The sequence below is a fragment of the Kurthia senegalensis genome (assembly GCF_000285595.1).
Lineage (GTDB): Bacteria > Bacillota > Bacilli > Bacillales_A > Planococcaceae > Kurthia > Kurthia senegalensis.
In genome coordinates this window covers 84694-135293 of record NZ_HE611066.1, presented here as the reverse complement: position 1 = coordinate 135293, position 50600 = coordinate 84694, and the positions used below count along the sequence as shown (strand labels likewise).

Below are 50600 nucleotides of genomic sequence, written 5' to 3'. Positions count from 1 at the left end.
ATTTTTAGGAGGAATGACTAATGAACGTACAAGAAGTGATGCAACAGCTGGAACAAGTAGCAACAGAAAGAACGAAAAAATATACGTATCGAATGGGGCAAAAGAGCCGGTATTTGGTGTTGCGACAAGTGCGATGAAACCGTTATTTAAAAAAATAAAACTAAATCAGCCTTTAGCCGAACAATTGTATGCAACAGGGAATTACGATGCGATGTATTTTGCAGGAATGATTGCGGAACCGCTCATCATGACGGCAGAAGATTTTGATCGCTGGATGGAAACAGCGTATTTTTACATGCTATCGGATTATGTTGTCGCTGTTACATTAGCCGAATCACCACTTGCTGAACAAATCGCCACAAGCTGGATCGCTACGGGAGACGAGTTGAAGATGTCTGCAGGGTGGAGCTGTTATTGTTGGTTACTCGGAAATCAAAAAGATGCCTTTTTTACTAAAGACGTATTATATCAAATGATTGAAACGGTTCGAGATACGGTTCATGAGCAACCTGAGCGAACACAAATCGCGATGATTCAATTTTTGAAAGCGGTCGCAATCTCCTATGAACCATTACATAAAGAAGCGACGGACATGGCGTTGCAATTAGGTGATATAAAACGAGAGCGAGTAGGGAAGAAACCACTCGTGTTAAATGCATATCCTGAAATTGAAAAAGCGATTGAAAAAGGACGCATTGGCTTTAAGCGCAAGCACGTTCGTTGTTAATAAAAACTTAAGGAATAACGTTTTTTGGAAAAGACGGCGAACTCAAAATTGCTTACAAAAAACCCACCTTTTTTCAGGAATAGCCTGAGAAAAGGTGGGTTTTGTTTCGTTAACGACGAATCAAACGTTTACACATTTTTTTGGAAAATGTGTTCATGAGCATAATCATTTAGGAAGCGGTGACTTTTTGCGGAAAAGGTCATCGTTTCTTTATTACCTAATGCGAGAAAGCCCCCGTTTTGTAAACTATCAAAAAATAGTTGATGTACTTTCGTTTGAAGCGCAGGGTTAAAATAAATTAAGACATTTCGGCAAAAGATAATGTGAAATTCATTAAACGATTGGTCCGTTACGAGATTATGCTGTGCAAAATGAATACGCTGTAACAATGCTGGCTTAATGTAAGCAAAGGAATCGTCTGTATCGTAATAATCTGAAAAAGAATTTGTTCCGCCAGATGCTAAATAATTTCGCGTATACATTTGCATTTTATGAAGTGGGAATCGAGCAATGGTCGCTTTGTGCAAGATTTTTTCGTTAATATCTGTCGCAAAAATTGTTGCGCGATCTAGCATGCCAAGTTCGTGCAATAAAATTGCCATTGAAAATACTTCTTCCCCTGTGGAACAGCCAGCGTGCCAAATTTTAATAGATGGCAAATTCGTAAATTGTGGCAAAATAAATTCGCGTAAACATTTGAAGAAACTAGGGTCCCGAAACATTTCGGTAACGTGGATCGTAAAGTCGTCCATTAATTGTTTTCGCATTTGTTCATCATGAATGATAGCGTTTGTTAGCATCGTGATGGATGAAAACTGTTCAATCATTTTACGGTTCTGAATGCGCCTCGTAATAGAGGCAGAACTATATTCACGGAAATCGTAAGATGTAAGTTGGTAAACCGCTTCTAGCAATAGCTTAACTTCTAATTGCTCGAGTTCTTCCATGAATGATTTTCCTCCTTCTGCGATAGCCATACACGCAGTACAGATAAGAGTTGATTAATATCAAATGGCTTACTTAAGTAGTCAGATGCTCCAGCAGCGATGCATTTTTCCCGATCGGATTTCATCGCTTTTGCAGTCAGAGCAATAATCGGTACTTCTAACTCGAGGCTGTTGCGAATAATACGCATCGTATCGAAGCCATCAAGTTCGGGCATCATAATGTCCATTAAGACGATATCGACTTCAGGATGATCTGTTAAGTAATCGATACATTCAAATCCATTTTCTACATACGCGATCTGGAATTGATGTTGGTGTAATACTTTTTCAAGTGAATAAATGTTTCGTTGATCATCATCGACGATTAAAATATGTTTGTCGACGAATAGAGAAGCTTCGGCTGCTTCTTCTGTTATTTCTGCAGGAGGAACAGTTTCTGATACTTCCTCAACTGCTGAAGTTTTTTCAGTGTCATTTGATTTTAAGCCGTTCGGTAAGTTCGGTAGGGCGAGGGTAAATGTACTTCCCTCACCTTCTGTACTTGTGACGTCAATCGTGCCACCTAGAAGTGTTGAAAATTCTCGACAAATCGCAAGACCTAAACCGGTACCACCGTATTTACGAACAGTTGCACCATCCGCTTGGCGGAAGCTTTCAAAAATATGTTGTTGCTTATCTTCTGAAATACCGATGCCCGTATCTTTAATATCAAATTGTACCCAATCATCTGTTAGTTGTTCTTGTTCGTGGTTTGGATGTAATTTCTTGATTTGGACGTTGACTTCGCCTTCTTTCGTGAATTTAAAGGCATTAGATAGAAGGTTTTTCAAGATTTGTTGGAGACGCATCGCATCGGTAAAGAACGTATCTGGCACATCGTCGTCTAATTTAACGTGGAAGGCCACATTATTCTCATTTCCGAAGTGGCTAAAGTTCGCTTCAAGTTGAGAAGGGAATGTTTGGAGATGGACATCTTCAAATATTAAGTCGACTTTACCTGCTTCAATTTTAGATAAATCTAAAATGTCACTAATCAAATCTAATAAGTCTTTACCCGATTGATGGATAATTGACGCATATTCTATATCTTCATCTGTTAAATTTGCATTCGGATTTTCAGACATCATTTCAGATAAAATTAAAATACTGTTTAGTGGTGTTCTTAGCTCATGAGACATGTTCGCAAGGAATTCTGATTTGTATTTAGAGCTTTGCATGAGTTCAGCCGTACTTTTCTCAAGGCTTTCTTTTGCTGCTTCGAGTTCGAGCGTTTTTTCTTCGGCATCGACGGTGCGCAGTTCGAGTTCTGTATTAACTTTTTTAAGTTGTGTCGTTTGTTTTTGTAATTCATCCGATTGGGTTTGCAATTGCTCAGATTGCGCTTGTAGTTGCTCGGATTGCGCTTGTAATTCTTCGGTCATCGCACGTGATTCGTTTAATAATTGAACGATTTCCATACGGCGTAAGACGCTATTAATACTTGAGCCGAATTGTTCGGTTAATTGTTCCATTAACTGAATTTGCAATTCTGAGAAGCGTTGAATCGTACCAAGCTCTAGTATCGCAATCGTTTGGTTTTCAAATAAAATCGGCACGATATAAATTTCGCGAGGTGTCAATTCACCAAGCCCAGTTGAAAGCATTCGAAAGTCTTGCATATCTTTTAAATGAATCGGCTTTCGATCGAGTGCACATTGACCAATCACGCCTTCTCCGAGTAGGAATGAGTCGCGCCCGAGGTCCGATGCTGTATTAGCAAACACACTTTGTTTCGTATACGCCATTTTTGCGCTTGATTGTTCGTCTAATACGTAAAAAGCACCGTAGGACGATTGGGTAATTTTTGCGATATTCGTTAAAAATACGTTAGATAGTTGGCGGATAGATGAAATTCCTTGGTAATCGAGAACAATTTTAGACGTATTCGATTGTAGCCATTCACGGTGGTCGATCTCGTCGAGCAATTCATTCGTCGCAACGGCTAGTTCACCTAATTCATCTTTCGTCAATTTTGGAATACGTGTTTTTAAAGAGCCTTCATTACGTGAAATATGTTTGATGGCATTCGTCGTATATTTAATCGTTTTAATAATAGAACGAGAAATGAAGCTTGAGACGAGCGTAGCGATAATCGAGCAAGAAAATAAGAAAATAATTAAAAACCAAATGATGTTTGTATTTCGATTATCGAGTTTTTTCATTTCGTCTTTTAAATAATTTGCTTCACCATCTTGTAGTTCCGTAAATGTCTGCGTAATAATTTCGATTTCAGATTGTCCTTGATCTTGCGTGTAAAAGTTTTGAATTCCTTTTTCATCGCCTTCTGTTTTCAAGCGAATAGTTGGTTCTGCTGCCTCTTTAATCCAACTTTGTAAATGGCGATCAATAGCATCAAGTCGTTCTTTTTGAATCGATTGGGTTGAAAAGTTTTTCTTCAATTGCGTCAAGTCATCTTCCCATGTTTTGACGGCTTCGTTGTATGGTTCAAGATAGTCTTTATCACCTGTAATAATATAACCACGCTGAGAGCGATTCATGTTTAGAACAGATTTTTCTAGATTACTCGTCAAGTTTTGAACTTTTGTTTCTTGTGTCAAAAGAGCGTTGCGAGCTGTTTGCAACGTACTAATTTGATTCATTAAAAACATGACGGCTATTAACAAGCAAGCAATTAACAATACATAACCTGCTGTAATTTTTAGGCGAATGGAGTTTTTCATTCAATTCAACCCCTTTCTTTGAATTTACTTATAATTACCATTATACGGTAGAGTGTCCTCCTTAATAAAGAGAAAGGAAGAAAAAATGGAGATTAAATACAAAAAAACCTCCAACGAATTTGTTGGAGGTTCGGAAATAAATTATTTTAAAACTAAGTCGTACGTATTCATTTCTTTTAAACCGGTTTGTTGAAGACCGGTTTTCGTATACGCTACGCGAACAGTTGCAACGAGTTTACCGTGACGATCTTCCACATTGATCCACATAGAATCCGGTTTCGTATTTGCTTTTAATGCTTTCTTTTGCAGTTCGTCTGCAATGTTCGTAACGGCATCTTTCGTGTCTGCATTTGTTTCAACTGTAAATTGTTGCATTCCACGAACGACTGTATCTTTCATCGTTTCGTATCCTTCATCTGCATTCGCACCACATGCGGCTAATACGAGTGCAGACGACATTGCGAACGTCATTAATAATTTTTTCATACCGATTCACCCTCATTTCATCACTTCATTATAGCACCAAATAGTTTCAATCGTGATGGGGGAAGTGTCAAATTCCGTAACTTATTGGCGTACGACCGGTTTTTTACCTTCTGCATATTGAATATGCCAAGAAAAGGCTTCTGCTAAAATATGTGGTGTTTGCGCATTGTTCGTTTGTTGTACGGCACGGTTATAATAATCCCACAGCGCTTCGCGGAAATCGGGATGCGCGCAATGATCAATGATTTTTGCGACACGCTCTTTCGGTGCAAGTCCACGTAGGTCAGCGACACCTTGTTCGGTAATGATGACATCGACATCATGTTCTGTATGATCGTGATGCGATACCATTGGTACGATGGAAGAAACCGTCCCATTTTTCGCCGACGATTTCGTGACGAAAATACCGATGCGTGCGTTTCGAGCATAGTCTCCAGAACCACCAATGCCGTTCATAATATGCGTGCCGAACACGTGCGTTGAGTTGACGTTCCCGTACAAATCAACTTCAAGTGCTGTATTGATTGCAACAAGTCCGAGTCGACGAATAAGTTCTGGATGGTTTGAAATTTCTTGTGGACGCAAAATAATGTGATCCGCATAGCGACTAAAATCTTCATACACTTTTTTGCGCATACTTTTCACTTAATGTTAATGCCGTACCAGAGGCGATTTTAACTTTCCCTGCGTCGATTAAATCAAATACAGCATCTTGTAGTACTTCCGAATACAGCTCTAAATCGGTTAAATCCGATTTTAAAAATCCGTTTAATACGGCATTTGAGACCGAGCCAACACCGGATTGAATAATTGGGAATTCCGTCACGCGACCACTCGCTACTTCCTCTTTTAAAAAGTCGATGAGGTAGTTTGCCATTACTTCTGTTTCTGCATCCGGCTCTACGATGAGTGCAGGCGCATCTACTAGCTCCGAATGTACAATACCGGCAATTTTGTTTAAGTCTACGCGAATGCCACGTTCTCCGATACGATCTGCTGCATCGCATAGAGGAATCGGTTGGCGCTTTCCTTGTGTATCAGGTACGTAAATATCATGTATGCCTTCGAGTTGAGGCTGTTTCGTATTTAATTCAATAATGATTTTTTTTGCATATTGTGCATAAATCGGCCCGTTTCCAACGGAATTTGTTGGAATAATGAGACCGTCCTCTGTAATAGCAGACGCTTCAATAATTGCAAAGTCAAACGGACCGATAACGCCGTTTCGAATTTGTTCGGCATTATGCGATAAGTGCATATCCGTATACAGTACGAGACCACTATTAATGGCTTGACGCATACTACGCTCGGCTTGATACGGTGCACGTTTTCGAATAATACCAGCTTCTACCATGTATTGGTCGACTTCTGGTCCGAGAGAAGCGCCTGTATAGACGTCTACTTGGAACGATTCAGTTTTAGATTTTTCAACGAGTGCAAGAGGAACAACTTTTGCATCACTTGAGCGTCCGAAGCCGCTCATACCGAGTACCATGCCATCCTTTATCCAACTTGCAGCTTCTTGTGCGGTTACTATACGATTGTGTAATTCTGGTCGTTTGATGCGATCGATCATAAGTGTTTCCTCCTAGTGCTTACGCGAAGTAAGTTTCTTTATTCGTAAAAAGGCCAACGTATGTGTGCATCTAAGATGTTACGTATAAGTATACCGTTTAAGTAAAATAATTCCAAAAGTTAATATCTATGATTATCATAGCGAAAAACTATCATTACTAAGTAAAAGAATGGACATTTTATCTTTTAATTCGATTCCTTTCGTGCTTAAAAAGCGTTCTAGAAGCGGCAAAAACTGCTTAACAGAAAATGATAAAGTTTCTTTTTTAGGCAAAACTAAAACGACTTCCTTCCGTTTTTGAATCGATAAAGTTCGCGCCTCGATATAAGGTGTTTGCAGTTGCGCATAAAGAGATTTCATCATAATGCCACTTCCTAAACGCTGCTCAATAAAATGAAGCATAGAAAGGGGATTATTCATCTCGAGCGTTGGTTGCACGTAGCAATTCGCTTTTTTGCTCAATGCTTGAAGCCATTTTCGGCTCGGATGTTCTTCGGGAAATAAAACGAGTGGTTCGTCTTTGAAATCGTGTAACGTTAAGCTCGGTTGTTGTAATAACGGATGACTGCGATGCGTAACGAATAATAGTTCTTCATCGTAGAGCGGGATTTCAATTTGTTGGCTATTAATTTTATGATTTTCTTCATAAGAGAAGCCAATATCAATTTCTCCACGCTCGAACATCGCACTCATCTTTTGGCGACACGCGATAATTTGGGCTTTCGCATTCGGGAATTGTTCAATGTAGTGAAGAATACAAAGTGATAATAAATCATAAACAGCACCAGCAGGTACGCCGATTCGTAACGTTTCTTGATCGGTATTTTCCAACTCCTGGAGCTGTTCTTTCGTCTGCTCAAGCGTTGAAAAAATTTGAATGCATTGGTCATATAAAATTGTTCCGGCTTTGGAAAGTGTAATTTTCTTTCCGATGCGGTTGAATAGTAAAACACCGACTGTTTGTTCGAGCACTTTAATTTGTTGACTCAACGTCGGTTGCGAAATATGTAAACGAACGGCTGCTCGTGTAAAATGTAATTCTTCTGAAAGGACCATAAAGTATTCTAGTTGTCGTAATTCCATAAATGCCTCCTAAAACATGTCGATAAATGCTCGTGTAGCATACGATAAATATCGATTTTTTTTGTAATCATGGCGATTTCCCAAAGATACGGTGTGTCTACGTCGATTTCGACCATTTTGACGTTCGGATTGTGCTGCTTCGCATAAATCGCTCGCGGCAAAATAGAAATGCCCATGTTAATGGCAATCAATTCAATCATTAAATCCCATTGACTCGATTCATAAGCGACACGAGGGCGGAATCCATGGTCTTGGCAAATACGAAACACCGCATCGTGCAACGTAAAAGTATTGTTAAATAAAATAAATTTTTCATCTTTCAACTCGGATAAATTAATTTTTTTACGATGAGCGAGTGGATGACTTGTCGATAAGAAAATCATAAATAAATCGTTAAAATGAGGTTTCACGTTCACATTCGTCTCGGCAAAAGGAACGACGGTAAATCCGATGTCAATTTGTTCTTCTTCCACTAAAGACAAAATATCTTTTGCCCCTTTTTCAACGAGGCGTAAATTTACTTCCGGGAAATGCGAATGAAATTGTTGAGCCATCGTCGCAAAAATTAACATGCCGATAACAGGAGGGATGCCGAGTACAATCTCTCCTTTTTGTACGTGCTGCAGTTCATCGAGTAAAACAGGCAAATCTTTGAGCGGCTTTAGCGATTGTTTCCCTTGGTCGAGAAACACGCGCCCTGCATCCGTTAATTCTAAACGACGCGTCGTTCGATTCAAGAGCGTGACGTTTAATTCATCTTCGAGTTGTTTAACGACTTTGCTAACGTATGGCTGTGTAACGAACATCTTTTCCGCTGCTTTCGTATAACTACCATATTCAGCAACGGCGATAAAAAGCTCAATAGCGCGTAAATCCATGACATGACCTCCTTATTTATAACTAATAGATATGAAAATTATGATTATAATGAATTTTACTAATAATTATAGAGAATGTAAAATTTAGTCAATGATTAGGGGGGATAAATATGACGAATGTGGTCATCGTACAAGCAGTCCGTACAGCAATTGGGAACTTTAACGGAGCTTTTCAACAAACAGCTGCGACCGATTTAGGGGCGATTGTCGTAAAAGAAGTGTTGAACAGAGCGGGTGTCTCACCGAATGAAGTAGATGAAGTCATTTTAGGAAACGTATTACAAGCAGGTCTTGGGCAAGGTCCTGCACGTCAAAGTGCGGTTCAAGCGGGACTACCATTTGAAGTACCGGCAACGACAATTAATAAATTATGTGGTTCAGGTTTAAAATCTGTTCATCTTGCGGCGCAGTCGATTCAACTTGGGGAAGCGGATATCATCGTAGCTGGTGGTATGGAAAATATGACGCGCGCACCATATTTATTAAACAATGCACGACAAGGATACCGAATGGGAGACGGGCAACTTGTCGATAGTATGATTCAAGATGGTTTAACTTGTGCTTTCAACAATTATCATATGGGGATTACAGCAGAAAACTTAGCTGAAAAATATGCGATTACACGTGAAGAACAAGATGCCTTTGCGGCAGCGAGTCAACAAAAAGCTGAAGCAGCACAAGCGGCAGGGCGCTTCCAAGAGGAAATCGTTCCTGTGGAAATTAAAACGAGAAAAGAAACGATTACGGTTGACCGTGATGAATTCCCTCGTGCAGGTGTGACGGCCGAAAAACTAGCTAAAATGAAACCAGCATTTAAAAAAGAAGGAACGGTTACAGCGGCGAATGCTTCAGGCATTAACGACGGCGCAGCAGCCCTTCTTTTAATGTCAGAAGAAAAAGCACAACAACTAGGACTTCAACCGATTGCACGCATCGTTAGCAATGCAGTAGCGGGCGTCGATCCAGCAATTATGGGAATTGGACCTGTACCTGCAACACAAAAAGCGTTGCAACGTGCAGGACTCACAATTGAGGATATCGATTTGATCGAAGCGAACGAAGCATTTGCGGCACAATCACTTGCGGTTGCGAAAGAAATTGGTTGGGATTTAGACAAAGTGAATGTCAATGGTGGGGCCATTGCATTAGGTCATCCAATCGGTGCGAGCGGCGCACGTATTTTAGTAACGTTAGTACATGAAATGCAAAAACGTGATGACGTAAAATACGGATTAGCGACATTATGTGTCGGCGGAGGTCAAGGCGTTTCAACAATCGTTGAAAAGCTGTAAAGCAGGGGGACTAATAAAAGGAAGATAGGTATTTCGCTAATGCGGGATGCCTATTTTTTATTTGAGATAGTAACGTATACGGAAAGTTTTTCTTGACGTATGTCGAATTTTTTTGTTAAGATACTTCGAGTAGACCAGTCGTTATAATTTTTAAAAGGAGGACGTTTTCGTGAAAGACAATACTACGCGGCAACATTTATTAGACGTTGCGTCTAAACTTTTTCATTCTCAGGGCTATCAAGCGACAGGGCTTAATCAAATATTAAAAGAATCGGGTACGCCAAAAGGTTCTTTATATCATTATTTTCCTAACGGGAAAGACCAACTCGTATTAGAAGTAGTCGAATCTTCTTCACTTCGTTTACTAGAAGATATGAGTGGGCATTTACAAAGCGATGCTAATCCGGTCATAGCAATCCAAAATTATTTAGATCGTATGATAGAACGTTTCGCAAACTTAGAAACACCAGATGGTTTAACGATGCCACCATTTTCACTCATTTCGTTAGAATCGGCATTTGCGAATGAAACGATTCGTGAAGCTTGTCAAAATAACTATGTGAAAATCGAACAGTTAATTTATAACAAGTTAATCGCTTCGGCCATTCCGGAAAACAAAGCATCTAACTTGGCAATGACACTTTGTGCTTCGATTGAAGGTATTTTGATGCTTTCGATTACGAGTAAATCGAATAAGCCAATTGAAAAACTGAAAAATACAATTCCAGCTTTCTTCCAATAGAAGAAAGTCATTGTTTTTTAAATAAATTATATAGACCGGTCTAAAATATTTATGTCAGGCATATTAGATGCCTTTTCTTTTTGAGCATAAATAATAGCATTAGGTCTAATCAAGGGAGTAAACATGACTACAGAAACAATTCGTAATCCAAAACCAATGGTCGTTATGCTGATGATTGCAGCGTTCGTCGGATTATTTGGAGAAACAGCTATGAACATGGCTATGACAGAAGTGATGACTGATTTTAATATTAGTGCATCGACTGCTCAATGGCTAACGACCGGATACTTACTCGTATTAGGAATTTTAGTACCGGTATCCGCTTCTATTATTCAATGGATTTCAACGAGAAATATTATTACAATTGCTTTTATTTTCTCTGTTGTCGGCTCAATTATTGGCGCATTAGCTCCTACATTTAGCGTCCTTTTACTTGCACGTATTATTCAAGCAATCGGGACAGGTCTTATTTTACCGTTAATGATTAACGTTATTTTAATCGTCGTTCCTATTACAAAACGTGGTGCTGCAATGGGTCTTATGGGGATGTTAATTACGCTAGCACCAGCAATCGGACCCACATTAGCAGGTTTCATTATTGATATCGCAAGCTGGCATTATATTTTCTGGGTGAGCGTCGTGCTATTCATCATCGTTTATACGATCTTTATGGCGAAAGTGTACAACGTATCTGAATTAACGAAACCGAAAATCGATCTTCTGTCGATTCTTTTATCGACAATTGGATTTGGTGGACTCGTTTACGGTTTAAGTTCATTAGCAGAAGCAACGACTTTATCAACAACGTTACTAATCGCAGGAATCGTCGCTTTAATTTTATTCGTATGGCGTCAATTCGCTACGAAAGAACCGATGTTGAACTTACGCGTATTTAAATACCGCAACTTCACATTAGGCTCCATTTTACTATTTTTAGCATTCGGCTTAATTTTAGCGATGGCGATTTTAATTCCAATGTATTTAAAAGGCTCTTTATTACTTTCTGCAACGAGTGCAGGACTTGCGATGCTTGTAGGGAATTTATTAAATGCCATTTTAGCACCAGTTGTCGGCAATACGTTCGATAAAGTAGGACCGAAATTCTACTTAACATTCGGTTTCTTATTTTTCAGTATCGCAACCGGCTTACTTTATTTCTTCACGACCGATGCAACACCAGTTTGGTTTATCGTCGTCGTGTATATTATTTTCTTCATCGGAGCATCTACGATTATTATGCCTGCTCAAACGAACTCATTAAATGAATTACCACGTCACTTATATGCACACGGTTCAGCTGTATTAAATACGTTCCAACAAGTTGCCAGTGCAGCAGGTACGTCATTAACGATCGTTTTATTAACGGCTGGTCAAACGAATTATGCACAAAATCATCCGAATGCTTCCATGGAAACATTGTTAGCAGGTGGCGCACAACATACGTTCTTCTGGTTCTTCGTTGTTGCATTAGTAGGTCTTGTCATTGCGTTATTCGTGAAACGCCCAAACATCCCACAAAAGTAAATTAGATGAATAAAAAGCGGTGAAATCGAATTGATTTCATCGTTTTTTCGACTTAATAATCTTTTTTTATAATAAATAGCGAATATATATTCACAAGATCGTTGAAATTGAGTATGATGAGTATCAGAAATAAGAGAGAAGGCGATCGATTGAGTAAGTATAAAGGAGAACTATTCATGCTCATTACTGCTTTAGTATGGGGAAGCGGTTTTATCGGCATGGCGGTAGGATTAGAACATTGGACGGTTCTCCAATTAATGGCATTTCGTTTTACGCTCGCAACGATTTTAATTTGTTTAATTTTTCATAAAAAATTGAAGTACATATCGAAATCGGTATTGTGGAAAGGGGCCGTATTAGGAACGATTTTATTCGCAGGATTTACGGTCCAAACGTACGGTCTAGCGTATACGACCGTGTCTAAAAATGCCTTTTTGACGGCGATTAATGTTTTAATTGTGCCGGTTATTGCGTACGTTATTTATAAACGAAAATTTGATCGTTATGAAATCGTAGCCGCTTGTATGGCAATTGTCGGCATCGGATTTTTATCATTAACGAATGATTTTACGATGAATTTCGGAGATGTTTTATCGATTGCTTGTGCCATTTTATTTGCATTCGATATTTTTTACACGAATGTATTCGTTAAAACAGAAGATGCACTTGCCTTAACGATTGTGCAACTAGCGACAGCTTCCGTACTCGGATTGCTCGGCGTTTTCACTTTAGGAGAAATCCCAACGACTGTGACAGCAACAGGAATCGGCATTATTTTTTATTTAGCTATTTTTTGCACGTGCGTTGCCTACGTATGTCAAAATATCGGCATGCAATATGCCAATCCGACAAAATCAGCGATCATTTTGTCGATGGAGTCGTTATTCGGAACGATTTTCTCGGTCATTATTTTGCATGAATTATTAACGGGACGTATGATTTTCGGCTGTTTCTTAATTTTAATGGCCGTTATTTTCGCTGAAGTGAAACCGAAATTTAAATGGTCAAGACGAATGGATAAACTGCAATCGTAAACAACGAATGATTATTGGAATAAAATACATGCAAAAAAGACAATCACGGATCATTACCTTTTGGAACTGATCTAATAAAATGAGACAAATAAAAACACCTTTCGTGAAAGAATCAGGTATAGAAACCTATTCTTACTAAACGGAGGTGTTTTTCTGTTGAGACAAAAGTTAGCTATCCAGCGGAAATGAAAATGAAGGCGATTGAAATGAGACTAGCTAATATGCCAGTTAAATAATATCGTGTCGGAAAGGAAGTGATTCAACAAGCGGTTAAAAAAGATATTATTATGAGCATGTCCGGCAAAGTCATGCCTTCTGATCACGCCATTATTGAAACGTTCCATATTAGCTTAAAGTGTGAAACATTTTATCTTGATAAATGGCGTTGTCATTCAAAGCGTTCAAGCATATATCAACTATTATAATCATACTTAAATGTTGGCAAAGTTAAACCACCTTTCTCCAGTACAATATTAGAAAAAGATGGTTCAATAAGAATTTGATGGCGACTCCTAAGGGAAAAGCATGAGCGGAAGACCCCGCAGCAGGAGACTTCAGCCATGCCTCAGGAAAGCGCCTGTCACATTTGGCTTAAAAGAAGTATCTTTGTCACTGTCTCATTTTTGTATGATGATTGCTAGTTTTCAATATAGGCACGTGCTTCTTTAATACGCTTTTTATCTTCATACATACGGGCATCACAAATTTTATAAAGTTCATCGTAATTGGTTCCGTCTTTTCCTGTATAAGCAATGCCGAAGCTCGGTATAATTTCGATATCGATATGATCTTGAATAAAATGATGCTCTTTGAATTTTTGACGGACGATATCGATTGCCTGAGCGAAAATCGTGCTATTCGACGTCACTTCGTAAAACATAATAAATTCATCTCCACCGAGTCGCGCAAGCGTGTACGGCTGTGGTAAATATTTTTCGAAAGATTGGGCAGTGAAGCAAAGTACTTGGTCGCCGACTTGATGTCCATATGTATCGTTAATTGCTTTGAAAAAGTTCAGGTCACATAAAATCAGTGCTCCTTGTACATTTTTTGGGATCGAACGCAGTGCACGCGGTACCATTTGCTCAAAATACGTTCGGTTATGTAAGCCTGTTAGCGTATCGTGAAAAGCGAAATATTCATTGCGTCTATGGTTCGCAAAATCTTTCGTTAAATCATGAATCATACAGTAGTAGAAATCTTTTTCAGCGATGCGTACTTTAGATCCATCGATGAGAATATAGCGATGTGAGTCGTCTTTCGTTTCATCGATATATTCTACTTTATAGCCTTTTACATTCCCTTCGCGGTCTAGTTGATCGAATAAATTTTGAAAGACGGTTTTATTTGACTGTGCAAAATCAAAGTACGTCATAAAATTATTTTCCAGTTTAATATGGTAAAAGTGAGCCGCGGCTGCATTCAACTCAATGATTTTTGTATGCGCATCTAAATAAACAATCGGTGTAGGGGAAGACTCCATTAATAAAGCATAACGTTTCACTAGCGTCGGAAGGAAATCCAATTTAATGATAAGCCACGCATACAATAGTCCCGTTAATAAAATAGCAAATAAGCCGGGAGTCGGTGGCATGAAATAATTATACCCTTTTAAAATACCGACATAATACAGAGCGACGATTAGTAAAATGCCACTCGTTCCAATGAAAGAAGAGCGAAAGAATGAACGATATTGTGTCGTTTTGGAATGTTTGTAGCCGATGACAAACATTCCAAAACTAATCACATACAGAATAACAATACATAAGACGTTAAATGGTACGACACGTTGTTCATCTCTGAAATGCCAACCATCAACGATTGTGTAAGGCGTATAACCGATAACGTATGTTTCGTAACAACTATAGGCAAGCGTCAGAAGTGGAAACAAATAAATGATAGACGAAATAGCAGGAAAGCGAAGTTTTGCAATAGGTTTTACGAGTTCATATACGATTTGAAAGAGAAATACGAATGCTATATTCATACATGTTATGACGAGAAACATATGAATCGTATGAGAATATTCAATTGGCAATAAAATCCGAATGAAATCAAATAAATAAGCGATTCCACCGAAGAAAGCAAAGGCACCAATGAATCGAGAAATTTTATAAGCGAATGACTTGGCGAGTGTGAACGCTAAAAGCATAAATAAGCTAATCATCGGTAGTAAAAAGGCGAATATACAACGTAAAACAAAATTAAAGTCAAAGTCCATCAAATCCACTCCTATAAAAATAGAAAAATTAATACTTTTTACTTATTTTAACACAATAATAGTGAAAATATAACTATTAAATAAGGATGCTTTTTAGAATGGGAATTTAATAAAATTCAATTTATTATGGAGTGGACGGATTCAATTTGAAAGAGAAGAATATTTTTAAAACTAAAATCATAGCAAATCTATCATTTTTCGTAAATGTGTTTAAAAATAAACGAATAAACTTGTTTACATATTTACTTTTAGCCTTAATGAAGGAGCGTATTTTTCGTAAAAAGTAATTTAATACCGAAGCCGACTAGTACAAGTCCTGTTACACGTTCCATCCACAGTTGAACCGTTGGCGAAAGCAACCAATTGCGGATCACTTGTAGGAAGTATACGTATAAGAAAAACCAAATGATGGAAAGGGTGGCATATGTGATGCCCATGAATAAAAATTGCCACGCTGCATGTTCAGATGAGGTGACGAATTGCGGTAGGAACGTTAAGAAAAAGACAGCTACTTTTGGGTTCAAAACATTAGATAGAAGTCCCTCTAAGAATGGTGATTGGTATCGACTTTTCATTTGAGTCGCGAGTTGCGGTTGTTGTTTTTTTGAAAAAAGTGCTTTGATGCCTAAATAAATTAAATAAAAAGCACCGACAAACTTTAAAAGCGTGAAGCCGATAGACGATTGAAGAATGAGTGCAGAAAGTCCAACCGTTGCGAGAAGCGTATGGCAGAGAGAACCACAAGCAATGCCAATAGCAAGCATAATACCCGTTTTTCCACCTTCTGCAATCGTCCTTTTCGTAATAAGTGCTGTATCAATTCCGGGGCTCATGACGACGAATAATGTTAACAAAATAAAAGACAGCATCCCGTTCCACCTTCTTTTGCGTATTTTCTCTATTATGCAAAAAAGGAATCGGTGCTGTCAAAAAATGACTATTTAATCGTTTGTTCAATCGTTTGAGCCATCAGTACATAGCCTTCTTCATTCGGATGAATGCCATCATTACTCATGAAGTCTTGGAAATGATCTGTTTCGATAAATGCTTTGCGCACGTCAATGAGTAAGAGATGAAGTTCTTCACTTAATTGTACGATGGCATCGTTGTATTGTTTATGCCAAAAATCAATGCCACCTACTTTGCAAATCCATTTACTAATCGATTGATCAAATAGATTTTCTAAATACTCATAATATTTAACGGGATCTAGGGGCGGTGGGGTAACGAGCACAAGTTTAGAGCCTATGTTCGTTAGGCGGTCGTAAAGTGTGCGAATGTTTTGTTTGAAATCTTGCATACGAACGGTCGGTTGATGCACATCGTCGGGGGCATTGGCGACTTCTTGCCAATTGAACACACAATCGTTTCCACCAATTTCAAGTAGTGTTACGTCTGGATGTTCTGCGACAACGTCTTTGTCAAAGCGTTGTAATAAAGAAGAGGAATTATCGTTGAATACACCTTTATTGACAATTTCATCGTTTGGTCGAGCTGCTTGTAAATGTTTTGGATACGTTTGTTTGACGATGCGTAGACGGTTACCTTGTAGCGTTACACCTCTTGTAATACTATCTCCGAAGCATAAAATTTTCATTGATGGAACCAGCTTTCTATCGTGTATTAAGTATTCATAGTATATCGATAAAATAAAAACATGCCTATTTACAAATGTCACATAATAAATTCGCTGTTTTTTTGTATTTAAAAGTAAAAATGTTATAAAATAGAAAATATGAAGATGGGGGGAGAAGAAATGAATAAATTGTATTGCCGTGCATTCCAGAAAAGCTTTTATCTCGTATCCAAAGTGATGCCGTATCGACAACCTGAACGAATTGAAGGGGCCAATTGTTTAGATTTATTGCCAGCACGCATTAAAAAAGATGGACTTGAAACGGTGTTGTTAGTAACCGATCCAGGGCTCGTATCATTTGGATACATACAACCTTTCGTTGAGAAATGTGAAGCGGCAGATTTACGTGTCGTCGTATACGACCAAACGGTTCCGAATCCGACGATTACGAATATTGAAGAAGCAAAAGCGTTATATGACGGGCATCAATGTCAAGGCATTATTGCTTTCGGCGGTGGGTCACCGATGGACTGTGCAAAAGGGGTAGCAGCACTCGTTGCGAAGCCAGGCAAGACAATTCCACAGCTAAAAGGTGTCATGAAAATTAGAAAAGAAATGCCCCCATTTTATGCGATTCCAACAACGGCCGGCACGGGGAGTGAAGCGACGGTAGCTGCTGTCGTGACGAATAGTGAAACGCATGAAAAATATGCGTTGATGGACCCGGTGCTCATTCCACACGTAGCCGTATTAGATCCGATGTTAACGGTGAAATTACCGCCGTTCGTAACGGCAACGACGGGAATGGATGCTTTAACACACGCTGTCGAAGCGTATATCGGAAAAAGTAATACGAAAGAAACGATTGAAGCGAGTAGAAAAGCCGTGAAAATCATTTTTAACGATTTGTACGAGGCGTATACGAATCCGACGAACGTAGAAGCACGTGCAAATATGCAAGAAGCTTCGTACCTTGCAGGGTTTGCTTTTACACGTGCCTTTGTCGGAAATGTTCATGCTATCGCCCATACGTTAGGTGGGTTTTATCAAGTACCACACGGACTGGCGAATGCGGTGTTACTCCCGTATGTATTAGACTTTTACGGAGAAACAGTATACGAATCTCTTGCGGAATTAGCAGACCTCGTTCATTTAACAGAAGGCTCACAGTCGAACAAACAAAAAGCCGAGGCATTTATTGCGGCGATTCGCCAAATGAACGAGCAAATGGCGATTCCGACGAAATTAGAAGGCATCGTCAACCGTGATATTCCGGAAATGGTGAAAAGGGCATTAAAAGAAGCGAATCCATTGTATCCGGTTCCTAAAATTATGAATGCATCTGAAATGCATTACATTTATCAAATGGTGAAAGCCGACTAAGCTTGATGGATTGTGAATAAACATAAAAGAGGACGTCGTTACGTAACGACGTCCTCTTTTGTATGTGATTAGATGGAAGGAATTCCGTCTAATTTTACGCGTAAGTTTTGTTTTGCTGCTTCGTATTGCTGTGCTAAGTCGGCAACGAAATCTTTCGTCGGTTGTACTTGTTTAATAGCACCGATGCCTTGTCCGCTCCCCCAAATATCTTTCCAAGCTTTCGCACCACTTTCGCTAAAGGACATTTGAGATGGGTCACTTTGTGCTAAGTTTTGTGGATCTAAGCCAGCTTGTTCAATCGACGGTTTTAAATAGTTTCCGTGAATGCCGGTGAATAAGTTGCTGTAGACGATATCATCTGCACTGCTTGAGACGATCATATCTTTGTAGCCGTCTACCGCATTCGCTTCTTCCGTCGCAATAAACGGAGAGCCGATGTAGGCAAAGTCTGCACCCATCGCTTGTGCCGCTAAAATAGATGAACCAGTCGCAATCGAGCCAGAAAGTGCGAGTGGACCGTCAAACCATTCTCTAATTTCTTGAACGAGAGCGAATGGGCTAAGTGTACCTGCATGACCACCGGCACCAGCTGCAACGGCGATTAAACCGTCCGCGCCTTTTGAAATGGCTTTTTTCGCAAAAAAGTTATTAATGACGTCGTGTAAGACGATGCCGCCATAACTATGTGCCGCTTCAAACACTTCTTCTCTTGCGCCAAGCGACGTAATAATAATCGGTACTTTGTATTTCACGCAAAGTGCCATATCGTGTTCGAGACGGTCATTCGTTGGATGGACGATTTGATTAATTGCAAACGGAGCCGCCGGGCGTTCTGGATTTTGTGCATTGTATGCGGCTAATTCTTCTGTAATTTCAATAAGCCATTGTTCCAACAACTCTTTCGGACGTGCATTTAACGCGGGCATAGAACCGACGATGCCGGCTTTACATTGTTCAATCACGAGCTTAGGTGTACTAATAATGAACATCGGTGAAGCGATGACTGGTAAACGTAAATGTTGAATCGTATGCATGGAAAAAACCTCCTAAATTAATCGTTTTATTGACTATAAACGATGCATTCATCTAAACCTATAGACAAACTGTAGGAATTTTTACAAATTATTTAGACGAATTGTGGAAGTGGAACAATTTAATAGCGAAAAATAAAGAAAAGCGCGTTTCAGCTTGATTCAATTGGACGTGTAGCAACTGCTCGATTTTCTCTAGGCGATAAAGCAACGTACTTCGATGAATAAAGAGGGCATTCGCCGTTTCCGAAGCGTTGCCATTATGACGTAAATACGTATCGAGTGTATGAAATAAAGCATTATTTTGTGCGAGTAACGGTCCAATTGTATTCGTTAAATAAGCGTCAATCAGCGCCTCATTTTGAATTTCAAATAATAGTGGTTCGATGCGCTGCACGTCATAAAAATGTAAGCCTTTTTCCGCTGTATGGAGAGCGGATTTTAATAAAATATAATGCGTGTGGTAACTGTCAACGTCCTGAATAGGTTGACTTACGAAACACGTCTTCGCCCCGTATGACGTCGCGACATTGAATAGCGGTTCGAACGAATACGAAGCGGGACATAAAAGACAAAGATGCTGCTCGACTGTAGCAAAGAGAACGTCGTGTTCAAACGGTTTGAGCTGTTTGAGTAGTTGTCGATCAGACGCTTCATACGATAGGATTGCGAGACGATGTGGCATGTCGAGTGAGACGTGTAGTAAATTGGCACGCGCTTGTAGTTGTTGTACGTTTTGTTTCGGTAAAAATAACTGCTCAAAAAATTGTGTTTTTTCTTTTTGTTGTACGTCAAAAGCCATTTTTTGTTTCATAAATTGAATCGATACGATGTTTTTAATCACTTCAATCGCAATCGTCGTAAAATGCGACGTTTGTGGTTGATGAATAAACGCAATATAGCCATAGACATCTAGTCCTACACGAACGTCCCAAATGTTTTTTTGAGCCGCTTTCGTGGAAAAATCAAGTGAAACTCCCTCGTCTTCACGGAGTATGACGGACGTCAAAGGTTTATAAAATTGATCTAAAATAATGACGGACGTTTGAAAAATAGCACTTACTTTTTTCGCGATACCTAAAAAATCATTCGTTAACATCGATTCAGCGAGTAGTTGTTGTTGTAATTGAAGTAATTGTTCGAGTTGCTCTTTTTCATTTTTTTCTTGATGATAGAGCATCGATACTTCTAAATCTTTGCCGAATTCATTAAAGACGATGCCCATATCTGGGATGAGTTCAATTGCTTTGTAATAGCCAATGAGGCAAAAGCCGAATTGTTCCGCGCTAAAGTGAAGTGGTACGGTAAACCACGTAGCGAATGCTGTATTTTTCACATACGTTGCAAACGTACAAAGTTGTTCGTCGTCTAAGTGCGTCACGATTTTTTCCGTATATACTTTTGAACAGCTTGCGAGAGGCATCGGAAAATGTGCTAATAAATCAGCTGCCTCACCGCTATGAGCTTTCACGTCGTACTGTCCGCCATCTGATAAAACGATCATCGCAAAATCAATCGGCAATTGTTCTCGGCACCGGTCGACAATGAGCTGATACGCATCTTGTACGTGTCGAAGTTCGACGACTTGCCTGGATGCGAGTCGGAGTTGTTGTTCGACTTTTTTTACGAGTTGAGCTGTTTCCATACACCGTCACCACCTTGTTTTTTGTTCATTATAAAATAGAAAAGTTTTACAAAGCGAGAAAAAACTATGTAAAAGTCATTTTACAATTTCATTTGAAATTAGTTCGACATATGTGATACAGTATAAATTAATTACATATGCGTTGATTTGGAGGAGCCTGTCACAAAGGGATTTTTATGCCCATTTGTGACAGGCTCCTTTTTGCGTATTTCCCATTAAAGAGGGTATTCGATTAAAAAGGAGGCATCGGTATGCAATTGTTTATTTTATTTCTTCCATTTCTTTTTGCACTATTTCTCCCATTGATTAAAAAGTGGGGCAAAGGACATCTCGGGTACTACGTGATCCCGATTCCTATCATACTGACCGTTTATTACAGTTCCTTCATCGGAAAAGAAACACAGTATGAGTCGATTTCTTGGATTTCGGCTTTACAAGTAAAATTTGATTCGCAACTCGATGGACTCAGTTTGTTGTTCTCATTACTCATTAGCGGTATCGGGATTTTCGTTTTATTTTATTCGATTTTTTATTTGAATAAAAAAGAGCGCCTACATCAATTTTACATGTACTTACTTATGTTCATGACAGGGATGCTTGGCGTCGTGCAAGCAGATTCGGTCATTAGTTTATACGTTTTCTGGGAAGTGACGTCTTTCGCTTCATTTCTACTCATTGGCTATTACTATGAAGATCGTATTTCAAAAGACGGTGCTTTTAAATCGTTAATGATTACGATTTTTGGCGGCTTAATGATGCTCGGGGGCTTTTTAATTTTAAGCAATGTGACTGGTACGATGTCCATTCGCGAAATGACGGCACAAGCTGCTCAAATAGAACAATCGAGCCTTTTCTACGTAGCACTCGTCCTCATTTTACTCGGTGCTTTTACGAAATCGGCACAAGTTCCATTTTACATATGGTTGCCTGATGCGATGGCAGCACCGACACCGGTCAGTGCGTACTTGCATTCAGCGACGATGGTGAAAGCGGGTATTTATGTCGTTGCACGCTTCACACCGATTTTTGCGGCGACTGCTGTGTGGGGCAATGTCATTGCAATCGTAGGGGTTGTGACGCTTTGCTGGGGTTCGTTCTTTGCTGTGAAGCAAAAAGACTTAAAAGGCATTTTAGCTTTCTCAACGGTGAGCCAGCTCGGCATGATTATGTCTATGCTCGGCGTTGCAGCGCTCGTTTCGTATACGAATGACACGTCTACTTTTTATCAATTTGCTGCTTTCGCTGCTTTGTTCCATTTAGTGAATCACGCGACGTTTAAAGGAGCCCTGTTTATGATGGCGGGTATTATAGACCACGAAACAGGGACACGCGACATTCGAAAGCTCGGAGGACTGCTATCCGTTATGCCGGTTAGCTTTACGGTGACGATGCTCGGTACGTTGTCGATGGCAGGCGTACCGCCATTCAATGGGTTCCTTTCAAAAGAGCTATTTTTCATGACGATGTGGCAATCAAAAGAAGCATTGCCACTTGGCACGCTCGTTTTTGCAGCTATTTGGCTCGCAAGTATTTTCACGTTTATGTATAGTTTGTATTTCGTTTGTGGAACATTTTTAGGAAAAAGGCATACGTTGCCGAAACGACCACACGAAGCACCTATTGGCTTATTAGTAGCGCCTATCGTACTGCTAATAATCGGATTAATCATCGTTTTCCGTCCGAATGTCGTTGCCGATTTGCTCATTAAACGAGCGGTCGTTTCAATTCAACCGACATTGTTCGAATCAGCTTCGGACGTCGGAGTGCATGTGTCTTTATGGCATGGCTTTTCTGCTGAATTTTTATGGACACTCGGCGTCATCGTACTCGGTATTTTAGGTGTCTTAACACTTAAAAAATGGCAACCAATGTACGAGAAATGGCCTGAAAAATGGACGCTTAATACGCTGTTTAATCAAGTGATCTCTATCGGCGATGCATCGTTCACAAAATGGAGTCGTCACGTCATGACAGGGAAATCCCGTCAATACTTTACGTTTATGTTAGGAATGGTCAGTATGTTACTGCTGTTCGTTTTGTGGAAAAAAGGAGCATTCGCTTTTTCATGGGAAGGAGCTTCGACGATTCATATCATCGATGGACTACTCGTCGTAACGCTCGTTGCGGGGACGATTATCGTTTTGAAGGCGACGACACGAATGACGGCAATTATCGCGCTTGGCGTCGTCGGATATTGTGTTGCACTGTTCTTCGTTCGCTTCCAAGCGCCCGATTTAGCACTGACACAATTAGTCATTGAAACGGTGTCCGTTGCGTTGTTTTTACTCGTATTTAGAAATTTACCGAAGAAAATAAAAGAAGAGCAAAAGCAAAAAGGCAAATGGCTACGCCTTCTCGTTTCGGCGAGTGTCGGGCTGACCGTTATGTTATTTGCGATGGCAGCTTACTCACAAAAGTTATTGCCGACAATTAGTTCATACTACAAAGAAACGGTGTTAAAAGAAGCGGGTGGCGGGAACATCGTCAACGTTATTTTAGTCGATTACCGAGGATTTGATACGCTGTTTGAAATTACGGTGTTAGCGATTGCTGGACTGGCAATCCTCGGTTTACTTCGCTCGAAAAAACGGAAAGGAGATGCACGAGATGAATCAAAATAACGTCATATTAAATACGTTAACGTACGTAGTGTTTTTCATGATTTTTCTTTTCTCCATTCATATTTTCTTAGCGGGTCACTTTGCACCGGGCGGGGGATTCGTAGGAGGATTGTTAATGGCGAGTGGCTTATTACTTCTTTACGTCACGTTTGATTTAGAAACGGTTCGAAAAATGTTGCCAATCAACTACTCAATTCTCGTTGCAATTGGACTCTTATTCGCCCTCGGTACGGCAAGCATCGGACTTGTTGCGGGTGATGCCTTTTTTACACATTATTTTAATCATTTTCAACTGCCTCTTTTAGGAGATAGTGAATTGCATACGGCGATGCTCTTTGATACGGGTGTTTACCTCGTTGTCGTCGGTGTGACGATGATGATTATAGAAAGTATAGGAGGAGATCAGTAATGGAATTTGTCATGTGTGCAGTTATCGGTTTTCTCTTTTTTGCTGCGGTTTATTTAATGCTTTCACGCAACGTATTACGCATTATTTTAGGAACGGCGATTTTAAGTCACGGAGCACATTTACTCATTTTAACGATGGGGGGACTCGGTGGAGAGAAACCGCCTGTATTACAAGACGGTGTGAAGAATGCGATGATGGCAGATCCATTACCGCAAGCGCTTATTTTAACCGCTATCGTCATTAGTTTCGGCGTGACCGCTTTACTACTCGTCATTGGATACCGTACGTATCAAACGGCGAAAACAGATAAAATAGACGATTTAAAGGAGGATGAATTCCATGAATAGTGCCGTATTTCCAATCATCGTTCCACTCTTTTTCGCTATTTTACTCATGTTTGCACCGACGCAGCGTGTGTACCAAAAAATCGTTGCGACAATTGGTATTTTGAGCACGTTAAGTATGAGCGTTTTCGTTTTACAAAAAGTACATACGGACGGGGCACAAGTCGTGACGTTCGGCAGTTGGCAAGCGCCTTTCGGTATTACGATGGTGGCAGATAGCATATCGACTTTATTCGTCACCGCCGCTTCGCTCGTCACGTTGTTCATTATTTGGTATAGCTTTACGGCTATCGACCGAGAGCGTGAGGGGAATTACTATTATGCGGTCGTATTGCTCATGCTCGTCGGTGTGAACGGAGCCTTTACGACAGGTGATTTATTTAACCTTTTCGTCTTTTTTGAAGTGTTTTTAATGGCATCTTATTTATTAAGCGTGCTTGGCGGAACGAAACAACAATTAAAAGAATCACTCAAATATATGTTCATTAACGTATTTGCTTCTGCACTTTTCGTCATTGGTGTTGCCATGTTGTATGCAGTCGTCGGAACGTTGAATATGGCAGACATTAGCGTACGTGTGACGCAGCTTGAACAACCAGCAATCGTTACGGCCATATCGGTCGTATTGTTCATTGTCTTCGCTTTTAAAGCGGCATTGTTTCCATTTTTCTTTTGGCTTCCGAGCGCATATAGCGCACCACCGATTCCGATTATGGCTTTGTTTGGCGCATTGTTAACGAAAGTCGGCGTTTATAGCATTTTACGTACGTACACATTGCTATTTCCACTCGATACGACATTTACGCACACATTATTAATGATACTCGGTATAGCGACGATGGTCGTCGGCTGTATAGGCGCACTCGCATCGTGGAACGTCGTGAAAATAATTATTTACAACATTTTCATTGCGGTCGGGTTACTCATTTATAGCATAAGCTTGTTTAATGAAGAAAGCTTTGCGGGGATGCTGTACTATACGGTGCACGACATGCTCATTAAAGCCGCTTTATTTTTATTAGTGGGGTTACTCGTTTACGTGACAGGAACGCAACAACTTCGTCAAATGGGTGGGATTTTAACACGCTATCCGACATTTGCATGGACGTTTTTCATCGCCATTCTTTGTATAGCAGGCATTCCACCATTTAGTGGATTTATCGGCAAAATGCTCATCGTCAAAGGGGGCTTTGCTTCCGGTCATATAGCCGGCTCCATTTGGGTATTATTTTCAAGTTTGATTGTTCTTTGGAGTATGATTCGTATTTTCATATACGCTTTTTGGAGCAAAGAAGGACGATTTGAAACCGTACCGAAACCGACCTACGTAAAAATGCTCGTACCTACCGTGACACTCGTCGCTCTTTGCGTTGCATACGGTATTTTCTCTAGCGTCGTTTGGCCTTACGTACAAGACGGTGCCAAATTATTAATGGACCCGACACTCTACAGTCAGTTCGTATTGAAAGGGGTGAAGTAAATGGCACTGCAATGGTTATTAAATATGCTCATTGCGCTTGTTTGGATGTTTTTAGCGAATACGTTTTCTCCACAAACGTTTATCGTCGGCTATTTATTAGGGTTGTTCATGATTTGGATGATGCGCTCGATGTTTAAACAACGTTTTTACATGTATACAGTGTGGGCGATTCTCAAACTCATCGGCTTATTTTGCGTCGAGTTGTGGAAGGCAAATATCGACGTTGTCGGTCATGCACTACGTCCGAAAATAACGATGGAACCCGCTTTTTTCGCTTATCCGACTAAACTTCAATCAGACTGGGAAATTACGTTGTTGAGCTGTTTAATTACATTAACACCTGGAACGATTGTCGTCAGCGTATCCGAAGATCAGCAAACGCTCTATATTCATGCGATTGATTTAGAGGACGTCGATGAAGTCATTGAATCGATTCAGCAAAGTTTTGAAAAAGCGATTATGGAGGTGACGAGAACATGATTTTTGGCGTGATGATTATTTGTAGCATCGTGATTGGCATTTCATTGTTGTTACTCGTGCTACGTTTATTAAAAGGACCGACGACGATTGACCGCGTCATTGCACTCGATGCGATTGGCGTGTCATTAATCGGATTAATCGGTATTTTTTCAATCATTGTGGATACGGCTTTTTACGTAGAAATCATTTTATTGTTAGCAGTACTCTCTTTTATCGGGACGATTTCGTTTGCGAAGTTTTTAGAGAAAGGAAAGATTATAGATGATTCTTCTAAAAAGTAGCCTCATTTGTTTGTTTATGATTGTCGGAACGTTTTTCATTTTGATGGCAGCCATCGGTATTTATCGTTTTCCCGATGCATATACACGCGCGCATGCAGCGTCTAAAAGTTCGACGCTCGGCATTTTATTTTTATTAATTGCGGTATTTTTATACTTCCTCTTCATGGAGCATTCTTACAATGCTCGTATTCTTTTAGGCATTGCTTTCTTATTTTTAACGGCACCGATTGGCGGGCATTTATTAACGCGTGCTGCTTATTTTTCGGGTGTTCAACCGTCGGAGCGAACGAAGCGAGATGAGTTGAAACCTATTTACGAACAAATGAAAAAAGAACAACGAAAAAACAGGTCTTCGTAAAGAAGACCTGTTTTTATGTACATTATTTATTTTTCGCAAGCATAGCCGTCTTGATCGCGGTCCATTTTTGCTTCATACGCTTTATGCGACTTTGGTACGCCATTTGGATACACTTTTCGCAGTTCCGTACAGTTTTTAAATGTGCTCGTTTTGGAAGAAGTTGTTTTCTTCGTTGTTGTTTTTTTCGTTGTTGTTTTTTTCACGTTCGCTTTTTTCTTCGCATTGAAGCCAGCTGTCGTGACATATCCTGATTTTGACCAAATACGCAGTTTTTCTTTTTTCGCTTTCGATTGTGCGACTAAATATTTTGCTTTATTTGTCGTGTTTGGTGAGTAAATGTAGGCGACACGCGCGTAGCCTTTACGAACGAGTTGTAAGTTTAAATCTTTTCCGTCGACGTAGACATATGCCAATTTACGACCGTATTTGTCGCCTTTAAAGCCATTTTTATCGAAATCTAATTGGATTTTCTTTGCATTTTTTAGTTTTGCTTTCGTATAGTTACTCGCTTCTTTCCCGAAAGGTTGTACGCCTTTTGATGGGTGTACGGTTTCAGGGGTATCGACTAAAAGGAAGCGAACTTTGATCGTTTTTCCTTTATAAATGAAAGAAGCGGTATCTCCATCAGTCGTTTTTGCAAGTTTCACAGTATGCAGTGTTTTTGCTTGTGCGGTCGTTGTTGTTGTAGAAGTTGAAGGAGCGGCTGCATAGCTTGTTAAAAAAGAGAAGCCGAGCAGTGCTGCAAACGCTACATTACGTAATTTTTTCAATTATAATCCACCTTTATTGTCTATAATAAATAGATTTTATCGAAATATGAGGTGGATTTCGCATACTATAAGACCTAAATTTGTTTCATTTTTATAAAATAGACTTATTTTTATTGAATAACGAAAGAATAATCATGTATGAATAGGATTTATTTCATGTGTATACGGGAATAAAAGGAAAAAATGTATAGGAGGGATACCGAATGGGAGAGACGTTGCACTTATCGAAATTATTACTCATTCTCATTACATTTGCCTTTGCTTTTTTCATTCTTATTAATGAAGCTTTTCAATTATTACCGCTACAATTTGGCGTGATGACGCTACTTTTCATCGTTTTGGCGATTGAAGAATGGCGGTTTAAAGGAAATATCGTCAATGCCGTCACGATTGGAGCAGGACTTATTTTCGTCATTGCGTTTGGTATTTTTAAAGGATTTTTGTAAGTATTTACATGTTTCGTACGTATAAATAACGTAAAAGATTGAAATTGGCTAAAGTTTTCTGAATTAATCTTGTTTTTTAAGTTTTATATTGCTATTATTATGACTAATTATTTACGAACGGATTGTTTGTAGCATAATCAATTTCATAATTTCATAGTAGGAGTGTAACTTAATGGACAAGAAAGTACCTTTTTCAACCTATGCCATTATCGGAACGATGCTTTTCGGTATGTTTTTTGGTGCGGGTAATTTAATTTTCCCTATTCAAATGGGGCAACTTGCAGGAACGAATTTTTGGCCAGCATTAATCGGCTTCTTAGTAACAGCGATCGGTTTACCTTTCTTAGGGATTTTAGCGATTGGGTTATCAGGAAGTAATGGGTTACGCGACCTTGCGAGCCGTGTACATCCGATTTTCGGTGTCGTTTTTGCGATGGCGCTCTATTTAACAATCGGTCCATTCTTTGCGATTCCTCGTACGGCTACCGTACCGTTTGTCGTTGGATTTGAACCTTTTATTTCACCAGAGCATAGTCAGCTTTGGTTAGTATTATTTAGTTTCATCTTTTTCTTCATCGTTTTTTATTTTTCATTAAATCCAGCGAAAATTATGGACTATATCGGGAAATATTTAACGCCAGCATTTTTAATTTTTTTATTTGTCCTTATTTGTGTCAGCATATTTTCACCGATGGGGTCATTCGTCAAACCGAGCTTAACGTATGTCAATGAGGCGTTCATGACCGGGTTTAAAGAAGGATACAATACGATGGACGCATTAGCATCTCTTGCATTCGGGATTATCGTGATCCATTCGATTAAACGTTTAGGTATTACCGATAAGAAGTCAATTGCGAACGTAACGTGGAAAGCAGGTATTTTCGCTATTATTTTAATGGGAATCATTTACGGACTCATTACGTATATGGGTGCTTCTAGCGTGAGCGCAATTGGTACGTTTGAAAACGGCGGACAAATTTTTGCTGCAGTCGCAGAACATTACTTCGGTTCGTACGGTGCGATTTTATTAGCGATTATTATCGTGCTTGCTTGTTTGAAAACGAGCATCGGTTTAATTACAGCGTGTAGTGAATTTTTCCATGAAGTGTTCCCGAAAGTCGGTTATAAAACATTCGTTACAATTTTATGTATCGTGTCATTCGCCATTGCGAACGTCGGCTTATCGAATATTATTAAATTTGCCGTACCTGTACTGATGTTCTTATATCCGCTTGCGATCGTGTTAATCGTTTTAGGTTTAACGTCACCATTGTTTAAACATAAACAAAGTGTCTACATGACGGCGATGATTTTCACATTTTGTGTAAGTATTTTTGATGGATATGCAGCATTAATTGGCAATGTGCCTGCTCTAACGTGGCAACCACTCGTATCCGTTCTTAATTTTTATAAAGACGTCTTACCGTTTTATAGCTTAGGGTTAGGCTGGCTCGTTCCAGCGATTGTCGGTATGGTGATCGGCTTATGTATCCCGGGTAAAAAGAAAGCGATGTAACGTCATTGCTAAAATAAAACCCCTTCCGAAAATTGGAAGGGGTTTTTGCTATTTATTTAATTGTTGTTCCCACTCTTCGCGCAAGATGCCCATTCGAATGGAATCATAATAAATCCCTTCGTATAAACGAACTTTTCGAATACGTGCTTCCATTTGCATACCTAATTTTTGTCCGACGCGAATCATGCGCTGGTTGCCTGACCATGTCGTGTAGCCGACACGGACGAGGGGAAGTGTTTGGAATAAGTGGTCCATCCATAGACGAAAGGCAATTGTGCCCATTCCTTTTCCCCAATTTTCGGCTTCATTTAAACAAATGCCCATTTCAAGCCAATTGGAATCGCGATGTTCCCAGTAATAGCTTACCGTGCCGACTAAGCGACCATCTAAATCAATCGCATAGCGATCTTCTACGCGAACCCAGCGCTCTTTTTCTTTTAAAAAGGCATCGTATGTTTTGGCGTAATGCGGATAGTAAGGGGCATCCCATTTTTTCCATTCGGGATTTTCATCTTTATAAATAAGCTCCCACAGTTTCGGTAAATCTTTTTCTTCAATTGGGCGAATCGTAATCGGTTGTTGTTTCATAGAGTTCATCTCCATCATTGTATGTATGCATTTATTGTACTATAGTTAGAATTTTCAGTAAACAAACACAAAAAAAGAACTATTAAGCGGGGCGCTTAATAGTCAAAAAAGAGAAGAATATGAAAAGTACATATATACTATTGCCACATTATTAGATTGTTAAACCTATTGTATGAAAAATTAATTTTCTTCTTTTGATGATAAAAGTTGTTCGATGCGTTCGTTGTATGTCGCATGCAATTGGTTAATTTCTTGTTGGTGTTGACGTGTCATCGCAACGAGTTCATTGTTTTTCAACGCTTGTTGCTCCATTTTAACGTATTGTAAATCTTTTGCATGACGCTCTTCAATGGCAGCGAGTTGCTGTTCTAAGTCATGATTTAATTGATATGCTTTTTGAGCTTCTTTATCCGCTTCTTTTAAGCGTTGTTGGACGTTCGCTTGCAGTTTATCGTACTCTTTTTTCAATTCGGCAAAATCATTTCTCATACTGTTTGAAGCAGCGATGTCATTTTCCAGTTGAGTGATTTTATCGCTATAGCTTTTGATTAATGCTTGTTTGTCACCCATCGTATCGGCAATTTCTTTATTTTGAGCTTCAAGTTGAGCAATTTCATCATTAAGTGCATCGTATTCCGCATGAACAGATTGTACTTCTGTTTCTTTTTCTTGAAGTTGTTTTTGTAAGTTTGCAATCGTGACATCTTTTTGTTTCACTAAATCGGTTGAATCTGAAATCGCTTGATCGCGTAAATAACGAGAGCGTTCCATCATATTCGCAACGAGCGTATAAATACGTTGTGTATGATGTTCGAGTTCGTTTAAATCGGTCGTAAACTCGGTCGTATGTTCTTTCATTTGTTGCACTTGATAAAGTGCGACAGCTTTTTCGAGCCATTCTTTTGCTGAAAAGCCACTTTCTTCAATGATTTTTTTTGTTTTTTCGTGCATTTCTTCTGTAATTTTAAAGCCCATTGTTTTATCAGCCATGAAATTTCTCCTTCGTTAACTATCCTTGCAGCAGGGAAGTTAACACGTAATCTTTTGTTAACTTTAGTGTAGCACATTTCGAAATGAAGGAAAAAGAACATTGCATAAAATAAAAAAACCCTAAAACTTAGATTTTACTCTAACTTTTAGGGCATAACACCGGACCGACTTTTTTGACGCTTAAGCTAAATTCATTTTTAAGCGTTCTAAGAAAACAGGGTCGGAGATGACGCGTGCTTCAAAGTTTGCAACGCTCAATGATAATTTCATATGTTCTTGAGGTGTTAAATTCGTAGCGAAAAAGGCAAGTTCTGTTTTCGTACTTGCCGCATCTGTCGCGTACAAAATCGTTGAAACGGAGCGATTCGTGCCGGCTGCTATGAGCCCACCTGTCGCAATTGCTTTTTTAAGTTCAGGTGTACGAAGTGTATCGGCAAAAAGAGCGTCCATCGTTTTAAGTACGTCTTCACTGAAAAAGGCACGGTTGTTTAATTTTTTCAACAGCGAAACGTATTCACGTGTCGTTGCTTTCGGTAGACGGTCTTGCCACCATTTTTCGACAGCGTATTTACTAGCAGTCGTTTTAGCAGAAGAAGCAGGCTCAGTTTCAGCTAACTCTTTATGCACGGCAAATGCTTTTTTACGATAATCGATAATCGACAGTTTATTCATCTCCGTATCGTTTAACGTATATTTTTCGGGGATGTATAGTGCACTAGATGTTGGATAAAGTAAATCATGCTTCGTTAATTGTAGTTTTTTCAACATCGCTTGGATGGCATCTATGCCAAGATAGTGCATTAAAAATTCCATGTTGGCATTCGAATTATGTTCAATCATCCCTTTCGCAATTTCGTGAAGCGGAACTTCTTTATGGAAGTGCGCACGGCGTATTTCATTTAACCAATCTTTATGCAAATCGAGTTCAAGGCGGGGTACGTGATAACGATTGATTTCTTTCAATGAAATCATCGTGTCTTGTTGAATCGTGCCGTCCGCTACTTGTTGTGCGTAAGCGAGTGCAACGATCGTACTCGGGATGTTCGCTACGGGAAGGGGCATTTGTCCGTTTACTTCAACGACTGTACGACCTCCTTGGCTTAAAGTTAAGGCAACATTCCCTTTTTTTGCATTGTTTTTTGTGAAATCCATTACCGATTCAGGTGTTAACATTTTCTTTTGGCTTAACATCATTAAACCCATCAATGCGAACATGACAAGTAATACGATTCCTCCTATAAGTAATAACATGACTCAGCAGTCACTCCTTTTTATCTATTCCTTCTTATTATAACGTGATTCAACGTCACAATGCATAAAAAGCCTCCGTAGATCATTGAACAATTCGTGACAGAAAAATTCTTCATACAAAAAACGTTTCATACGTAGAATTCGCATGAAACGTTTTAGAAATTAAGCAGCGTTTTTTTTCGTTACAACGTTTTTAAGCCAAATAACGATGAACGAAACGATGGTGATGCCGATTAAGACATTCGTGTTGTGGTTCATAAAAGAATTGTCGAAGAAAAGAAGTTCTTTCAATCCTTCAATTAAAAATTTCATCGGTAACCACGGTAAAATGTATGCACTATAAAAATGCGGAACCATTTCGGGTACGACTTGAATAAGTGGTAGACCGAAGAAAATAAGCAAGGCGAATAGCACAGCACTTGGGAGCTTCAACCATTTAATTGTCGCTAACATCATGTAACAAAATGCTGTGACAGCGAGGCTTACGAATAGCGCGATTTGTAAAAATGAATCAAATTCATAACCTAAAATCCACGTTGTAAACCACGTAATAATAAAGCCAGCAAATAAACCATAAACGATTGGAATGAGTGATTGAATCGCTTGGAACTTGCGCATTGTGCGTGTTTCAGCAAATGAACGCTTACTTAAAGCGAGGTATAGCATCGCAGCACCGAGTAGGCTACCGACCCATACAGGCGTAAATAAAGCCGTTGGGGTGCTCGTTAATTTACCCGCGGCATTTACTTTTAGTAATTCCGTCGTGACAGGTTGTGCTAAAATCGCAATGGATTTCGGTTGAACGAGTGAAATCATCGTTGGTAACGTTTTGAATGTATTTTCTGCTTGAGGAGCAGCGGCAGCCGGTAGCATTTGTAACATACTTTCAAGTTGCGTTGCGACTTGTTTGCTTGCTGCATCTGTTTCTTGTTGCAATTTGACAGCGATTTGTGCGCTAAGTGTCGTATTTAGTTGCGTGCTGATTTTTTCGAGAATCGTTTGAATAGACGTCGCAAGTGCGGGATTTGCTCCTTCATTGATGTAAAGCTGTAACGTACTTTGTGTCGGTGCATCGGTTTGAAGTGACGCTAGTTGTTTTGAGAATGCTTTCGGAATGACGATCCCACCGTACGTTTCACGCTCATTCATAGCAGCCTTCATTTCTTTTACAGAATCATATTCAATAAAATGAATTGTTGTAGGCTCATTTTTTTCAATTGTTTCAGTAATGTCGCACCAACTTCTCCTGCATCTTCATTAACGAGTGCGATTGGTAAATTTTTTGGCTCCATTTTAGCCGTTGGAATTTGCGCTGTTAAAAATAATAAGGCAATCGCGAACAACGCGATAAATGGAATGAGAAAGAATTTGTTTTTTTCCATAATAATCTCCCTTCAACACGAAGTCGATTACTCAACATTGTGTTGTTTAATTAATATCGTTATTATAGTAGTAATACGAGTTTCTGACGATATGCAATGTTTGCTCATTTGTTCGTTACTCAACAAAAATGATGAAATTGTTTAGAAAGAGGGATTCGATGGATCGTAGAAAAAGGAAAACACGACTAGCGATTCAACAAGCTGTTGCGCAACTAATAACGGAAAAAGGATTTGAAAGCATGACGATTTTAGATATTACGGAGCGGGCAGACATTAATCGCGGGACATTTTATTTACATTTCGTAGATAAATACGATATGCTCGATCAATTTGAGGAGGAGCTCGTGACGAAAATTAAACAAGCTGTACTCGAACATTTAGCATATGACGCATCAGCAGAAGATTTAATCATCACGCGTTATCCAACACTCGTGAACGTATTGCAATGTATTTCAGACGAAAAGCAAATTTTAGAAATTTTATTCCAGACGAAAGGGATTTTATCATTGCAAACACAAATGAAAGACGTTTTCTTACAATTATTTCAAATGGACGTATTACGCGATATGGAAACGATTTCTACAAAAGTATCGCCAGATTTCTTTGTGACAATTTTGACGTCTAATTTACTAGGCTTTGCGCAGTACTTTTTAGTGAGTGATGAAGAGATGAATCCGGAAAAATTAGCGAAAACAATGCTAAATGTACTAATTAATGGTCCAGCACGAGTAGGTGGTTTATTAAAGGGTAATATGATTAATGTAGATGAGATTATTGCGCAATACGATATGAAAAAATAATAATCCGATAAAATGGAGGGGATAAAATGAAGAAATTCCTTCGTTACGTATTCATTTTAATTCCATTTCTAAGTGCGAGTGTCGCATACGATACGTCGTATCCAAAAGCTTCAGCGAAATCGTATAAATCATATAAATCACCACGATTTTCAAATGAGCATACGCGCGGTGGTTTTTATAAAAAAAGATACACTAAAAAATTATCGAACGGCTTCGTTATTCAAAATGGTAAAAGTAGTTCATTTTATGAATACCCTGATTTATACGTGCGTAGTGCAAAAGGAAAACTGCTCTATAAAGATCGTCGCATTGTCAAAGTGTATACAGGAGAACTTCGGTATGCGGTGAATTCAAAAGGTTACTTACATATTGTTTATGTAGATAATCAATCGCGAGCACGGGCGAAAGTGACAGCAGTCTCGATTGCACCGAGTGGGAAAACCCGCAAACGTGTATCGTATGTAAAAGGGAATGTGACGAAAAATAGTAAGTTTACGTTTGAAACGACGACTCGATTTGTCGTCCAAACGAAAGGAAGTAAACGAATTATCCGATTTAAACAACCGAATATTTCTATTGAATCGTGAATTGTGTTAGTTTTCATACAATTCACGATTTTTTGTTTCATATCCTAGTAAAAAACTATGAATAGAAGTAAAATAAGTGGTACATAAAGGAGTGGGGAAAATGAGTAAAGTATATATTTTACATGAAAACGATGAATGGACTATTCACTTAGAGAAACGTTTGCAACAACTGGATGTACCATACGAAACGTGGCATTTAGCAGAGGGGCACATCGATTTGTCACAAGAGCCACCAGAAGGCATTTTCTACAACCGTATGAGTGCTTCATCCCATACACGTAATCATCGATTTGCACCAGAATACGCAGCGGCTGTCATTGATTGGTTGGAAAGTTATGGACGTACGGTATTTAACGGCAGTCGCGCACTTAGTTATGAAGTGAGCAAAGTAAAACAATATACGCGTTTAGTCCGTTACGGAATAAATACACCTAAAACAGCTGTAGCGGTTGGGAAAGAACAACTTATTGAAGCAGCAAAACAATTTGGTATCACACCATTTATTACGAAGCATAATCGTGCCGGAAAAGGACTTGGTGTTCAACTTTTCCATTCAATCGAAGCATTGACACAGTATGTAGAAGGTCCTGATTTTGAAGAGCCGGTGGATGGTATTACGCTGATTCAACAATATATCGAATCACCAGCGCATTTTATTACACGAGCTGAGTTCATTGGAGGGAAATTCGTCTATGCTGTGCGAGTCGACACGTCAGAAGGCTTTGAATTATGTCCTGCAGACGCTTGCCAAATCGGCGATCAATTTTGTCCAGTCGGGGAACAACCTGCTATGAAGTTTGAAATTTTACCGATGCCAAAACCCGATTTAATTCCGAAATTTGAAGCGTTTTTAGCCGGAAGCGGAATTGATGTCGCAGGCATTGAATTCATTATGGATGCAGACGGTCATGCATATGCATATGATGTGAACACGAATACGAATTACAATGCAGATGCAGAAAAAGCATACGGCACATATGGTATGTTAGAACTCGCTACATTTTTAAAAAAGGCATTAAATAAATAGTATGAAAAGAAAGTATCTGTTACGTCGTAGAAAGGTATATGACGTAACAGATGCTTTTTTATTGTTTGAGCCAAAGACGTATAACAATGGAGAGTTCGGGAGTACTAATCGATTTGAGTAGTTTAGAGAAGCGGGAAATGTTAAAGCGGACGCAATCATGCTGAAGCGTCTCTTCATAGTTCGTACATACGAAAGAAGTGAGTGTTGAACATATTTCAAAGCATCGACTAAAACGATCGTGACGAATGCTAGTGAAATTAGTTAAAGAACCGATGGAACGACTCTTTTAAAAGTACGTAATAAAAGTTTATTGAGGAAATCTATTGACGTCTATTAAATCACGTGATAATATATCTTTAAACAAAGATAAATTAATTAAAGATATTCAAGGAGGAACTATATAATGAAAAACTTAAAAGGTATGCACCACGTAACAGCTATTACGAGCAACGCAGAAAAAAACTATGAATTCTTTACTTACGTATTAGGTATGCGTTTAGTGAAAAAAACAGTCAATCAAGATGATATCCAAACGTATCACTTATTCTTCGCAGATGATGAAGGGAACGCTGGAACAGATATGACATTCTTCGACTTCCCAGGCATTCCAAAAGGAACACACGGTACGAACGAAATTTACAAAACATCATTCCGTGTCCCAACAGACGCAGCATTAGAATATTGGGAAAAACGTTTCACTCGTTTAGGTATTACACATTCAAAAATCGAAAAACAATTTGATGTGAACGTATTATCATTTTCAGATTTCGATGATCAACAATATCAACTCGTATCAGATGAAACGAACACAGGTAGAGAATCTGGTAAACCTTGGGCGAAAGGTCCAGTACCAAATGAGTTTGCCATTACTGGATTAGGTCCTGTCGTCGTACGTATTTCAGATATCGAATACTTCTCTGCTGTTTTAGTAGAGGCAATGGGTTACACTAAAATCGCACAAGAAGACGCACTTTACTTATTCGAAGTAGGAGAAGGCGGAAATGGTGCACGTGTAATCGTAGAACATAACACAGAGCTTCCACAAGGCATGCAAGGCTTCGGTACAGTGCATCACGCAGCATTTTGTGTTCGTGATAAAGAAGAGTTATTACAATGGCAACAACGCCTTGAAACAATCGGTTTCCGTACATCAGGTTATGTAGACCGTTTCTTCTTCGAATCATTATATGTTCGCGTAGCAAACGGTGTATTATTCGAATTTGCAACAGAAGGTCCTGGTTTCCAAGGTGACGAACCGTACGAAACATTAGGCGAAAAATTATCATTACCACCATTCTTTGAAAATGAACGTGAAAAAATCGAAGGCTTAGTTCGCCCAATCAATACAGTACGTAGCACAATTAATTTCGAAAAAGAATACGAATAAAAAGAGTCGTTTTTAATACATCGCTTCGTTTGAGAAAATCAAACGAAGCGATTTTTTTGTTCTATGAGGGGGTTGTAAGCATCGTCGCTACTGTACTTTTTCACATCATCTTCAAACGACTCCGAAAGAGTTGTCACATTGAACGTAAAAAGCACAATGGCATCGCTTCATGTAGACTTCCATTGCCGGTCGCGATACATGTATAGAAATATGAACTACTTGTTGCGAATGCAGCTACCGATGAAATAATTGATCGTTTACCGAACCGAGAGGAATCAACGATTAAAATATGAAGTTAGTGTACGTGTAAGTTATTTCACAAAGGATGCGGACGCTTGCTGGAAAACGAATAAATAGAAAAGGTGAGATGAAACCATACTTGTATTAGTCCGATGTCATTGTTTGCAATAAAAAGTTAAAAGTCGAAAATAATCTAATCCGTATGCTTTACACGTGTCTGAAGCGTTTACCGTAATGAATAGAGAAATGCTTTGCATTGACAAAAGACAATGTTTAAAAGCGACTGAAACGAAAAAACACTTCTAAAGATATAAAATCTTTAGAAGTGTTTTTGTATAGGCTTAAACGCTATTATTCGTCTGTTTTTGTTGAAGTTTGTACTTCATCAGCATTTTCATTCGTATAATCATAATCTGCTGGATTTACTTTCGTATAGCCTTTAGGTGTGTAGAAGCGGAGAAGGTCACTGTTAACAATTTCATCTGAAATTTGCAGTTTCTCATCTACTTCTTTTTCAATTTTAGAACCTAATTCAGATTCTTCTAGAACTTCACCTGTTTTACTGTTATAAAACTTACCGTTTACAGAGGAAACAGTAGGGCTCATAAAGTCTCCGTTACGGAATGGCACGATTTGTTTATGTTGTGATGAAAGTAAGTCTGTACCGAGTTGTACGTATTTCTTCGTATCGACACCTAATAGGTGAAGAATGGTTGGTAACATATCTGTTTGACCACCGTACGTATGATTAATGCCGCCTTCCATACCTGGAACGTGAATCATAAGAGGAACACGTTGTAGGTTGGCACTTTCGAATGAATTGACTTCTTTGCCAATAATTTTAGACATCGCCGTATTGTGGTTCGTTGAGATACCGTAGTGATCGCCGTATAATACGATCATCGTATGATCGTAAAGACCATCTTTTTTCAGTTGTTGGAACAATTGTTTAACTGATTCATCTAAATAACGAGCTGTTTGGAAGTAATCATCGACACTAGCATCACCAGTCGTTTCTTTATCGATTGTCGTTAAATCTTGATCCATTTTATAAGGGAAGTGGTTCCCTACAGTAATTAATTTCGTATAGAATGGTTGTTTTAAATCTTTCAACATTGAATCAGATTGTTTGAAGAACGGTTTATCGAGTAAACCATATTCAGCCATATCTTTTGAATTAGACGTATCATAGTAACTTGCATCATAGAAGTTGTCGTATCCGAAAGATTTGTAAATTGTATTACGGTTCCAGAACGTACCGTTATTACCGTGGAATACAGCAGATGTGTAGCCATAGTCTTTTAAAATACTAGGCGCGGCTTGGTACGTATTTTGTGCTTTCGTAATGAAAGCAGAACCTTGTGGTAAACCGAAAAGTGAGTTTTCTAACATGAACTCAGCATCTGACGTTTTCCCTTGACCAGTTTGGTGGAAGAAGTTATCAAAGTACTGTGTATTTTGATTTTTCGTTAATGAGTTTAAGAAAGGTGTGACTTCTTCACCGTTAATTTTATAGTTTAATAAGAACGTTTGGAATGATTCTAAGTGAATGTAAACGACGTTCATATTTTTAGCAACACCAAAGTATTCTTTATTAGGTTCTGCATAATTCGTACGTGTGTAATTTAACACTTTCGAAATGTCATCACTATTTGCAAGTGCACGTTGTGATGACGCGTGTGCTGTTTCAAATGAATCGTAGAATGTGTAGTTGTACATACCTAAGTATTTCACGATGTACGTACGGTCAAATCCACGTGTTAGAAGCTGAGGGCGATCGGCTTCTGCAAGCGCTAAGTTTAAGAAAGAAATAGCAAGTGCAGCAATTAAGACGATTGAGCCACGACGGCGACCAACTTTTGCATTTTGTTCGAATAATTGTTTTTTAAATACACGTAATCCAATTAAGAAGAAAACATCGACAAAGAATAAAATGTCATATGGTTTAAGGAGAGATAGTACACTACCGCCTAAATCACCGAAGTTTTGTGTTTGGAAAAGCGTTGGTAACGTAATAAAGTCACTAAAGAAGCGATAGTATACAGCATTCGCATAAAGTAAAATCGAAAGCAATGTATAAATAACAATTAGCGCTGTAAATTTACGTTTTCCTTTTTTAAATAGGAAGCTGATGCTCAATAAAATCATCATCGTTCCAAGTGGATTAATAAATAGTAAGAAGTTTTGTAGGAAGCCTTTTGCTCCTAAAGAAAACTGTGTGATTTCAACGATGTATGTTTTAATCCAAAGCATACATACGGCCAGTAAAAAAATGTAGAAGAAATTAATCTTTCTAGATTTTTTTGGTTTAAAGGTAAGTCCATTGTTACACCTTCTTTTAGGTATTTTCAGTTAAGTATAATTTTTCATTCGTTCATTCGTTTAAGTATCTAGAAATGCCATGAAACAAAAACTAGGACGTTACTAAAATAACAAAGGTTGCCACTACTATGCAATAAAAAAGTTTTATGAAAATAATCTGAAAATTATTTTATGTTTAAAAAACAATTAGTTTAGTTTTGTAAAGTATATCTCATAAAAAGACGTTAGTTAAAATATACCCTCTTAATTGAAAAATATGCCTTATTCATAAGGAAAGTGCATAGATAATCCGATTTTTTATTGAAAAATAGTCATTTTTAGGAGCAAATTGCACTTCCGTTCATCTTTTTTATTAAATGTGACATAAAAAGGAATTTTTAAAACATCTTTTCGATTTATTAAATAGTTTTGTTTGTCGGTCTTTTTTGAAATCGTTTACAGCATAAAAGGAATATATGTTCACTAAATAATAAAAGAGGCAGCCATCGCTACCTCTTTTATTATTTAGTGAAATTAGTATAACTCGCCAGTCTATATAAAGAAATCCAAATAAGTTTATAACACATCGTAAGAAAGACAAACAGGTGTGCCTTCATCATCGACGATTTTCGCTTTAATGTTGAAAATCTCTTGCAAATGTTTTGGCGTCATAAATTCGGCAGGTGTGCCGGTCATCATGATTTTGCCTTCTTTCATTGCAATAATCGTATCTGAAAAGCGCGCAGCTTGATTAATTTCATGTAATACCATAACGATCGTACAACCATGTTTTTCGTTAATGTCTTTGACAATTTTTAATACTTCCATTTGATGGGCCATATCTAAGTAAGTTGTCGGTTCATCTAATAGTAGAATGTCCGTTTTTTGAGCGAGTGCCATCGCGAGCCATACACGCTGTCTTTGACCACCAGATAGTTGAGAAATTTCACGATCAGCAAATTCGAGTGTTTTCGTTACGTCCATTGCCCAATGAATGCTTTCAACGTCTTCTTTTGTTAATTTATTAACGTTTTTACGGTGTGGGTAACGACCGTATGAAATGAGTTCTTCTACTTTTAGCTGCGCTGGAGCAGAGGGACTTTGAGCTAAGATGGCAATTCTTTTCGCAATGTCTTTTGACGACATTTTTTGCATATCTTGCTCTTGCAAGTACACTTTTCCTTCGTCTTTTTTCAAAATACGGCCAATTGTTTTTAATAAGGTGGATTTCCCACAGCCGTTTGAACCGACAATCGTCGTAATTTTGCCGTATTCAATTTGACCATTTAACGCGTTAAATATTTGGTGTTGGTCGTAACCAGCAGATAAGTTTTCAATTTTAAATGCGAGTGTCATATGTGTACCTCCTTAACGTGCTTTAATGAGTAAGTATAAGAAATAAGGAATGCCGATAATCGAAACGACTACACCGACAGCTAATTCAGATGGGGCAAAAATTGTTTTAGCGATAAAGTCTGAGATAAGCAATAGGGCTGCACCGATTAATGCACTAAATGGCACGACGTATTTATGGTGTACGCCAACTAATTGGCGGGCGATATGTGGTGCCATTAGTCCGATGAAGCCGATGCTTCCTGATACAGATACGCAAGCACTCACGATCCCGACGCTCGCTAATAACAATTTAATTTTTTCTTTTTCAATAGAAATACCGAGACTTATAATCGTACTTTCTTCTAATTGGAAGTAATCGAGTAAATGTTTCTTACGATAAATGTAAAGGCCTAGTAGTACGACCCACGGAAGCATCGCAATGATGAACGCCCAGTTTGCATTGTAAATCGTACCCGTTTGCCAAAGTGCAGCCATTTCGAAATCTCTTTCACTCATTTTAAGTGTAATGTAGAGAGCGAGTGCGCCGAATCCTGTATTAATTGCAATACCAGTTAATAGAAGGCGCTCTACGTCAAGGCGACCATTTTTATAGGCGAATACGAAAATAATTGCCGCAGCAAGGACGCCACCGACGAGACCAAAAATAGGCATCATCATAATGTTTAGAAGTTGTGAACCGTCTGCACGAGACGCATTGAATTGGAAAAATAACATGAAAAATGAAACAGCCGCACCAGCACCGGCGTTAATCCCTAAAATACCAGGATCGGCTAAATCATTTTTCGTAATCCCTTGCAATACGCTACCGGCAATGGCAAGACCAATCCCGACGAGCAGCGCAATAATAATACGTGGAAGACGGAATTCAAAAATAACGAGTTCAAATTTGGGATTGCTTTCGAGACCAAAAATCGTTTTGAGTACTTCTGGAACGGTCATATCAAACATACCGTTCGTAATATGTACGTAAAAAGCGACGAAAATAATCGCGATAATGAATAACGCTTTGAGCCAAATATTTTTTTCGGTTTAAGCATTCGAAGAACCTCCCTTTGTACGAATTAAGTATAGGAAGAATGGGATCCCGATAAAGGCAGTTACGACACCGATTGGCGTTTCGAATGGAAAATTCAAATAGCGGCTAATGAGGTCACAAGCACTTAAGAACACTGCGCCGACAGCTAATGAACAAGGAATGATGAATCGATAGTCGACACCGACTAACATACGTACGATATGTGGAATGATTAATCCGACAAAGGCAATTTTTCCGACGAGTGCGACGGACGTACCTGTTAGTAAAACGACGGCGAGCATGGCTAAAATACGTGTCGTTTGTGTTTTTTGACCGAGTCCTGTCGCAATGTCTTCACCGAGAGAAGAAATCGTAATGGCACGAGCACAACCGAGTGCCATGAATAATCCAATTAAACCGAATGGTAGGGCGATTAATAGAAGTTGCATGTCGACCGTTTGGATTTTCGTATTGTACCAAGAAGCAATCGTTTGCGATACTTGGAAGTACATCGCAATCGCTGTCGCAACACTACTTAAAAAATGTCCCGATGACCGTCCCGATAATGGCGAGTCGAACAGGGGAAAGCCCGTTTCGAACGAGTGCGCCGAAACCGAACACTAAACCTGCACCGATTGCAGAACCAATAATAGATAAAATAATCATTTGAACGTTTGGTAGACCTGGAATGAAGACGACCGCAATCGTAATAACGAAAGCCGAGCCATCATTAACTCCCATTAAAGAAGGGGACGCAAGATAGTTTCGTGTAATCCCTTGCATGACCGCTCCGGCAACAGCTAAAAAGGCACCGACACAGACGATTGCAAGCGCTCGTGGAATTCGATTGGCACGAATAATTTGATGGTCCGCGTTCGCTTTATCAAAATGTGCAATCGCATCCCAAACCGTCTGGAGCGGAATGTCCTTCGTTCCGAACATGATGGACACAGCGACAATCGCGAAAAGTAGAAAAGGGGTTGCGATTAAAATCAGTGCCGACCGTTTAGATGATTTCATAATAGTTACCTCGTTTTCTAAACAGAAGAAGAGTTGAGCCATTGAAATAAGAAACAATTCGCTCTTATTCAAAGTGCCCAACTCTACTTTAGTTTGTTAACTTATTTTAAAAGTGTATTTTGTACAACTTCTAAGAATTTTGTTTTAGACCATGCTGTACCACCTTCAGCAAGACCAGGAACTTCGTTTGCGAATACGTGATTATCTTTAGCAGCTGTAAGTGATTTGAATACAGCATCTTTTTGTAAATCTTCTAAAGCTGTTTTCGTTTTAGGATTTTCAGCTTCGTCGAATTCTAAGTAGATGTAATCAGGGTTCACATCAGAAAGAGATTCTAAAGAAATTTCAGCTTGTGCTTTAGCGGCTGTTACGACTTTAGGTGCTTTTAAGCCAAGTTCTGTGTATAAAACTGGGTTGAAGTATACGTTTTCAGGATATACGTACATAACGCCACCGCGAATACGAATCATTAAGACGGATTTGTCTTTTAAGTCGCTACTTTGTACTTCTTCTTTTACAGAAGCGATATCTTTTTCGTATTTCGTAATGATTTCTTCTGCTTTATCTTCTTTGCCGCCGATTTGAGCTAGAGCGCGTAAGTTGTCTTTCCAATTATCAGAGAAGTGAGAGTAAGGAATTGTTGGAGCCATTTTGTTCATTTTAGCTACAACGTCTTCTGCCCATTTATCTGTACCGACGATTACATCTGGATCAAGTGATAAGATTTTTTCATTGTTAGGAGCCATTTTGTCGCCGACTAATTCAGCGCCATCAAGACCTTCTTGTAAGTATGCTGGAATTGCACCGCCGACTTCTAATACGCCGACAGGTTTAATGCCAAGAGCAACTGAATCTTCCATTGCTTCCATACCAGCTGCTACGATATTGTTTGCTGGATTTGCAATTTTATAGTCATTGCCTAAGTATGTAACGGTCATTTCTTTCGTGCTTTCAGAAGAAGCTTCTGTTTTCGCATCGTTTGATTTGCCTTCGTCATTTGATGAAGTACCACAAGCTGCTAAAGAAAGTGCGAATAGTGCAGCGGCACCCATTTTAAAATATTTATTCATGTATTTTCCCTCCGATTTTTAAATGAAATTCATTCTCAACTACGATTACTATACTATCACTCGATGCATAAGAGATGAATGGAAATTTCCTTCTTCAAAAATGGATTATTTTTTGGTAAATAATTGAAAATAGAATGTTTATCGTTTAAAAAAAAAGCTTTTAAATAAAAATCCATATAAAAATATGGATTTTTATCCTATTCATATATGGATAACCATTATTTTTCTGAATAAAAAGTGTAAAAAGTAAATTGGAATTGTATGATAATACATAGTAATGTATACATAAATGAGAAGAAAGTAGGAGGATTTATGGAGAAATGTATCGAGAAATACTCTAAACAGACGGACTATACATATGAAATTCGCATATTTGTCCCTGATAAGCCAGCACCCGAAGAAGGGTTCCCGATCATTTATTTATTAGATGGTGGTTGGTATTTTGATCTTGCGAAAAGCGTCGTGCGCATGCAAAGTCGTAATAAATTAAAAACGAACGTACATGAAGCAATCGTTGTCGGAATTGGACATAGCGAAGAAACGGTCCGTACGAGACGCTTTTTGGATTTTACAGCGCATGCGGAGCAGTACATCTTCCCTGAAAGAACGAATGGGAAGCATATGTCGAATATGCCTTACGGTGGTGCCGAACAATTTGAGCGCTTTTTAACGACCGAGCTGAAACCGTGGATTGAAGGGCAATTTGCGGTGAATGAAAAAGAACAATCGCTCTTCGGTCATTCATTGGCAGGCTATTATGCGCTTTGGACGTATTTCCACCGTACGGAAACGTTCCAGCACTATATGGCGATTAGTCCTTCCGTTTGGTGGAATGATTTTGAACTAATGAAAGAGCAACGAACTGCTGTTGGGAATCCGACATTGATAATAGCTGTTGGGGAAAGGGAGTCATTTATGGTAGAAGAAGCTCGTGCTTTTTTTGAACAGCTACGAGATCCACGCGCAACGTTTTATGTCGTACCGAATGAAAATCACGCATCGGTCGTACCTACTGTAATGAGCCGAGCATTTCGAACATGTTTTAATCAATAATGATAATCATTTTCATTGACGACTTCATTTTTTACCGATACACTAGTATAAGTTAAAAAATGAAATGTATTCAAAATGCATGCGTTACTGAAATGAATGACGAAAACAAACGTTCGTACCGCGCATTTTTGCGTGGTATTTTTTTATAGGAGGGGAATTATGGCTATTCAAACAAATGACCTAATCGAATATTTTGCGACATCTACAATCGAATACCGTAATGCATTCCAAGCGACACAAAGAGCGAATAAATTAGATATTAATCGAAAAACAGCGTTTCAAATGTGTGGTTTTATTATTCCATTGCAAGGGACGGCTCGTTTTTCATTAAACGGTGTGCCGTATCATATGGATGAGCAAACGATTTTACATGCTGGTAAAAATATGGATATTAAAATAAAAACGTACGATGAAGATTGGACGTATGCGGTGTTGCATTACGAAACGATGCAGTTAGAAGAGAAGTTTAAACATTTCGAGCATGAGCATTTTGCAATTGAATTAGACAATATGCAACCGATTTTAACGAAAGTGGAACAGCTTCTTTTAAAAAACTTAAGTCCCGATCATTTCTCACAGTTTGAATTGAAAGTGATATTTATGAATATTTTACAAGAAATTGTGAATAGCGCGCGAAATAGTGAGTATGATTTTACGCTACAACAAGTTTCTAAAGTAATTAATTACATGCATGCCCACTATGAAGAAAACATTTCCATTAGTGAGCTGGCGGAAATTTTCCACATTGATTCGAGACGAATTGCGTCCTTATTTGAAAAAATAACGGGGATGACACCGGTACACTATTTAATGAAATATCGTGTTTCAAAAGCGAAAGATTTATTGAAAGTAACGGATTTGCCCATTTCTGAAATTGCGGAAGCGGTCGGGTATCAAGATCATTTTTATTTTAGTCGCGTGTTCAAAAAAACGACCGCGCAGTCACCGAGTGCTTATCGAAAAGAAAATGCGCGCTAAATACATACGACGTGAAGTTAGAACAGTCGATCGTGCATTTTAAACGAGCTGTGCTTGTAAAAAACGTCACTTAAACGAAGAATATTATACGTGTATATAGGAAAGAGTCGTCATGAGTTTCACCTTGTGACGGCTCTTTTTCCTTTTTTCGCATGAGCGATGAACTTTGTGTAAATGCCTTGTTAAGAATTTATTAAATTCAGCGTATTTTCTCCTATTCAGACGTATTTTCTTCTATACTAATCCGTAAGAAGAAAGATTCTACTTAAAGGAGATGAAGTGGATGTTGCTATTAAACACAGCAAGCTTTATTTTAGGGATGCTCGCATTAGTACTGCCCGTTTTATTCTTTTTTAAAGGGAAAGAGTCAGAGGGACAGTTAACTATTTTTTTAAGTATGGGGACGTGTATGTTAGCAATTTGTACGCAAGTCGGTTACTTATTATTTTTAATTAACGTAAGAGATTGGAAACAAATTATTGAAAGTAGTCCCGTCATCTTTACATTCAGCGTATTTTTAGTCGTGATGACGACGTTACTGAATTTACGATACGTCATTCGAAAACCCCGCTTCAAATTAGAAGTAAAAGAAAATCATTAACATAAATGAACGGATGAAACCATCTTGCGACCGCTAGGCAAGATGGTTTTTATAATGCAAAAAAACACGTCCATAAGAAGGACGTGTTTAAACGCTTTGTTCGTTTATTTCGTTAAAAGTGCAGCCGTTTCTGTCATCGAAATACGAGCTTCTGATGCAGCATCGAAGAAATGGACTTTGTTCATATTAATAGCAAGAGAAAGTGATTGTCCTGCTTGAACGTCTCTGTTCGCATCGATTTTTGCAATAAATGTTTTGCCATTTAATTGTGAGTACAGCATGATTTCTGCGCCGAGTAGTTCGGCAACGTCTGCTTTCACATGAACGACTGGTGATGTAGTCGTTGTAGCATCTAGCACTTCGTTGAAATCTTCAGGACGAATGCCGATTGTCACTTCTTTATTCACATAGCCTTGTTGTTTTAATGCCGCCATTTTTTCATTTGGAATGGCAAGGTCGATGTCGCCTACTTGGATGAATCCTTCACGTAGCGTACCGGTGAAGAAGTTCATTGCAGGAGAGCCGATAAAGCCTGCTACAAAAACGTTTACAGGGAATTCATACACTTCTTTCGGCGTTCCAACTTGTTGGATGACACCGTCTTTCATTACGACTAAACGTGTTGCCATCGTCATCGCTTCCGTTTGGTCATGCGTGACATAAATCGTCGTCGTTTGTAGGCGTTGATGTAATTTAATAATTTCTGCACGCATTTGTACACGTAATTTTGCATCTAAATTTGATAATGGTTCATCCATTAAAAATACTTTCGCATCTCGTACGATTGCACGACCGAGTGCCACACGTTGGCGTTGACCACCAGAAAGGGCTTTTGGTTTACGGCTTAAATACTCCTCTAATCCTAAAATACGTGCGGCTTCTTCTACACGCTCTTTCATTTCAGGCTTCGGCACTTTACGTAATTTCAAACTAAATGCCATGTTATCAAACACGGACATATGCGGGTAAAGTGCGTAGTTTTGGAATACCATGGCGATGTCACGATCTTTTGAAGGAACGTCATTCATACGCTTGCCATCAATGAGGAAATCCCCTTCCGAAATGTCCTCTAATCCAGCAATCATACGAAGTGTCGTTGATTTACCACAACCAGATGGTCCGACAAAAACGATAAATTCCTTATCTTCAATATGTAAGTTGAAGTCGGTAACAGCCGTCACCTTTTTATCGTAAATTTTATAAATATGATCTAATTTTAACTCTGCCAATTGAATCATCTCCTTCGTGTTTATGTATGGTTCATAGTGTATAAAATTATCTTATTTTGTGTAAATCGTATGGATTCATAAGATGAGTCGTATACATCTTGAATAGATTTAAAATGATTTGTTAATCATTGTATGTTGAAATAGCCATAAATCCAAATCTCGTTTAGACGTAAGCATTATTGAATGTGTACTAGTACATTGGTAATTAGGGTCTCTCCTTCACATGATTCTAGATTAAGTAAAATAAAATAGAAAGCAAATCGATTTATCATCATTTTTATCTGCGTATTATTTGAAAAGAATAACGCTAGTTACTTCAAATAGGAAGACGTATAATGGAAGAATAATTTAAAAGAATGTAGGGAAAAACATGGCACTATTTTTTGAATCATTACAACAATTTCAAAGGAGCGGTGGATTAAAGCAAACGACGATTACACCGAAGCAATTACTTCCAGCTATCGTCAGTCATATGCAGCGAGGCGATCGGAAGTTCTCATTGTACGTGAACGGACGTATGCCGAAACCATTGAGTGACTTATTACAAGATGCTTTTGACGTATCGCATCTACAACTTCCATTTCACACGCAACATTGTGGGAGACAGCATAGTAAGTATGTAAGCGTGACGAAAAATCGCATTAAAGTTGATTTTACATTAAATTATCGCATGACGCGTCCGCAACATCAGTGGGTGACAGAAGAAATCAAGCAAATTTTACAGCAACTTATTACGAAAGATATGACAACGCTTGAAAAAATCGTAGCGGTACATGATTATATCGTTCGAAACCATCAGTACGAAATGAATACGACCGGTTCGCCTTTTACGGTGTATACGTTTATGCATGAGAAACAGGGTGTCTGTATGGCTTATGCGTTATTGTTTGAAAAAATGATGGAGAGCTTAGACATTCCATGTTATTACGTTGTCGGAAAGGCAGACGGAGAAAGTGATCTCGGACATGCATGGAATATGGTAGAGCTAGACGGAGAATGGTATCATATCGACGCAACGTGGAATGACTTAGGTTCAAAACTGCCGAATCATGAAATTCGCTACCGTTATTTTTTACGTTCGGATGCGTTTATGAAGCGCGATCATCACTGGAATCCGGAGCATTATCCACAATGTTTAAGCGAAACGTACAAAGGATTGTCGAACGTATATGATGTGACGTTTAGTAATGGCAAGTTGTATTTTCCACATCCAAAAACAGCACATTTAATTGAGATGGACCTTGCAACACGTCGTACGAATACGCTGTTAGAAGAAAAAGTGCAATTTTGTACGATGCAAGAGGGGCAGCTGTATTTTAGTCATTACGGCAAAAAAGGGTATTTGTATACGTATTCGCCAGCGAGCAAGACGTTTTCGTGTGTGGAAGAGCGTCAAGTGACGAGTGTGAAGAAGACGCTTCACCAACTAGTTATTCAATTTAAGGACGGCGACCCGATGACATTGGACAGTCAGATAAAACCGATTGAAGTCGAAGAAGTCGAAGCGGAGGAAGTTCAATTAACGGGATTTGCGATGAGTTTATTCGGAAGTTATAAAGGAAAGCCACAACCTGTCCGCTTCGTAAGTGAAGATGGTATTGAAATTTTAATAGAAGAACCATTTAAGCAGCTAAGTATCGACTTTTTATGCTTTGAACAACTAACGGTTTCAATTACCGCAAATAAAAAACCACTTCATGCGAAAATCCCTGTGAAAGTGAAAATTCCAGCTACACTCGTAGAAGGAAAAGTAAATCATATTCAAACGACGACAGAAAATGGTTTCGTGTTATTTGAGATGATTCAAGATATTTAATTAAACAACTGTAGCATAAAAAACGCATCTGACAATCGGATGCGTTTTTTATTGTCGAAAAAGATAGGCATTCAAGAGAAAAAATGAATGATCGCTTTTTTAGTAGTGTCGCTTATACAAAAATAGGTGAAGAATGTTAGTTAGATGTTCTGTTAGTAATTATGGAAAGGAATCATTATTTAAAGAATGGTTGTCATAGGTAGCCGCTTACTTGAAAATTTTATTACGATGCAAGATGATTTCATGAAGAAGCCCCTTTTATCTCATTTGTGGAATCACGCTATTAACAAAAAGATATGAATTAATTCGTGTTTTTTTGTGTATAATGGATATAAATAA

General features: G+C 38.8%; 43 protein-coding genes and 3 pseudogenes. 23 read left to right on the top strand and 23 right to left on the bottom strand.

Annotation, left to right across the window (positions count from 1 at the left end):
• The first annotated feature begins 20 nt into the window (after positions 1 to 20).
• A pseudogene (locus KSHG_RS16475) lies at positions 21 to 727 on the top strand (DNA alkylation repair protein).
• Between the two features lie 128 nt (positions 728 to 855).
• Here the strand turns inward: KSHG_RS16475 and KSHG_RS08020 are convergent.
• The 6 genes and pseudogenes from KSHG_RS08020 to KSHG_RS16465 all read right to left on the bottom strand — a co-directional run bounded on the left by KSHG_RS08020 (position 856) and on the right by KSHG_RS16465 (position 8417).
• Entirely contained in the window at positions 856 to 1674 is an 819-nt protein-coding gene (locus KSHG_RS08020; protein ID WP_010304434.1) for a CheR family methyltransferase, read from the bottom strand.
• Entirely contained in the window at positions 1653 to 4394 is a 2742-nt protein-coding gene (locus KSHG_RS08015) for an ATP-binding protein (RefSeq protein WP_010304432.1), read from the bottom strand. The genes KSHG_RS08020 and KSHG_RS08015 overlap by 22 nt, the downstream gene beginning before the upstream one ends.
• Before the next feature lie 141 nt (positions 4395 to 4535).
• Positions 4536 to 4880, bottom strand: coding sequence for a hypothetical protein (locus tag KSHG_RS08010; RefSeq protein WP_010304430.1), 345 nt, complete (start codon positions 4878 to 4880; stop codon positions 4536 to 4538).
• Positions 4881 to 4961: 81 nt separating this feature from the next.
• A pseudogene (locus tag KSHG_RS16470) lies at positions 4962 to 6456 on the bottom strand (succinate CoA transferase).
• 135 nt (positions 6457 to 6591) lie between these two features.
• Complete coding sequence (locus KSHG_RS08000; RefSeq protein ID WP_010304429.1) at positions 6592 to 7539, bottom strand: LysR family transcriptional regulator; 948 nt, start codon at positions 7537 to 7539, stop codon at positions 6592 to 6594.
• Positions 7521 to 8417 carry a LysR family transcriptional regulator gene (locus KSHG_RS16465; RefSeq protein ID WP_010304427.1) on the bottom strand — a complete coding sequence of 299 codons (897 nt, stop codon included), beginning with the start codon at positions 8415 to 8417 and terminating at the stop codon, positions 7521 to 7523. Before KSHG_RS16465 ends, KSHG_RS08000 begins: the two co-directional genes overlap by 19 nt.
• Positions 8418 to 8527: 110 nt before the next feature.
• On the opposite strand from KSHG_RS16465, the gene KSHG_RS07990 reads away from it, so the two are divergent.
• The 4 genes from KSHG_RS07990 (at position 8528) to KSHG_RS07975 (ending at position 13009) form a co-directional block, all read left to right on the top strand.
• Positions 8528 to 9709, top strand: coding sequence for an acetyl-CoA C-acetyltransferase (locus tag KSHG_RS07990; protein WP_010304425.1), 1182 nt, complete (start codon positions 8528 to 8530; stop codon positions 9707 to 9709).
• 169 nt (positions 9710 to 9878) lie between these two features.
• Complete coding sequence (locus KSHG_RS07985) at positions 9879 to 10451, top strand: TetR/AcrR family transcriptional regulator (RefSeq protein ID WP_010304422.1); 573 nt, start codon at positions 9879 to 9881, stop codon at positions 10449 to 10451.
• Positions 10452 to 10574: 123 nt separating this feature from the next.
• Positions 10575 to 11975, top strand: coding sequence for an MDR family MFS transporter (locus KSHG_RS07980; RefSeq protein WP_010304420.1), 1401 nt, complete (start codon positions 10575 to 10577; stop codon positions 11973 to 11975).
• 149 nt (positions 11976 to 12124) lie between these two features.
• The gene (locus KSHG_RS07975) at positions 12125 to 13009 is read left to right on the top strand and encodes a DMT family transporter (protein WP_026022539.1); all 885 of its coding nucleotides are present in this window, start codon (positions 12125 to 12127) and stop codon (positions 13007 to 13009) included.
• 637 nt (positions 13010 to 13646) lie between these two features.
• Here the strand turns inward: KSHG_RS07975 and KSHG_RS07970 are convergent.
• The 3 genes from KSHG_RS07970 to KSHG_RS07960 all read right to left on the bottom strand — a co-directional run bounded on the left by KSHG_RS07970 (position 13647) and on the right by KSHG_RS07960 (position 16827).
• Positions 13647 to 15230 (bottom strand): sensor domain-containing diguanylate cyclase, encoded by a 1584-nt coding sequence (locus KSHG_RS07970; protein WP_010304414.1) that lies wholly within the window; start codon positions 15228 to 15230, stop codon positions 13647 to 13649.
• Between the two features lie 254 nt (positions 15231 to 15484).
• A complete protein-coding gene (locus KSHG_RS07965; protein ID WP_010304411.1) occupies positions 15485 to 16099 on the bottom strand; it encodes a LysE family translocator in 615 nt (204 codons plus the stop codon).
• 68 nt (positions 16100 to 16167) lie between these two features.
• Positions 16168 to 16827 (bottom strand): SGNH/GDSL hydrolase family protein, encoded by a 660-nt coding sequence (locus tag KSHG_RS07960; RefSeq protein ID WP_010304409.1) that lies wholly within the window; start codon positions 16825 to 16827, stop codon positions 16168 to 16170.
• A 159-nt stretch (positions 16828 to 16986) separates the two neighbouring features.
• On the opposite strand from KSHG_RS07960, the gene KSHG_RS07955 reads away from it, so the two are divergent.
• Positions 16987 to 18189 carry an iron-containing alcohol dehydrogenase gene (locus KSHG_RS07955; protein ID WP_010304407.1) on the top strand — a complete coding sequence of 401 codons (1203 nt, stop codon included), beginning with the start codon at positions 16987 to 16989 and terminating at the stop codon, positions 18187 to 18189.
• Between the two features lie 68 nt (positions 18190 to 18257).
• Here KSHG_RS07955 and KSHG_RS07950 read toward each other — a convergent pair whose 3' ends face one another.
• Positions 18258 to 19223, bottom strand: coding sequence for an NAD(P)H-dependent flavin oxidoreductase (locus tag KSHG_RS07950; RefSeq protein ID WP_010304405.1), 966 nt, complete (start codon positions 19221 to 19223; stop codon positions 18258 to 18260).
• An 88-nt stretch (positions 19224 to 19311) separates the two neighbouring features.
• Positions 19312 to 20865, bottom strand: coding sequence for a PucR family transcriptional regulator (locus tag KSHG_RS07945; protein WP_010304403.1), 1554 nt, complete (start codon positions 20863 to 20865; stop codon positions 19312 to 19314).
• Between the two features lie 251 nt (positions 20866 to 21116).
• Between KSHG_RS07945 and KSHG_RS07940 the strand changes: the two genes are divergently transcribed.
• The 7 genes from KSHG_RS07940 to mnhG are packed head-to-tail and all read left to right on the top strand — an operon-like array spanning position 21117 to position 26838.
• On the top strand, positions 21117 to 23486 hold the full coding sequence (locus KSHG_RS07940) for a Na+/H+ antiporter subunit A (protein ID WP_010304400.1): 2370 nt from the start codon (positions 21117 to 21119) through the stop codon (positions 23484 to 23486).
• Complete coding sequence (locus tag KSHG_RS07935; protein WP_010304398.1) at positions 23473 to 23895, top strand: Na(+)/H(+) antiporter subunit B; 423 nt, start codon at positions 23473 to 23475, stop codon at positions 23893 to 23895. The genes KSHG_RS07940 and KSHG_RS07935 overlap by 14 nt, the downstream gene beginning before the upstream one ends.
• Positions 23895 to 24242 (top strand): Na(+)/H(+) antiporter subunit C, encoded by a 348-nt coding sequence (locus KSHG_RS07930; protein ID WP_010304396.1) that lies wholly within the window; start codon positions 23895 to 23897, stop codon positions 24240 to 24242. The genes KSHG_RS07935 and KSHG_RS07930 overlap by 1 nt, the downstream gene beginning before the upstream one ends.
• On the top strand, positions 24235 to 25719 hold the full coding sequence (locus KSHG_RS07925) for a Na+/H+ antiporter subunit D (protein ID WP_010304395.1): 1485 nt from the start codon (positions 24235 to 24237) through the stop codon (positions 25717 to 25719). Before KSHG_RS07930 ends, KSHG_RS07925 begins: the two co-directional genes overlap by 8 nt.
• Positions 25720 to 26199 carry a Na+/H+ antiporter subunit E gene (locus KSHG_RS07920; RefSeq protein WP_010304394.1) on the top strand — a complete coding sequence of 160 codons (480 nt, stop codon included), beginning with the start codon at positions 25720 to 25722 and terminating at the stop codon, positions 26197 to 26199. It abuts the gene before it with no gap.
• A gap of 11 nt (positions 26200 to 26210) precedes the next feature.
• Entirely contained in the window at positions 26211 to 26480 is a 270-nt protein-coding gene (locus tag KSHG_RS07915; protein ID WP_147630507.1) for a Na(+)/H(+) antiporter subunit F1, read from the top strand.
• Complete coding sequence (gene mnhG / locus KSHG_RS07910; protein WP_010304392.1) at positions 26461 to 26838, top strand: monovalent cation/H(+) antiporter subunit G; 378 nt, start codon at positions 26461 to 26463, stop codon at positions 26836 to 26838. Before KSHG_RS07915 ends, mnhG begins: the two co-directional genes overlap by 20 nt.
• Before the next feature lie 26 nt (positions 26839 to 26864).
• Here mnhG and KSHG_RS07905 read toward each other — a convergent pair whose 3' ends face one another.
• On the bottom strand, positions 26865 to 27608 hold the full coding sequence (locus tag KSHG_RS07905) for a thermonuclease family protein (protein ID WP_010304391.1): 744 nt from the start codon (positions 27606 to 27608) through the stop codon (positions 26865 to 26867).
• 203 nt (positions 27609 to 27811) lie between these two features.
• Between KSHG_RS07905 and KSHG_RS07900 the strand changes: the two genes are divergently transcribed.
• Positions 27812 to 28054, top strand: coding sequence for a hypothetical protein (locus KSHG_RS07900; protein ID WP_010304390.1), 243 nt, complete (start codon positions 27812 to 27814; stop codon positions 28052 to 28054).
• A 172-nt stretch (positions 28055 to 28226) separates the two neighbouring features.
• On the top strand, positions 28227 to 29570 hold the full coding sequence (gene brnQ / locus KSHG_RS07895) for a branched-chain amino acid transport system II carrier protein (RefSeq protein ID WP_010304389.1): 1344 nt from the start codon (positions 28227 to 28229) through the stop codon (positions 29568 to 29570).
• A gap of 48 nt (positions 29571 to 29618) precedes the next feature.
• Here brnQ and KSHG_RS07890 read toward each other — a convergent pair whose 3' ends face one another.
• The 5 genes from KSHG_RS07890 to KSHG_RS07870 form a co-directional block, all read right to left on the bottom strand.
• A complete protein-coding gene (locus tag KSHG_RS07890) occupies positions 29619 to 30158 on the bottom strand; it encodes a GNAT family N-acetyltransferase (RefSeq protein ID WP_010304388.1) in 540 nt (179 codons plus the stop codon).
• A 180-nt stretch (positions 30159 to 30338) separates the two neighbouring features.
• Complete coding sequence (locus KSHG_RS07885; protein ID WP_010304387.1) at positions 30339 to 31148, bottom strand: hypothetical protein; 810 nt, start codon at positions 31146 to 31148, stop codon at positions 30339 to 30341.
• Between the two features lie 180 nt (positions 31149 to 31328).
• The gene (locus tag KSHG_RS07880; protein ID WP_010304386.1) at positions 31329 to 32399 is read right to left on the bottom strand and encodes a serine hydrolase; all 1071 of its coding nucleotides are present in this window, start codon (positions 32397 to 32399) and stop codon (positions 31329 to 31331) included.
• Between the two features lie 162 nt (positions 32400 to 32561).
• Positions 32562 to 33548, bottom strand: a complete 987-nt coding sequence (locus KSHG_RS07875; RefSeq protein ID WP_026022537.1) for a YhgE/Pip domain-containing protein — start codon at positions 33546 to 33548, stop codon at positions 32562 to 32564.
• Positions 33549 to 33565: 17 nt separating this feature from the next.
• Positions 33566 to 33781: a YhgE/Pip domain-containing protein gene (locus KSHG_RS07870; protein ID WP_026022536.1), complete on the bottom strand. Its 216-nt coding sequence runs from the start codon at positions 33779 to 33781 to the stop codon at positions 33566 to 33568.
• A gap of 158 nt (positions 33782 to 33939) precedes the next feature.
• Between KSHG_RS07870 and KSHG_RS07865 the strand changes: the two genes are divergently transcribed.
• The 4 genes from KSHG_RS07865 to KSHG_RS07850 all read left to right on the top strand — a co-directional run bounded on the left by KSHG_RS07865 (position 33940) and on the right by KSHG_RS07850 (position 37582).
• A complete protein-coding gene (locus KSHG_RS07865) occupies positions 33940 to 34581 on the top strand; it encodes a TetR/AcrR family transcriptional regulator (RefSeq protein ID WP_010304385.1) in 642 nt (213 codons plus the stop codon).
• Positions 34582 to 34607: 26 nt separating this feature from the next.
• Positions 34608 to 35168: a hypothetical protein gene (locus KSHG_RS07860; protein ID WP_010304384.1), complete on the top strand. Its 561-nt coding sequence runs from the start codon at positions 34608 to 34610 to the stop codon at positions 35166 to 35168.
• A 100-nt stretch (positions 35169 to 35268) separates the two neighbouring features.
• Positions 35269 to 36195 carry an ATP-grasp domain-containing protein gene (locus KSHG_RS07855; RefSeq protein ID WP_010304383.1) on the top strand — a complete coding sequence of 309 codons (927 nt, stop codon included), beginning with the start codon at positions 35269 to 35271 and terminating at the stop codon, positions 36193 to 36195.
• Positions 36196 to 36598: 403 nt separating this feature from the next.
• A complete protein-coding gene (locus tag KSHG_RS07850) occupies positions 36599 to 37582 on the top strand; it encodes a ring-cleaving dioxygenase (protein ID WP_010304382.1) in 984 nt (327 codons plus the stop codon).
• Positions 37583 to 38173: 591 nt separating this feature from the next.
• Here the strand turns inward: KSHG_RS07850 and KSHG_RS16460 are convergent.
• The 5 genes and pseudogenes from KSHG_RS16460 to KSHG_RS07825 all read right to left on the bottom strand — a co-directional run bounded on the left by KSHG_RS16460 (position 38174) and on the right by KSHG_RS07825 (position 44584).
• Entirely contained in the window at positions 38174 to 40075 is a 1902-nt protein-coding gene (locus KSHG_RS16460; RefSeq protein WP_010304381.1) for an LTA synthase family protein, read from the bottom strand.
• A 624-nt stretch (positions 40076 to 40699) separates the two neighbouring features.
• A complete protein-coding gene (locus KSHG_RS07840) occupies positions 40700 to 41479 on the bottom strand; it encodes an ABC transporter ATP-binding protein (protein ID WP_010304380.1) in 780 nt (259 codons plus the stop codon).
• 12 nt (positions 41480 to 41491) lie between these two features.
• Entirely contained in the window at positions 41492 to 42475 is a 984-nt protein-coding gene (locus KSHG_RS07835; protein ID WP_407635303.1) for a FecCD family ABC transporter permease, read from the bottom strand.
• A gap of 33 nt (positions 42476 to 42508) precedes the next feature.
• Positions 42509 to 43517 (bottom strand): annotated as a pseudogene (locus KSHG_RS16455) (FecCD family ABC transporter permease).
• 98 nt (positions 43518 to 43615) lie between these two features.
• Positions 43616 to 44584 (bottom strand): ABC transporter substrate-binding protein, encoded by a 969-nt coding sequence (locus KSHG_RS07825; protein ID WP_010304378.1) that lies wholly within the window; start codon positions 44582 to 44584, stop codon positions 43616 to 43618.
• Positions 44585 to 44896: 312 nt separating this feature from the next.
• Here KSHG_RS07825 and KSHG_RS07820 point away from each other — a divergent pair, with 312 nt between their 5' ends.
• The 3 genes from KSHG_RS07820 (at position 44897) to KSHG_RS07810 (ending at position 47216) form a co-directional block, all read left to right on the top strand.
• Complete coding sequence (locus KSHG_RS07820; RefSeq protein WP_010304377.1) at positions 44897 to 45637, top strand: alpha/beta hydrolase; 741 nt, start codon at positions 44897 to 44899, stop codon at positions 45635 to 45637.
• A gap of 159 nt (positions 45638 to 45796) precedes the next feature.
• On the top strand, positions 45797 to 46615 hold the full coding sequence (locus tag KSHG_RS07815; RefSeq protein ID WP_010304376.1) for a helix-turn-helix domain-containing protein: 819 nt from the start codon (positions 45797 to 45799) through the stop codon (positions 46613 to 46615).
• A 283-nt stretch (positions 46616 to 46898) separates the two neighbouring features.
• On the top strand, positions 46899 to 47216 hold the full coding sequence (locus KSHG_RS07810; protein WP_010304375.1) for a hypothetical protein: 318 nt from the start codon (positions 46899 to 46901) through the stop codon (positions 47214 to 47216).
• Between the two features lie 104 nt (positions 47217 to 47320).
• On the opposite strand, the gene KSHG_RS07805 is transcribed toward KSHG_RS07810, so the two are convergent.
• Entirely contained in the window at positions 47321 to 48445 is a 1125-nt protein-coding gene (locus KSHG_RS07805; protein ID WP_010304374.1) for an ABC transporter ATP-binding protein, read from the bottom strand.
• 370 nt (positions 48446 to 48815) lie between these two features.
• Here KSHG_RS07805 and KSHG_RS07800 point away from each other — a divergent pair, with 370 nt between their 5' ends.
• Positions 48816 to 50261, top strand: coding sequence for a transglutaminase domain-containing protein (locus KSHG_RS07800; RefSeq protein ID WP_010304373.1), 1446 nt, complete (start codon positions 48816 to 48818; stop codon positions 50259 to 50261).
• The last annotated feature ends 339 nt before the right edge of the window (positions 50262 to 50600 follow it).

Bases quoted from the DNA above. Each gene is read 5' to 3' on its own strand.
- KSHG_RS08020 (WP_010304434.1), bottom strand. From the start codon at position 1,674: ATGGAAGAACTCGAGCAATTAGAAGTTAAGCTATTGCTAGAAGCGGTT.
- KSHG_RS08015 (WP_010304432.1), bottom strand. From the start codon at position 4,394: ATGAAAAACTCCATTCGCCTAAAAATTACAGCAGGTTATGTATTGTTA.
- KSHG_RS08010 (WP_010304430.1), bottom strand. From the start codon at position 4,880: ATGAAAAAATTATTAATGACGTTCGCAATGTCGTCTGCACTCGTATTA.
- KSHG_RS08000 (WP_010304429.1), bottom strand. From the start codon at position 7,539: ATGGAATTACGACAACTAGAATACTTTATGGTCCTTTCAGAAGAATTA.
- KSHG_RS16465 (WP_010304427.1), bottom strand. From the start codon at position 8,417: ATGGATTTACGCGCTATTGAGCTTTTTATCGCCGTTGCTGAATATGGT.
- KSHG_RS07990 (WP_010304425.1), top strand. From the start codon at position 8,528: ATGACGAATGTGGTCATCGTACAAGCAGTCCGTACAGCAATTGGGAAC.
- KSHG_RS07980 (WP_010304420.1), top strand. From the start codon at position 10,575: ATGACTACAGAAACAATTCGTAATCCAAAACCAATGGTCGTTATGCTG.
- KSHG_RS07970 (WP_010304414.1), bottom strand. From the start codon at position 15,230: ATGGACTTTGACTTTAATTTTGTTTTACGTTGTATATTCGCCTTTTTA.
- KSHG_RS07965 (WP_010304411.1), bottom strand. From the start codon at position 16,099: ATGCTGTCTTTTATTTTGTTAACATTATTCGTCGTCATGAGCCCCGGA.
- KSHG_RS07960 (WP_010304409.1), bottom strand. From the start codon at position 16,827: ATGAAAATTTTATGCTTCGGAGATAGTATTACAAGAGGTGTAACGCTA.
- KSHG_RS07955 (WP_010304407.1), top strand. From the start codon at position 16,987: ATGAATAAATTGTATTGCCGTGCATTCCAGAAAAGCTTTTATCTCGTA.
- KSHG_RS07950 (WP_010304405.1), bottom strand. From the start codon at position 19,223: ATGCATACGATTCAACATTTACGTTTACCAGTCATCGCTTCACCGATG.
- KSHG_RS07945 (WP_010304403.1), bottom strand. From the start codon at position 20,865: ATGGAAACAGCTCAACTCGTAAAAAAAGTCGAACAACAACTCCGACTC.
- KSHG_RS07940 (WP_010304400.1), top strand. From the start codon at position 21,117: ATGCAATTGTTTATTTTATTTCTTCCATTTCTTTTTGCACTATTTCTC.
- KSHG_RS07935 (WP_010304398.1), top strand. From the start codon at position 23,473: ATGAATCAAAATAACGTCATATTAAATACGTTAACGTACGTAGTGTTT.
- KSHG_RS07930 (WP_010304396.1), top strand. From the start codon at position 23,895: ATGGAATTTGTCATGTGTGCAGTTATCGGTTTTCTCTTTTTTGCTGCG.
- KSHG_RS07925 (WP_010304395.1), top strand. From the start codon at position 24,235: ATGAATAGTGCCGTATTTCCAATCATCGTTCCACTCTTTTTCGCTATT.
- KSHG_RS07920 (WP_010304394.1), top strand. From the start codon at position 25,720: ATGGCACTGCAATGGTTATTAAATATGCTCATTGCGCTTGTTTGGATG.
- KSHG_RS07915 (WP_147630507.1), top strand. From the start codon at position 26,211: ATGATTATTTGTAGCATCGTGATTGGCATTTCATTGTTGTTACTCGTG.
- mnhG (WP_010304392.1), top strand. From the start codon at position 26,461: ATGATTCTTCTAAAAAGTAGCCTCATTTGTTTGTTTATGATTGTCGGA.
- KSHG_RS07900 (WP_010304390.1), top strand. From the start codon at position 27,812: ATGGGAGAGACGTTGCACTTATCGAAATTATTACTCATTCTCATTACA.
- brnQ (WP_010304389.1), top strand. From the start codon at position 28,227: ATGGACAAGAAAGTACCTTTTTCAACCTATGCCATTATCGGAACGATG.
- KSHG_RS07890 (WP_010304388.1), bottom strand. From the start codon at position 30,158: ATGAAACAACAACCGATTACGATTCGCCCAATTGAAGAAAAAGATTTA.
- KSHG_RS07885 (WP_010304387.1), bottom strand. From the start codon at position 31,148: ATGGCTGATAAAACAATGGGCTTTAAAATTACAGAAGAAATGCACGAA.
- KSHG_RS07880 (WP_010304386.1), bottom strand. From the start codon at position 32,399: ATGTTATTACTTATAGGAGGAATCGTATTACTTGTCATGTTCGCATTG.
- KSHG_RS07875 (WP_026022537.1), bottom strand. From the start codon at position 33,548: ATGAATGAGCGTGAAACGTACGGTGGGATCGTCATTCCGAAAGCATTC.
- KSHG_RS07870 (WP_026022536.1), bottom strand. From the start codon at position 33,781: ATGGAAAAAAACAAATTCTTTCTCATTCCATTTATCGCGTTGTTCGCG.
- KSHG_RS07865 (WP_010304385.1), top strand. From the start codon at position 33,940: ATGGATCGTAGAAAAAGGAAAACACGACTAGCGATTCAACAAGCTGTT.
- KSHG_RS07860 (WP_010304384.1), top strand. From the start codon at position 34,608: ATGAAGAAATTCCTTCGTTACGTATTCATTTTAATTCCATTTCTAAGT.
- KSHG_RS07855 (WP_010304383.1), top strand. From the start codon at position 35,269: ATGAGTAAAGTATATATTTTACATGAAAACGATGAATGGACTATTCAC.
- KSHG_RS07850 (WP_010304382.1), top strand. From the start codon at position 36,599: ATGAAAAACTTAAAAGGTATGCACCACGTAACAGCTATTACGAGCAAC.
- KSHG_RS16460 (WP_010304381.1), bottom strand. From the start codon at position 40,075: ATGCTTTGGATTAAAACATACATCGTTGAAATCACACAGTTTTCTTTA.
- KSHG_RS07840 (WP_010304380.1), bottom strand. From the start codon at position 41,479: ATGACACTCGCATTTAAAATTGAAAACTTATCTGCTGGTTACGACCAA.
- KSHG_RS07825 (WP_010304378.1), bottom strand. From the start codon at position 44,584: ATGAATAAATATTTTAAAATGGGTGCCGCTGCACTATTCGCACTTTCT.
- KSHG_RS07820 (WP_010304377.1), top strand. From the start codon at position 44,897: ATGGAGAAATGTATCGAGAAATACTCTAAACAGACGGACTATACATAT.
- KSHG_RS07815 (WP_010304376.1), top strand. From the start codon at position 45,797: ATGGCTATTCAAACAAATGACCTAATCGAATATTTTGCGACATCTACA.
- KSHG_RS07810 (WP_010304375.1), top strand. From the start codon at position 46,899: ATGTTGCTATTAAACACAGCAAGCTTTATTTTAGGGATGCTCGCATTA.
- KSHG_RS07800 (WP_010304373.1), top strand. From the start codon at position 48,816: ATGGCACTATTTTTTGAATCATTACAACAATTTCAAAGGAGCGGTGGA.